Origin of the sequence: Prevotella sp. E15-22, assembly GCF_023204875.1 — a bacterium.
Taxonomy (GTDB): domain Bacteria; phylum Bacteroidota; class Bacteroidia; order Bacteroidales; family Bacteroidaceae; genus Prevotella.
This window is the reverse complement of the sequence record NZ_CP096247.1, coordinates 922,743-980,413: the sequence shown is the minus strand read 5'-3', so window position 1 is coordinate 980,413 and position 57,671 is coordinate 922,743. Positions and strand designations below refer to the sequence as shown.

63 protein-coding genes (2 of these 63 cut by a window edge) are annotated in these 57,671 nt (G+C 41.9%); 1 reads left to right on the top strand and 62 read right to left on the bottom strand.

What is annotated here, in order from left to right; translation table 11 throughout:
• The 16 genes from traM to M1D30_RS03735 form a co-directional block, all read right to left on the bottom strand.
• Positions 1-240: the start of a conjugative transposon protein TraM gene (gene traM, locus M1D30_RS03810; RefSeq protein WP_248506432.1), read on the bottom strand. The gene continues 966 nt to the left of window position 1, outside the view; 240 of the gene's 1,206 nt are visible here — the first part of the coding sequence; it begins with the start codon at positions 238-240; its stop codon lies beyond the left edge, outside the window.
• A gap of 18 nt (positions 241-258) precedes the next feature.
• Entirely contained in the window at positions 259-732 is a 474-nt protein-coding gene (locus M1D30_RS03805; protein WP_248506431.1) for a hypothetical protein, read from the bottom strand.
• A gap of 24 nt (positions 733-756) precedes the next feature.
• Positions 757-1,356, bottom strand: a complete 600-nt coding sequence (gene traK / locus M1D30_RS03800; protein WP_248506428.1) for a conjugative transposon protein TraK — start codon at positions 1,354-1,356, stop codon at positions 757-759.
• Between the two features lie 31 nt (positions 1,357-1,387).
• Positions 1,388-2,671: a hypothetical protein gene (locus M1D30_RS03795; RefSeq protein WP_248506427.1), complete on the bottom strand. Its 1,284-nt coding sequence runs from the start codon at positions 2,669-2,671 to the stop codon at positions 1,388-1,390.
• A gap of 8 nt (positions 2,672-2,679) precedes the next feature.
• Positions 2,680-3,360 carry a DUF5045 domain-containing protein gene (locus tag M1D30_RS03790; RefSeq protein WP_248506424.1) on the bottom strand — a complete coding sequence of 227 codons (681 nt, stop codon included), beginning with the start codon at positions 3,358-3,360 and terminating at the stop codon, positions 2,680-2,682.
• Entirely contained in the window at positions 3,357-4,037 is a 681-nt protein-coding gene (locus M1D30_RS03785; RefSeq protein WP_248506422.1) for a hypothetical protein, read from the bottom strand. Before M1D30_RS03785 ends, M1D30_RS03790 begins: the two co-directional genes overlap by 4 nt.
• Positions 4,038-4,088: 51 nt before the next feature.
• Complete coding sequence (locus tag M1D30_RS03780; protein ID WP_248506420.1) at positions 4,089-4,865, bottom strand: hypothetical protein; 777 nt, start codon at positions 4,863-4,865, stop codon at positions 4,089-4,091.
• The gene (locus M1D30_RS03775; protein WP_248506418.1) at positions 4,847-7,729 is read right to left on the bottom strand and encodes a TraG family conjugative transposon ATPase; all 2,883 of its coding nucleotides are present in this window, start codon (positions 7,727-7,729) and stop codon (positions 4,847-4,849) included. The genes M1D30_RS03780 and M1D30_RS03775 overlap by 19 nt, the downstream gene beginning before the upstream one ends.
• The gene (locus M1D30_RS03770; RefSeq protein WP_248506417.1) at positions 7,719-8,006 is read right to left on the bottom strand and encodes a DUF4133 domain-containing protein; all 288 of its coding nucleotides are present in this window, start codon (positions 8,004-8,006) and stop codon (positions 7,719-7,721) included. The genes M1D30_RS03775 and M1D30_RS03770 overlap by 11 nt, the downstream gene beginning before the upstream one ends.
• Positions 8,007-8,009: 3 nt before the next feature.
• Entirely contained in the window at positions 8,010-8,372 is a 363-nt protein-coding gene (locus M1D30_RS03765; protein WP_073203634.1) for a DUF4134 domain-containing protein, read from the bottom strand.
• An 81-nt stretch (positions 8,373-8,453) separates the two neighbouring features.
• The gene (locus tag M1D30_RS03760; protein ID WP_139261238.1) at positions 8,454-8,801 is read right to left on the bottom strand and encodes a hypothetical protein; all 348 of its coding nucleotides are present in this window, start codon (positions 8,799-8,801) and stop codon (positions 8,454-8,456) included.
• A gap of 190 nt (positions 8,802-8,991) precedes the next feature.
• Positions 8,992-9,774 (bottom strand): hypothetical protein, encoded by a 783-nt coding sequence (locus tag M1D30_RS03755; RefSeq protein WP_248506415.1) that lies wholly within the window; start codon positions 9,772-9,774, stop codon positions 8,992-8,994.
• A gap of 80 nt (positions 9,775-9,854) precedes the next feature.
• Entirely contained in the window at positions 9,855-10,313 is a 459-nt protein-coding gene (locus M1D30_RS03750; RefSeq protein ID WP_248506413.1) for a hypothetical protein, read from the bottom strand.
• Between the two features lie 79 nt (positions 10,314-10,392).
• Positions 10,393-11,103 carry a hypothetical protein gene (locus M1D30_RS03745; RefSeq protein ID WP_248506411.1) on the bottom strand — a complete coding sequence of 237 codons (711 nt, stop codon included), beginning with the start codon at positions 11,101-11,103 and terminating at the stop codon, positions 10,393-10,395.
• On the bottom strand, positions 11,012-11,911 hold the full coding sequence (locus tag M1D30_RS03740) for a hypothetical protein (protein ID WP_248506409.1): 900 nt from the start codon (positions 11,909-11,911) through the stop codon (positions 11,012-11,014). The genes M1D30_RS03745 and M1D30_RS03740 overlap by 92 nt, the downstream gene beginning before the upstream one ends.
• Positions 11,893-12,180 (bottom strand): hypothetical protein, encoded by a 288-nt coding sequence (locus tag M1D30_RS03735; RefSeq protein WP_237834977.1) that lies wholly within the window; start codon positions 12,178-12,180, stop codon positions 11,893-11,895. The genes M1D30_RS03740 and M1D30_RS03735 overlap by 19 nt, the downstream gene beginning before the upstream one ends.
• Before the next feature lie 214 nt (positions 12,181-12,394).
• Here M1D30_RS03735 and M1D30_RS03730 point away from each other — a divergent pair, with 214 nt between their 5' ends.
• Positions 12,395-13,075 (top strand): hypothetical protein, encoded by a 681-nt coding sequence (locus tag M1D30_RS03730; protein ID WP_248506407.1) that lies wholly within the window; start codon positions 12,395-12,397, stop codon positions 13,073-13,075.
• Positions 13,076-13,332: 257 nt separating this feature from the next.
• Here the strand turns inward: M1D30_RS03730 and M1D30_RS03725 are convergent, their stop codons facing one another.
• The 46 genes from M1D30_RS03725 to rfbC all read right to left on the bottom strand — a co-directional run.
• Positions 13,333-13,563 carry a hypothetical protein gene (locus M1D30_RS03725; protein WP_248506406.1) on the bottom strand — a complete coding sequence of 77 codons (231 nt, stop codon included), beginning with the start codon at positions 13,561-13,563 and terminating at the stop codon, positions 13,333-13,335.
• Between the two features lie 3 nt (positions 13,564-13,566).
• Positions 13,567-15,120, bottom strand: a complete 1,554-nt coding sequence (locus M1D30_RS03720) for a hypothetical protein (RefSeq protein ID WP_248506404.1) — start codon at positions 15,118-15,120, stop codon at positions 13,567-13,569.
• A 35-nt stretch (positions 15,121-15,155) separates the two neighbouring features.
• A complete protein-coding gene (locus tag M1D30_RS03715) occupies positions 15,156-17,606 on the bottom strand; it encodes a P-loop NTPase fold protein (RefSeq protein ID WP_248506402.1) in 2,451 nt (816 codons plus the stop codon).
• An 11-nt stretch (positions 17,607-17,617) separates the two neighbouring features.
• Positions 17,618-18,685 (bottom strand): HNH endonuclease, encoded by a 1,068-nt coding sequence (locus tag M1D30_RS03710; RefSeq protein WP_248506400.1) that lies wholly within the window; start codon positions 18,683-18,685, stop codon positions 17,618-17,620.
• A complete protein-coding gene (locus M1D30_RS03705; RefSeq protein WP_248506399.1) occupies positions 18,682-21,093 on the bottom strand; it encodes an AAA family ATPase in 2,412 nt (803 codons plus the stop codon). Before M1D30_RS03705 ends, M1D30_RS03710 begins: the two co-directional genes overlap by 4 nt.
• A 33-nt stretch (positions 21,094-21,126) precedes the next feature.
• Complete coding sequence (locus tag M1D30_RS03700; RefSeq protein WP_248506397.1) at positions 21,127-22,536, bottom strand: hypothetical protein; 1,410 nt, start codon at positions 22,534-22,536, stop codon at positions 21,127-21,129.
• A gap of 121 nt (positions 22,537-22,657) precedes the next feature.
• The gene (locus tag M1D30_RS03695; protein WP_248506395.1) at positions 22,658-23,701 is read right to left on the bottom strand and encodes an NAD-dependent epimerase/dehydratase family protein; all 1,044 of its coding nucleotides are present in this window, start codon (positions 23,699-23,701) and stop codon (positions 22,658-22,660) included.
• A gap of 13 nt (positions 23,702-23,714) precedes the next feature.
• Complete coding sequence (locus tag M1D30_RS03690) at positions 23,715-24,449, bottom strand: nucleotidyltransferase family protein (RefSeq protein WP_248506393.1); 735 nt, start codon at positions 24,447-24,449, stop codon at positions 23,715-23,717.
• Positions 24,450-24,454: 5 nt separating this feature from the next.
• Entirely contained in the window at positions 24,455-25,603 is a 1,149-nt protein-coding gene (locus M1D30_RS03685; protein ID WP_248506392.1) for a galactokinase family protein, read from the bottom strand.
• Positions 25,604-25,683: 80 nt separating this feature from the next.
• Positions 25,684-26,976: a DegT/DnrJ/EryC1/StrS aminotransferase family protein gene (locus M1D30_RS03680; RefSeq protein ID WP_248506390.1), complete on the bottom strand. Its 1,293-nt coding sequence runs from the start codon at positions 26,974-26,976 to the stop codon at positions 25,684-25,686.
• 7 nt (positions 26,977-26,983) lie between these two features.
• Positions 26,984-27,499: a VanZ family protein gene (locus M1D30_RS03675; RefSeq protein ID WP_248506388.1), complete on the bottom strand. Its 516-nt coding sequence runs from the start codon at positions 27,497-27,499 to the stop codon at positions 26,984-26,986.
• A gap of 236 nt (positions 27,500-27,735) precedes the next feature.
• Entirely contained in the window at positions 27,736-29,457 is a 1,722-nt protein-coding gene (locus M1D30_RS03670) for a DUF4838 domain-containing protein (RefSeq protein WP_248506386.1), read from the bottom strand.
• A gap of 64 nt (positions 29,458-29,521) precedes the next feature.
• Complete coding sequence (locus M1D30_RS13780) at positions 29,522-29,662, bottom strand: DUF6016 domain-containing protein (RefSeq protein ID WP_371874165.1); 141 nt, start codon at positions 29,660-29,662, stop codon at positions 29,522-29,524.
• Positions 29,663-29,670: 8 nt separating this feature from the next.
• Complete coding sequence (locus M1D30_RS03665) at positions 29,671-30,780, bottom strand: nucleotidyltransferase family protein (RefSeq protein ID WP_248506384.1); 1,110 nt, start codon at positions 30,778-30,780, stop codon at positions 29,671-29,673.
• A gap of 1 nt (position 30,781) precedes the next feature.
• A complete protein-coding gene (locus M1D30_RS03660; protein ID WP_248506374.1) occupies positions 30,782-31,420 on the bottom strand; it encodes a sugar transferase in 639 nt (212 codons plus the stop codon).
• 3 nt (positions 31,421-31,423) lie between these two features.
• On the bottom strand, positions 31,424-32,104 hold the full coding sequence (locus tag M1D30_RS03655) for a PIG-L deacetylase family protein (protein ID WP_248506372.1): 681 nt from the start codon (positions 32,102-32,104) through the stop codon (positions 31,424-31,426).
• A gap of 1 nt (position 32,105) precedes the next feature.
• Positions 32,106-33,062, bottom strand: a complete 957-nt coding sequence (locus M1D30_RS03650) for a GNAT family N-acetyltransferase (RefSeq protein ID WP_248506370.1) — start codon at positions 33,060-33,062, stop codon at positions 32,106-32,108.
• A gap of 2 nt (positions 33,063-33,064) precedes the next feature.
• Positions 33,065-34,117 carry a ketoacyl-ACP synthase III gene (locus M1D30_RS03645; protein ID WP_248506368.1) on the bottom strand — a complete coding sequence of 351 codons (1,053 nt, stop codon included), beginning with the start codon at positions 34,115-34,117 and terminating at the stop codon, positions 33,065-33,067.
• Positions 34,118-34,130: 13 nt separating this feature from the next.
• Positions 34,131-34,559, bottom strand: a complete 429-nt coding sequence (locus M1D30_RS03640) for a hypothetical protein (RefSeq protein ID WP_248506366.1) — start codon at positions 34,557-34,559, stop codon at positions 34,131-34,133.
• Between the two features lie 23 nt (positions 34,560-34,582).
• On the bottom strand, positions 34,583-35,869 hold the full coding sequence (lpdA, locus tag M1D30_RS03635) for a dihydrolipoyl dehydrogenase (protein WP_248506364.1): 1,287 nt from the start codon (positions 35,867-35,869) through the stop codon (positions 34,583-34,585).
• Between the two features lies 1 nt (position 35,870).
• Positions 35,871-36,578 carry a lipoate--protein ligase family protein gene (locus M1D30_RS03630; RefSeq protein ID WP_248506362.1) on the bottom strand — a complete coding sequence of 236 codons (708 nt, stop codon included), beginning with the start codon at positions 36,576-36,578 and terminating at the stop codon, positions 35,871-35,873.
• The gene (locus M1D30_RS03625; protein WP_248506360.1) at positions 36,578-37,456 is read right to left on the bottom strand and encodes a thiamine pyrophosphate-dependent dehydrogenase E1 component subunit alpha; all 879 of its coding nucleotides are present in this window, start codon (positions 37,454-37,456) and stop codon (positions 36,578-36,580) included. Before M1D30_RS03625 ends, M1D30_RS03630 begins: the two co-directional genes overlap by 1 nt.
• 13 nt (positions 37,457-37,469) lie before the next feature.
• Positions 37,470-38,447: an alpha-ketoacid dehydrogenase subunit beta gene (locus M1D30_RS03620; protein WP_248506358.1), complete on the bottom strand. Its 978-nt coding sequence runs from the start codon at positions 38,445-38,447 to the stop codon at positions 37,470-37,472.
• Positions 38,448-38,455: 8 nt separating this feature from the next.
• Positions 38,456-39,202, bottom strand: coding sequence for an SDR family NAD(P)-dependent oxidoreductase (locus M1D30_RS03615; RefSeq protein ID WP_248506356.1), 747 nt, complete (start codon positions 39,200-39,202; stop codon positions 38,456-38,458).
• Positions 39,202-39,435 carry an acyl carrier protein gene (locus tag M1D30_RS03610; RefSeq protein ID WP_248506354.1) on the bottom strand — a complete coding sequence of 78 codons (234 nt, stop codon included), beginning with the start codon at positions 39,433-39,435 and terminating at the stop codon, positions 39,202-39,204. Before M1D30_RS03610 ends, M1D30_RS03615 begins: the two co-directional genes overlap by 1 nt.
• 19 nt (positions 39,436-39,454) lie before the next feature.
• Positions 39,455-40,273 carry a glycosyltransferase gene (locus M1D30_RS03605; RefSeq protein ID WP_248506352.1) on the bottom strand — a complete coding sequence of 273 codons (819 nt, stop codon included), beginning with the start codon at positions 40,271-40,273 and terminating at the stop codon, positions 39,455-39,457.
• Between the two features lie 238 nt (positions 40,274-40,511).
• On the bottom strand, positions 40,512-41,477 hold the full coding sequence (locus M1D30_RS03600; RefSeq protein ID WP_248506350.1) for a glycosyltransferase: 966 nt from the start codon (positions 41,475-41,477) through the stop codon (positions 40,512-40,514).
• A gap of 11 nt (positions 41,478-41,488) precedes the next feature.
• Complete coding sequence (locus M1D30_RS03595; protein ID WP_248506348.1) at positions 41,489-42,493, bottom strand: hypothetical protein; 1,005 nt, start codon at positions 42,491-42,493, stop codon at positions 41,489-41,491.
• Positions 42,494-43,324, bottom strand: a complete 831-nt coding sequence (locus tag M1D30_RS03590) for an O-antigen ligase family protein (RefSeq protein ID WP_248506346.1) — start codon at positions 43,322-43,324, stop codon at positions 42,494-42,496.
• Positions 43,325-43,704: 380 nt separating this feature from the next.
• Entirely contained in the window at positions 43,705-44,298 is a 594-nt protein-coding gene (locus tag M1D30_RS03580) for a DapH/DapD/GlmU-related protein (protein WP_305883863.1), read from the bottom strand.
• The gene (locus tag M1D30_RS03575; RefSeq protein WP_248506344.1) at positions 44,295-44,990 is read right to left on the bottom strand and encodes a DapH/DapD/GlmU-related protein; all 696 of its coding nucleotides are present in this window, start codon (positions 44,988-44,990) and stop codon (positions 44,295-44,297) included. Before M1D30_RS03575 ends, M1D30_RS03580 begins: the two co-directional genes overlap by 4 nt.
• A 113-nt stretch (positions 44,991-45,103) precedes the next feature.
• Entirely contained in the window at positions 45,104-45,931 is an 828-nt protein-coding gene (locus tag M1D30_RS03570) for an NAD(P)-dependent oxidoreductase (protein ID WP_248506342.1), read from the bottom strand.
• Positions 45,932-45,941: 10 nt separating this feature from the next.
• The gene (locus M1D30_RS03565; RefSeq protein WP_248506340.1) at positions 45,942-47,081 is read right to left on the bottom strand and encodes an NAD(P)-dependent oxidoreductase; all 1,140 of its coding nucleotides are present in this window, start codon (positions 47,079-47,081) and stop codon (positions 45,942-45,944) included.
• A gap of 193 nt (positions 47,082-47,274) precedes the next feature.
• A complete protein-coding gene (locus M1D30_RS03560) occupies positions 47,275-48,522 on the bottom strand; it encodes a hypothetical protein (RefSeq protein ID WP_248506338.1) in 1,248 nt (415 codons plus the stop codon).
• A gap of 9 nt (positions 48,523-48,531) precedes the next feature.
• Positions 48,532-49,818, bottom strand: a complete 1,287-nt coding sequence (locus tag M1D30_RS03555; protein ID WP_248506336.1) for a lipopolysaccharide biosynthesis protein — start codon at positions 49,816-49,818, stop codon at positions 48,532-48,534.
• Positions 49,819-49,941: 123 nt separating this feature from the next.
• Positions 49,942-51,870, bottom strand: a complete 1,929-nt coding sequence (locus tag M1D30_RS03550; protein WP_248506335.1) for an IS66 family transposase — start codon at positions 51,868-51,870, stop codon at positions 49,942-49,944.
• Between the two features lie 64 nt (positions 51,871-51,934).
• Positions 51,935-52,240: a hypothetical protein gene (locus M1D30_RS03545; RefSeq protein WP_248506333.1), complete on the bottom strand. Its 306-nt coding sequence runs from the start codon at positions 52,238-52,240 to the stop codon at positions 51,935-51,937.
• Between the two features lie 5 nt (positions 52,241-52,245).
• Positions 52,246-52,578: an IS66 family insertion sequence element accessory protein TnpB gene (gene tnpB, locus M1D30_RS03540; RefSeq protein ID WP_248506332.1), complete on the bottom strand. Its 333-nt coding sequence runs from the start codon at positions 52,576-52,578 to the stop codon at positions 52,246-52,248.
• 2 nt (positions 52,579-52,580) lie between these two features.
• Complete coding sequence (locus tag M1D30_RS03535; protein ID WP_248506331.1) at positions 52,581-52,892, bottom strand: hypothetical protein; 312 nt, start codon at positions 52,890-52,892, stop codon at positions 52,581-52,583.
• Between the two features lie 334 nt (positions 52,893-53,226).
• Complete coding sequence (locus M1D30_RS03530) at positions 53,227-53,469, bottom strand: four helix bundle protein (protein ID WP_248507729.1); 243 nt, start codon at positions 53,467-53,469, stop codon at positions 53,227-53,229.
• A 96-nt stretch (positions 53,470-53,565) separates the two neighbouring features.
• Entirely contained in the window at positions 53,566-54,213 is a 648-nt protein-coding gene (locus M1D30_RS03525) for a cytidylyltransferase domain-containing protein (protein ID WP_248506330.1), read from the bottom strand.
• Between the two features lie 17 nt (positions 54,214-54,230).
• Entirely contained in the window at positions 54,231-55,181 is a 951-nt protein-coding gene (locus tag M1D30_RS03520) for an SIS domain-containing protein (protein WP_248506329.1), read from the bottom strand.
• Between the two features lies 1 nt (position 55,182).
• On the bottom strand, positions 55,183-55,716 hold the full coding sequence (locus M1D30_RS03515; protein ID WP_248506328.1) for an HAD family hydrolase: 534 nt from the start codon (positions 55,714-55,716) through the stop codon (positions 55,183-55,185).
• Positions 55,716-56,471, bottom strand: a complete 756-nt coding sequence (gene kdsA, locus M1D30_RS03510; RefSeq protein WP_248506327.1) for a 3-deoxy-8-phosphooctulonate synthase — start codon at positions 56,469-56,471, stop codon at positions 55,716-55,718. The genes M1D30_RS03515 and kdsA overlap by 1 nt, the downstream gene beginning before the upstream one ends.
• Positions 56,472-56,492: 21 nt before the next feature.
• A complete protein-coding gene (gene rfbA, locus M1D30_RS03505; RefSeq protein ID WP_248506326.1) occupies positions 56,493-57,407 on the bottom strand; it encodes a glucose-1-phosphate thymidylyltransferase RfbA in 915 nt (304 codons plus the stop codon).
• Between the two features lie 80 nt (positions 57,408-57,487).
• Positions 57,488-57,671: the end of a dTDP-4-dehydrorhamnose 3,5-epimerase gene (gene rfbC, locus M1D30_RS03500; protein ID WP_248506325.1), read on the bottom strand. It continues 389 nt past the right edge of the window; only the last 184 of its 573 coding nucleotides appear in the window; the start codon falls outside the window, past its right edge; its stop codon occupies positions 57,488-57,490.

Here is a 57,671-nt window from a genome sequence, read left to right as displayed (position 1 = left end):
GGTATAGCCGTCGCCTCTGAGGATATTGTCCTCCATGGCAGCAAACTTGCCATGCAGACCGTCACCTGCCGGCTCTGGCATCATGGTATTGATACTGTCGGTGACCATACCTGTCTGCTCTGTCGGACCTTTGAACATCTCACAGGAGAAATAGGCTATGGCTACCAAGGGAACGAAGAGTACCAGCGGGAACCAGTACTTTCCCTGTCGAAAATCAATCTTCTTGAAATCTATCTTCATGGTTCTTTTCTTATTTGGTTATTTATTCATAATCGTTTGGAGTTCATCATACTTTTCGAGTGCAAGCACGGAATCTGCATGGGTCTTACCGGGCTTGGCCATCAGCGAATCGACCTCGTGTTTCAGTCTTACTGCCCTATTGCTCAGAGTCACAAAGGTATTCTTCTGAACGGTCTTCATGTCTTCGATACGATGCAGCTGTGCAAACATGGGCTGTACCTGAGCAAAGTCCTGCATGGGGTCATTGATGCTATTACTGTCATTTCCAGACATACACAGCAGGAAACCGATAACGTAGATGGTGGCATTCACGGAGAACAAGATTCCTGCAGTCTTGCGTCTGTGACCGTCTGCCCAGGCATTGGCCTTGGCAATCTTCTCTCCGATAGCGTATTTCTTTCCTATCTTATAGCCCCAGATTCTGGCTCTTCTCAGTCGGTAACGCTCCTTTTCCTTATACTCGTGTGTTTGCTTATTCTTGAATATATTCATGGTACTTTATTATTCACTTTTCACTTAATATGATTTCAGGTCTTTATTTTCCAGCGTACGCCAGTTGGTAATCAGCAGACCATGGGGATTGTTCTGCGTCCTTGGTACGTTCTGCAGCTTTCCTACGGTAATGATGCTACGCCTTACGCTGTTGGTTCGGCGCTTAATCATCTGCGTACCGTAATACTTGAAGCTCATCTGGTCTTTGTCGAGTTCGATACTGTCTGCTACGATGGTCTCTACGGCTGAACTGGAGAGCAACTGTGAATAAAATCCTGTTTCCTCGATGGCTTGTTTCTGTCTCAAAGCACTCTCATCAGCCAGATACATTGCCTTACCAAACGTCCACTTCAGATACTCGTCATCTGGCGAGAGGTTGAAGAAATACTGATGGAACAACTGGATGTGTGCCTTGGCCTCAATGTCAAAGGTCATCTCATTCTTACTGCGCTCTGCCATAAACGGGATGCTCCCGTCCAACACATACACCTGCTGCTGTTGGTCTCTGACCAGCTTGGTGGCAAAGTAAAAGCACAGGCCGCAAATCACGGTGCTGGCACAGACTGCCAGCAATACCGTGAACATAGCCAATTTTGTCTTCTTCTCTAAACTTTCTATTAACATGGTTATATCTGTTTAATTTTTCACTTTTCACTTACTTATACTGTTTGTCTCTCATGTGCGTACCGACATTGAAGTCCATACCTCGCTCGAATCCGCGACGGCCTCCAGATACGGCACCATTCCATGCGCCGCTCAATCCACCGCCTTCTGATGATGCATATCCTGTCACGCCTCCCTTGACGGCTCCGCCTACAGTATGTCTTGTCACTCCGATGGTTCCACCGACAACACCACCTACTGTACCTCCGACGGCTGCTGCTCCTGCTGTGGTCATGCTGCTGACAGCTGAACCGATACTGCTGCTGGCTCCTCCTGGTACTATCCATGAGGCGAGCTCTGGCACGAACTTGATGAGCATGGCTCCTACCAACAATCCTACTACATACATACAGGTACTTCCGATGCCCTGCATTCCAAGTCCTCCTATCTCTCCCCAGGTATAGCTGGCACTTCCAAGCAGTGTGGTGTAGGCGGTGGTGTCCTGTAGGATGGTATATTTCAGTATCATGTCCGCATAGATGCTACACATATATATCAAGGGTGCCCATAGCGACAGACTCACATACTTACTAATCCATTGGCTCCACGCACTGGCCCAAGGTGGTACGATACTCAGGGCAAAGGCTACGGGACAGAAGATTTTCAGCACGTTCATCATGAAGGCCTGACCTAACAGCATTCCGAAATAGACCACCTGATAGATAATCTCCCCGATATACCGTATCAGCATATTGATGGTCTCTGCCGTCTTGGTCTCTGCAATAACAGCGGCTTCCTTGGCCCACTGCTCCACGGCATTGTCCATGTTCTTCACGGCATAGGCGACTTCCTCCCACCAATGGGAATCTTCTGACAGTTTGGCTTCTGCCCTGCGTTTTCTGTCCAGTGAGTCGTTATGCGCCCGTAGCTTATCGAGGTACTGGCTCTGGAGTTTTGCCTCATGTTTTTCCAGTGCATCGATACGCTGGTGACTTCTGGTAGCCTGCGCTTTCATCACACGTCCCATCTGTTCACCTGGGGCTGCCACGGCATCGGCAATGGCATTGGCAGAGACGATACACAGTGAGATACCTACTATCCTGAACAGCTTCATCACGTCAATGCCTCGCCGTCCAAGCATCATCATCCAGCACTCATAGCTGGTCACACACATGGCAAGTATCAGTCCTAACGACTTGGCAAAGCCTCCCCACGAACCCAAGAACAAGGCATGCTGGTGGATATAGTCCAGCACACTGGTCATCACTGGATCGAGTGTCGGCAAGCCCATTGTCAGGAAGATACAGCCCACATTACAGTTTAATAATTCATTCATCGTTTTTACTATTTTGAAACTTCTACATATCTCATCAAGTCAATGGTGCTTTGTGTCACCTTCTCCATATCAGCTTTCAGCTTGATATAGCACTCTTCCCGTTTGGCATTCTCCAGCTCATAGCCGTTACTGCTCTTATGTACGTAACTGACTTGCTCCGTGATAAAGCGGTTCTGATTGGAGAGGCTGTTAACCAAGGATATGACATTGGTATCGCCTTTGCTGTTGGCCATGCAATAGGTTAGTCCTGCAGAGATTTTCTGCTGCATCTCGTCAAAGTCATCCTTGAAGAGCAGATAGGCGGCATCAATCCGGCGGTCTGCTGCTGCCAATGTCTCTTGCTCCAGCTGATGCTTGAAGTTCTTCTCCTGGGCATCAGTGGATTCCCGTGTCCACTCATCAGTAGCAGCACCTAACGTACGTTTCGGCAACAGTGGCTTGGCATCGCTCTTATGGGGCTTCAGGTTCAGATAGAATCCGCTATGGAACAGTCCATGCCACTCCCATTCCCACTCATGATGGGCATAGTTGTTATGAAACAGCCAATAGTAGAACTTCGGTTCAAACTCCAACGGGCCGGTTTCCATCGACCGCCATTGCAGACGTTTTTCTTCATCATAGACCTGAGCCTTACTCATCTGCGGCAGTAAAGCCAAACCCATCGTTATTGTAATCAATGTCTTTCTCATATTGGCCAATCTTTTATTACGCTTTTTCCTATTTCCTCTAGTACGGACGTATCGATAATCTCCCAAATATGACTCTCGTGAAAATACCCACCTACCAACAGGTCACACCATACGTATGCTTGCTGGATGACGTCACGCATATTCGTAATGCTTTGGTTCAGCGTCCAGATGATATTCATGCGTTCCTTGTTGGTAGCTCTGAAGAACTGTGTTTCTGATGCTGCCACAGCAAGGTAGAGTTTCCTGATATTCTTGATCTCTTTCGATACCTTGTAATTGGCTTCAAAGGCATACCAAGCAACCAACGGTTTGCCTTTGAGATGGTCTGCTGCAAAGCGGGTAAACTCGGAATACTCATTCGTCAGTCTGACAGTATTCGTCACGCAACGGCTCATCTCTGCTGCCAAAGCCAGATACGACAAGGCATCATTACTCTTCTTGTCGAGAATACTCTTGACATCATCATACTTCTGGGCGACATCCTTCACCATAGCCTTGATAGAGGCATTGGCAGCCAACTGGCGGTTGCTCTCATCTTCGGCACTCATACACTCCTTATGCTGGTCTATCAGTGCTTCAATGGTTGGCAGGTCATTTGGCAAGATTCCAGCAAGTCCTGTATGTGAAAATATCATTCCCACCATGATTGCGAATATGGTTAGCTTTATTCTCTTCATTCGTACTTCTGCGGTAGCAAATTTTTCACTTTTCACTCTTCACTTTTCACTTTAAGAGAAGTCTTCCCATCCACTGACAATGTCACCAACCGACCACTTCATTTGCATGGCATTACACCATGTATCTGGATCCAACTCCATCAGCAGGTCTTCAAGTCCGTTGTTAGTCTGGCACATGAAGATAAGATAGTCGAGGTTGTTCCTGACAATCACCAAGTCCTCCAGTATGTCATTGGCCATACCCATCCTGTCTGAACGGCTCATAAAGTTGTAGCCGTCATCCTGACCGATGTTGGCTACGCCACCTCCACCTGGTATTAGCGAATTATCCTTCAGCGGCGACTTGACATGACCATTGTTGACGATGTTCACAAAGCCTGCTATACACTGTTCTGTCTTCATGGTCAGGTTACTGATTTCATTCAGGCACAGCGGCAGGTTAATATGCGGCTTTCTGGTGAGCCAGCTCACTGCTACAGGGATATTGGTCACAATATACAGGGCATTCTCACCTATCAGCTGATAGTATCTGCTTTCCTCTCCGAAGCCTTTGGTATTCTGCATGGACTGCTTATAGAGCTGTCTGATGACATTGATAGCTGTGGTATACTCGGCAATGCGTTCCTGTTTCTTTCTCTGCTCAGTGAGGGCGTTGTTATGTATTCCCTCTGCTCCAGATTCGGCAGCGGTATTCTCTCCAACCTGCGCAATAGTCCAATAGTCAATGTTCCAACGCCACCAGGCATTGGCAGGAACTGTGCTGACCAGTGCAGCCAGCAACAGTACCACAACCTTTGTTCTTTGTCGTCTTATGCTACTTTGTCCCATAGTTCCATCACGTTTTGTTGCTTGTTGACTTCGTTGGCGAATTTCAAATACTTACCTGTCAGTCCAGCCTTCTCCATATCCTGACAGAAGTGGCGGATGCCCTCTACGGTATCATCGCCATAGTGCTTGATATAGATTTTCAGGGCTTCCTTCTCTGCGCGTTCAGTCGTATAGGCCATATAGCACTCAGGAGGCTCTTCCACACCATAGACATCGGCACTCTGACCTCTGCATATCCAGACTTCCTTGAAGTAGTTACGTCCCTCATGGTTGTCCAGTGAGTTGATAGTAAAGATCTGCTGTCGCTGTACGTCAGTGATACCGAGGATGGCAGCTATCTCACCATACCTGTCCTTGAACTTGGCTTGGTCGAGAAGGATTTTGATGTCGCTATTGTTGATGATGGCTTCCTTGACAATCGGAGAGTCTATCACATCACCGAGTTCCTGAGTCACCACGCCTGCAATGCCGTGGAACTTTCTCACCGTCTTATACAGGTACTTGATATACTCTGCCATCGTGGGTGAGGAGATGGCTTTCCATGCCTCTTCGATAATCAGTGCCTTGCGTCCCTTCTTGATGCGCATCTTCTGCAAAAAGACATCCATGATAATCAGCACTACAATGGGGAACAGCACGGGGTCATCCTTGATCTTGTCTATCTCAAAGACAATGAACTTCTCATCAAAGAGGTTCAAGTCCATGTCGTTATTGAGGATGGTTTCCAACTTTCCTCCCTTATGGAAGGGTTCCAGGATAGCGGCAAACTCATTGATGGGGAAGGCTATGCTCTTCTCGTCCATCATCTGAGGAATGCGTTCACAGGCGTATTCATAAAAAGTATCAAAGCTCAGCTTCGTCACTTTCAGGTCACGCTTCTGCCGCTCCATACGCTCTATCCGCTGGTCTATCTTCATCAGATAGTGACCTTCTATCAGCTCTGGCATCAGACGCATCAGCTGGTTATTGGCATGTACACGCTCTCCGGCACTGGCAGCAGAATCATTGGCGAGGTTATGCAGTTTCTCTACGATGCGCTGCACCTTGGCATGGTGTGCCTTTTCATCCTCGCTGTAGCTCTGTCTGCCTGCTCTATCCGTACAATCCGTTGAATCCGTGGTTCCTTCCTCCACAACATCCTTGTCATTCTCAATGGCCTCGATATACTCACCGTACTTCCCGTTACGCTTGTCAGCCAGTAAGAGTTGCTTCCGCAGCTCTTCCTTCTCTTCGCTGGTATAACCACTAAAGGGATGGAAGTACGCATCATAATACTCGTTCAGCACGGTATCTATGATGGTGTCCTCCAGTTTTTCAGGTGCTTTGTTACCTTTGAAAATCTGGAAGATGAGGGACTTCAGGAAGTTTTTCTTCTCTCCGAAGTTCTGCTGATACTCTACATCACTGACCTTGAAAGGGTTCATCGAGATTGGATGCTCCTTGCTGTAGCTGATATAGGTGCCATGGAAATAGCCACAGATACCTTCATACGAGTCACCGGTATCAACCATCACGACATCGGTGTCCTGCTCAATCAACTGGCGAACCACGGTATTGGTCGAAAAGCTCTTGCCACTGCCACTTGGGCCTAAGCAGAAGAAGTTAGAGTTGTTGGTGAGTTTCTTTTCTCCTTCCTTTCCTGTGAAATCAATGGCTATAGGCACTCCCTGTCTGTCGGTATAGAATACCTTCAGCGGTGTCACCTCGTCATGCTTCATGCGCTCCTTATAGAAGAGGCACAAAGCCGAGTCCTGCAGGGTCAGGAAGAGGTCATAGTCTTTATTGAAGCTATAAGCATTGCCGGGGAAGGAGTCCATAAACAGTTCCAGTTGGTTATAGGCTGACTTGCTTGGGGCTATGCCCACCTCAAAGAGTTTGGTTTCTAAGTAGGAGGTGACCTTGGTCAGATGTTCTGGCTTACAGGACACGAGAACATTGAAGTTTGTCCAGACGAGTGACTTTTGTTCTGTAGCAATGACTTCCAGAACCTCGTCGATGTCGGCCTTGGCAATCTTGTTGCTGGGGTCTGGCATGGAGGCATGTCGCTTACTTTTTCCTATGAGTCGCTGACGTTCCTTTCTCTGGGCTGGTATCTGGATGACCTGGTTATAGGCCACACAGTCCGTCAGGGGTACTGTGGAGAGAAACGACAGTAAATCGGTGCTGACCGGATAGCCGTTGACGGGCTTGGTCTGCACAGGATGAATGACATTCGGCAGGTCTATCACGTCGATGTCAACGAGTGAGAAGTTCTTGACGACTTTATCGCCCATCTTCAGGCACTCATCAGTACACTTTAAGTTCGTCATACCGAATGGTCCTTTTTTGAAGTCAAAGGCCATGAAGCGGTGGAGGTATTCGTCTATCTCCTTCCTGTCTAACAAATGGTGTGGCAAGCCCTTTTCCTCCAGAATGTCCTTTACCTTCTGCACCTTGTTATTGAACTCTGCCCATTTCTTGGGGTCATAGGCAACAAAGGTGCTCTTCCGGGTTTCCTGGGTGATGACAATAAAAGTGCGGATTTCGGTATAGGGTCTGCCCTCATAGTACTTAAAATAGCTTTGGGTCAGGAACTCCATATCAGGGGTGATGTCATGGTGGTAGGCCTGTCGGCAGAAGATGTCCTGCTTCTGCAGGGCATAGCCTTCACCAAGGGTCTGGAGGATATGATCCAGCACGTTCATAAAGGCATAGTACTGGTCTGCATCGGTACAATACTGCTGCACGGGGTTCTCTATCTCGAAGATAGAACTGTAGTTGCCTGCCTTGCTATACAGCACGGTATTGACAACTCTGCCCCGTGCATCGGTAATATCCTCGATGCCCGTAAAAAGTCCGTCCAGTGTGTTTTTCCTAGTGCTCATACAGATGATGATAGTGTTTGATTCCTTTTTCTTTCTGCTTGGTATGCAAGCCGTTTCTTTGCTTCAGATAGATGGTAAGCAGACCGCCTCCGGCACTGACACCCAGCACAAGCAGGGCGATACCGAGTCCAAAGAGGACATATCCGGCAATGAAGCCGAGGAAAGCTGCTCCGAAGGTGGCTGCGGCAATGAGGATAAAGCGTCCCCGGATGCCCATAAACTCCAAGGGCATCTGGAGACCTTTATACACGGGGTAACCTGCGTAGTTCGCTTCCATAGCTTAATAGCCAAAGAACTTAGGCAGGGCAACGGCCATCGCTACCAGTGCGGCACAACCGCCAATGGTCATCATGATGGTCTTCTTGACATCCTGGTCGCCATTGTTCATCTTGTAGAACACGTTGAAGGCTCCAATGATGCTGACCACTGCGGCAATCACATAGAGAAGGTTTCGTACTGGGTCGATGTAACCCTTGAAGGTACCTACAGCACCTGTGATGGCACTCGATCCGGCATCGGCCATAGCATAGCCCGTGCTCATCATCAACATCAACGCCAAGCTGGCGAGTCTCAAACCTTGGTAAGACAGTTTCGTCTTACATGACTTCAAAAGGGAGCAGAGCTTGCTCCAGTTTTTCTGCATAGTGTGTTTTTCATTGTTTTACTTGTTTTTTTGAAAAATCTTAAAGTGGGATTGTGTGTTTTTCATCCGTAAGGTTTAAGTCTATTCGTAAAGCTTCATCACATCTTTCAGGGCTGTGCTGCCTGGATTGTCATGCTCCTCTCTGAGGGCATTGTGCAGCTCATCAATGGTGTAGCCACCGCACATCTGAGTCAGTCCGTCATCCTGAGAGGTTTCCTCCTTAGTGGATGTCTTTGTCAGCGGGATGTCTTCCCTACTGACCTTGACAGGCTGGTATTTCTCAACTTCGCCCGTGATGTCCACCTCTTCCTCTATGTGCAGCTCATCAGACAGCACACCCTTAGTAAAGAACAGGTCGTGGATAATCTGATAGGCATAATAGATGACATAGCCCGTGATGATGATTGTCAATAGTGTTGTGAATTTCATAGTATTTTCTTTTTCGTGTTATCCTGTTTTTCGTTTTCGGCTGCGAAGGTACTGCGATTATTTCAATCACGATGCCTTTTTATCTGCTTTATATACTTTTCATTCCTTCCTTAACATCAGGGCACAAAAAACGCTGACCCTCACGAGCCAGCGTCCTTTCCTTTTTATTAATAAACAAATCGTATGATTATCACTTCTGATAGTTGCTTCTATCACAACGAGGTCTGACAGAGCAATTGTTGGTGATCAACGCCCAGATATAGTATTGACCTTTATAAGTCCATTGCTTTTCTGGCATTCCGTCCGTTCCTGTCTTTTCTCTAATCAGCTCCGAATCCTTTAACGCCTCTGCCAACTCCCAACCTGCATCATCCTCGTTCTCCTTAATGATGCCGTTCTGGTTCAAGATACACAGTAGCCCTTCTTCCGGAATACCATAGGATGCGGCGACAGCTGCTGTACTCTGCGTAAATCCCGACTCCTGCAGGAATTTGTCAAAGCAGGTCTTGGCGTACAAATCACCACAGCAGGACATGAATCCATCGTTGCGAGCATCTGGACTCTTGGGCAAATAATCCTTGATGGGAATCTGCACAATTCCCATCTTACCATTTGCCATCTTTTCACATCTGGTTGTAAAGCGCACGGGAATGTCAAAGATAGCCATCTGCTGCCGATAGGTAGTGTCACAGAACAAGGCAAGCAGTTGCAGTGACCTATCTTGCATCACAACATGCTGGGTGAATCCACACATACTGAGAAGGTAGTCATCGGCATCAGGGCTCACCATATAGGAATAACCCTCTACACCATACTCATTAATCTCATTCACTGCCTCGTCCCACGAATCAAACACGAGGTGGTATGTTTCGCGTAAGCTATAGGGAAACATCTCACCATGAAGCATGGTCTTAAAAGTACGAAGACAGTAGTCTTCAAAGCCCTCACCAGAGGACATTACATACATAGTCATAATATTATTGTTGAAATTAAACTGTTTTCGTTAGTACTGCGACCACAATGGTCTGCAGTAGCTTGGTTATTATCTCTCATTTATGCTGCTTCCGAATGAGATAGCGTCAGACCGTTGGCGGTCACATGGATACTCACCATTCTGGCAATCTCATCAAGATACTCTCTTTTTACATGGAAATCATTGGGTATGAAGCCGTCGATATAGTCTTTAGGCCAAGACTTCAGCGACAGTCGCTTACAAGCAAAAGCCTCGTTGAACGGTAACTTACAGCGCTTGCTCTGAATATATCCGATGAGTATGTTTATAAGCACACCCTCGAAATCCTTGCTTTCTACTCTCACTGGTTTGCGTTCGTTCTCCACTTGGCGGACTATCATCGTTCGTCTGCTGTCGCTCAACTCACCTAACAGAAAGGCAGAATTAAGCATCGTTCCTTTCACCTTTCGTACTCTGTGGGTATTGCCCACTTCAACATCATAGGTTAATAGCTCCAGTTTTTCCAGTCGGAGCTTCTTTTCTGGACTTAGTTCTTTCATTGTATAGTTTTATTTGTTATTCTCTTTTTCGTTGTACACCTTATTCATCATTCATTTTTCATTCGTCGCTTTTGCACACTTAGTTTTTCGCTTCTGGATGGTGACTGTACCACGCCATCTTGCGGAAGTCTTCATTTTCGAAGTGGATATAGAAAGCCATCTCGTTCATTCTGGACACTATCCTTAGGCCAAGATGCTCTCTCAGTTGGTCACTGTCGAGGTTAGTACTTACCACCATGGGAAGGCGTAGCTTATATCGCTCTGTGATAAGTTCCCGTACAGGATAGAGGGGATTACCCCATCTCAGTATCTCTGCAGGCTCACAGCCCAGGTCTTCGATACCAAGATATGACGGCCAGCTTAACAGTTCGTTCCAATCTCTGCTGGAGTCCATCAAGGTGCAGATCTTGGTAGCGTCAAGAATCCTTAAACCTACATCATCTGACACCAGTCTGTGGTCTGTCAGCCAGCGTAAGGTTTGTCGCATAGCAGTCATCAGTGTGGTCTTACCTGTAGCTGTACTACCGTCCAGCACGATCATAAAGCGGTTATCACCATTATCTGTCAGGAAATGGGCAAGCTTTTTGATGGCTCCACTGGTCAGGTTATTGGGAACATAAGCAACTCTGCGCATGGCAACCTGCTTTCGGTAGGCCATCTCCAACAGTGCCGTTAGCCCCTGTTCATCCACACGTAACTTAGAGTGGTCTGTCATACCCGGAAGCATAAGAGCTCGTCCTTGACGCTTCAACACCTCTACGAGGGTCTTGATATCCATCGGTTGTCCCATACTGTACTTGTTGTGTTACTGGTTTATTGCGGTAGTTGTTCTCCAACACCTTCTGAAAGTTCTGCGGCATCATCATCCAGTCGAAGCTGGCCACCCAACCCTTTGGGCCCTTCCCGTTCAGGAAGTCACTCGCGGCTGCATTTTTGATGGCTTGCTTCACGCTGTCTTTATTCACACCTGTCTGCGACATAAGACGTTCAAAGGCTTGTCTGCGCTCTGATGTGATAATCGCGACTTGCTGAATGCCCTTACCTTTCATCTGTTGATTGAAAAAAGAGATAATCTCATCAAAATCATGATTAGCCACCTCCTCCTCGCGCGTACGCGCTCCTCCACTGGCTATAATATTTTTCTCTTTATTATTAATAATAGGTGGTAAAGGTTGGTGGTAAGTTTGGTGGTCAACATCGTGGTCAACTTTTACCACTGGTGCTACCTCTTGCTTTACCTCCGAATCAGCCCATCCCAATGGGGTGATGGTGATGATTGTCTTACGACTATCGGTCTGTCGCTCAATGAGTTTTTCGCTTTCCAATCGCTGTAGGAAGTGTATCACCGTTGGCTTGCTTACCTGCCACTGCTTTACCAGCGAATTGACCGTTACGATGACCTGTCTTGCTTGGAGGTAAACCTGTTGGCGGTTATACCAGACGGTCTTGCCCATCCAAGAGGCTTCACGCCTGAGCTGAGTCCACCATTTCAGGTACTGTGCATTCTGCCCTACCCAGCCATCCAGCACTGCTAATGGCAATGTGATGTACCCAGCTGTTCGTTGTTCTGTTTCTTCGTTCATAGCAGGTCTTTGCATCTTACGGCAGCAAACGCTGCCTCTATCTGACACTTGGAATAATAAAAAGGTGAGTTCTGGCTGGTTCCTTTCTTGAAGCCCTTGATCATTCCTTTCCTGACCATGGCATCAAACTTCCGACTCATCTTACTGTCGTTTCCCAACCAAGTTCTCACCTCTGACGCTTTCAGCTCATCCTTGACTGGATCGAGCCGCTTCACCGCTGACATCGCTCCGAGTGTAGCAGCGTTGGTCAGCATCGCCTGTAATGTCGTTATGGGTATCTCCATATCTCTATGCTAAATTACACGTTGTTTTTATGTATTTTATATATTTGTTATCATTTTTATTTGTTTTTTCTTGCATATTCCGTAAAAAGTGCTTATCTTTGCACCCGGATTGCTACGAAAACGGCGGCAAAATTACATGTTTTTACAAATATAGCCAAACGTTTTATAAGTTTCATTCCACGAACGTGTAATATTTTAGCATTATTTAAACATTATGACAACAGACAATGAACAGACTACAGGGATGGGCGTAGCTCAGAGATTCGTAAAGGCTGCTGAAGAACTGCACCTTTCCGGAGGACGACTCTACCGCGACGGCATTGTCGCAAACGAACAGGTACTAAGCAAAATCAAAAATGGCTGGCAAAAACCTCAAAAGAAGTCTATCGAACTGCTATGTAAGAAATACAACATAAACGCAGCTTGGTTGTACACAGGCGAAGGAGATATGTTTCTTGCCGGCATAAAACCCTTTGAGCAACATGTAAGGTCTGAAAATGAAAGACTATTCTACAACACTGATTTTGAATTATGTCTGAACAATGATGGCCAGCCAATAACGACAGGTTGCGTAATACCAATATCTTTACCTATTGCAGGAGATTTCGATTTCATGTGTATCAACAATGACAAGTCACTTGCACCAATCATCATGCCAGGTGATGTCATCGCACTGAAGAAACTCGCAACATGGAAAACATACATTCCCGGTGATTTCATCTGCGTCGTAGTTACTAGCGAATATAAAGTACTCCGCAAGGTATCTGTCACTCAGCCTGACGAGCAAAGCATCAACTTCACACAGATGGTCGATGGCACTCCCGAAGAGTCCAGCATTCCCAAGGACATCATCGTAGAGATCTACAAAGTCGTCGGCAACTACCGCCGCCAGTGAACCGGCCCAACCAAACGCAACATCCCCCGACCCAGCTCACGAAAAGCTGAATCGGGGGATGCCTGTATATATGCCGCTATAATGCGAAGCCGTTCATCTACGACTCCACATCTTCCATCTTACTTCTTACTTATCACATCTATTCAGCTCTTCTTCAACCTCACGACAGGACACACCTTTCCCGTACCCGATGAACCCGCCAAAGCCGAAGTCCATCAAGTACCCTGCCATCCCAATATAGTTTGAAGTATAGTGCTTCATTTCCACTGATTAATATGCTTATACCTACTACACAATTCCAACAGTTCCAAGAACTGACTAAATCTCGGTTCAGCCAGTTCCCCTGCATTCAACATTTTCCGTCCACGCTTCAGGAAGTGCACCATCAACCGTTCCTCCGCCACATACTTCGAAGGATTCCGCTTGTTAGCCTCAATAAAGCCAACCACCTCTTCATATCGTTTCTGCCAGCGTTCATCCTGCGTCATACTTTAACTCCTTCCGTACTTTCTGAATGCCACGACGAGATGCCAAGATCCATACGCCACTACCAGTTTTATCACGAAATACAGTATCTGTCCGAACACATTCAAACCGTATTTTTCAATAGTTTCACTGAATAAAGGTATACTGAACACGTTGATGCTATCCAGCAAGGCAGTAACAAACGTACCAACCCCTATAAACTCCCCACTCAGATTGAACTGATAAATTCGGGAGCCTATGCCCAGCATCAAGAGTGTAAAGGTCATGCTCAACATCAAAGTTACAAGCAACGCCTTTATCCAGTTTTGTCCAAAGTTACTAAATGCCTTATTTAACCACAAAGACACCTTATCTCCTTTCGAAACACTTTCGTCAGATAGCAATAATTTCATTTCTTTCGCATAAAGCTGCATAGCTGCCACTTTATCATTCACTTTTATTGCTTCATTCTTAAGCAACCTCAAAGTCTGCCTGTCCTTAAACTCTTTCACATCATTGCCTTGAAAATTAAGATACCCTGGAACACAAGATTCCTCCATACTTATAGAAGTAATCGTATTCCCGAAAAAATCCATCAGTCCCAAAATAGACGATGACCCAAGCACAAACTCCCCAACATTACATTGTGAAAGGCGCAGCCGGCCAGAATCTTCAATTCTACCGAACGTAATGGCAACTTTTTCTATATCGCTATTCTCAATATGACATTGAGCCTTGACATTACAGCTATGTAGCAATAGCTCTTTGATATGGTTATTTGTGCTCTCCTCATCAATAACCGAAGTGACGATTCCATCCAAATCACACGAATAAAAGCCAAGGGTTCCATCCATCTTCAGATTATCCATTTTCATTCCATGAATCGTTGTATCTTGAATATAAAATGGAATGCCATCTGTTCTTATATTTGAAATATTCAGATTGTCTACGGTGCTATTCCTTAGTTCTATCGGATTTGAATGTGTCTGCTTAGTAAAGCCTGCTGCCGCCAAAGATAAACATTCTTTAAAAAGACAATTACCGAACTCTGCATTAATACTGCCCACCACGGCACTTGACATCAAAAGCCCCTTGTTGAAATAGCATTGTTCAAAAGAATATCCTCCATCCAGACGAATCCCTTGCATAAATACATATCCGTTAAAAAGACATTTGAAACAACTAAAGGTATTGTTTATCGTAGTATCGTCCATTCTAACCATCCCGTCAAACTTCACATAATGGAAGAAATTTCCGTAGAGTATAGAACCTTCAAGATGAATATCAAGCTTTACCTCAAAAAGATAATTTGGGTCGTCCTCTATCTTTTCAATCCCTGGCACTACCCCTGCCATATCACAAAGATTAAAGATCTGGGATTGGGGTTCCTTGCTGTCTATCGGATAGGAAATATAGAGTACACAATTACAGAGATCAATATAATGCTTATAAAATGGTTCGTCAAGAATCTTTCTCTTATCTTGTTCTTCAAACCCAAGTTCAACCCATGCCGCCATCTCCTTGGCCGAGCCAAGTATAGCCCGTCCTTGTTCATCATAGTTAAAATCGGATTTCGTCATCTTTGACTCCAACATAATCAATACTGTCTTCTACGTTACGCCAACAAATTATCTTTCATATACTTGTCAACGACTGTTCTTTCTTCTGCAACGCACTGCCAAAGGAAATTGCGATACCAGATCAGACTCACAAAATATTTAGAAATACGGTTAGACAAATCATGTCTCAATTCATCCTCTTCATACCCCCAATCAATCATATCCCCATTGAGCCTGAATGTATTCATCAAAACTGCGGCACTATCCTTTACAGGCTTATTCTTAAAATAATCCCTTAAAAGAAAATCAAACACAAAGAATGGAGCGCCTCCAAAATCTTCTGTCATATCAATCTTAGCGCTCTTAATAAGCCTATGTATCTCGCTTTTATCGTCACAAAGATCCTCAACCTTTATCTCTCGACCTTCAATAAACTTATTGAAAGCCATAACTACATATTCTTTTATCTTCTCCTCACCTATAACATTGTCATTTATGAGGTATTCTTCACCGAAATCCATTGGATACACTTCCGTCAATATATCCATCAGAAGAACACAATTCTCACGTTTTTCCAATAGATGATTAATCGTCTTGTCAAAAAAATCACAGACATGAGATGTCATCCCGTCATTACAATTGCGTTTGTCCACGATGTGATGATATATTTTGGGAAGATAATACTTGCAGACACTGTTATTTTTGTAATCAGCCCAAAATTCCAAAGCCTTGAAATAATGTACAAACGCCTTGCTGAATCTCGTGGATTTTCCTATTTTAATACCTTTAAATCTTGAATACAACGAGGCTTCTTTTCCCTCTGGAGAATCAAGCCATTCCTTCATCTTCTGCTCAACAACTTGATCATCATTTGTATTAACAGAGTAGATAAAATCTGACCACCCCACCTGGTCTATATATGGACGTAAGCTAAAATAGGTTGAATAGCTGTTGATGTTGTTTATACCTCTACAATCAGTCGATGGCCCAAACATATATTTCAATACTTCAAACAAGTGCTCGTCCAATATACCATTATCATTCTTACCATCCTTCAACGTCAGTTTTCCGTCAAAACCATTTTCTGCCAGCAATTCCGTATAGTTATCTCTTAGTTTCAGATATACATCCTCATAGGCATAATGGATAATTTCAAGCCAGAACAATCCCCATGGGAGCACATCATGTACAAGCTTTACGGTCGCTACTTGTTCTATCTCCAAGCAGAGTAAATTCGCAAACCGCTTTACGTCCCGAAAGTTTTTAAGGAAAAAAACGATAGCTCTTTTTGTGTGATTAGCTTTGCTGACTTCATTCTCAATTGCCTTCAAGAAATTTAGCTGTACTTCACCATCCAACTGTTTCTTAAGCTCATCCATCAACATCTTCTCTATTAAGTCACCTTCAAATGTAGGTAGCAGCACCTCCATTTGAAATATCTTATATAGGTATGTTTCTGGGGCTACGATACCTTTTTCTTTTAATGTGGTACAGATATAATATCTGTCGTAAGCAACAATATAAATAAGGTTTTTAAACTTGGCAGTATTCCTTATGAGTTTTAGTACTTCATATATCTCATCCTTTTCAAGCCTGTCTAAATCATCTATCACGACAATGATTTTTTTGCCGATACGATTGATGCGAGTTTGAATATTATCCCTACTATCAGCAATACTCGTTGAAGAAACCCCTTCCCAAAGTTTTGCTACGGAGGTTATCAATGGATGTACATCCATATTGATAAGCAGTTTCACGTAGTTATCGATGTCATCGTTTATCTGATTGTCATATTTCAGTAGTTTTTCTTTTAGGTTTTCAAAAAAGTCTTTCACAATCTGGTCCGGACAATTACTTAACCAAGGATTAAAGTCCATAAGGATTTCATCACCCGTCAAGTTCTTCTTGATTTCATTAAGGAAGGTCGTCTTTCCATAACCCCATTTCGCATTAAGGCCTACAGCGTAGGCTTCTTCTACATTCGTAGCGACCAGTTTATCATACAGTCCCTTAGCATAACTCTCCCATCCCAAATCATAAAGATCATCATCCTTCGTAATATTTGAGAACCCTTTGGCTATAGGCTCCTTATTCTCCTGAATGAGTGTAACTTGCCCATCATTATTCCATAACGACTTGATTACTTCTAAAACACATAACCCAACGAAACAACAGCCAAGAGCGATGGTCAATGCAAATCCGCCCGTCAATGCCACACCATTAAGTGAGAAAAACATCAATGCCGTTGTTGTGAAAAAAGCAAATCGCAATAACGAGAACCGCTTATGGCGATATACATGCTCTATGATATAATAGTAAGGTATAGCCAGTATCACCGATGTTACCACTATTAGCCATGGGCACGCAGCTACTCTTTCTGCTATAATGCCAAATGTATACCATTTGTCAATCACTTCAGAACATATATAGTCCCTCAGCCCAACAATCAGTAGTTCGGCATAGATAATAATTCCTCCTAATATGTACTTTATTGATAACCGTGGCATAATTCTCAATATCACCTCTTCACCCCGACCTGTTCCAATATATCCTTAGTAAACTTAGAGAGCGGACGCAACTCTTGTTCTGCCAGTTCTAAATGCCGCCCCCATACAAAGTCGTATATTTGCTGTGGCGTGTTATATATGCCTTGGAAAGAGTCAATCAGTCCGTTAGCTGATGCCTCGTTATAGTCGTTCACATTGTCAATGATCTCTTGTATATAGTCACTGTGCATAGTGTACAATTGATCCAACCCAAGAATTCTTACATCCTCTCTTTCATCAAGTGTCCCATTATATCCAACATATATATCCTTTTCATCCTTTATGTCCAAAACCTCTTTAATATTTAACCGGTAGCCGTCTTTGTTTACAATACAAAAATCTCCTTGGAATCCTTTTTCGTAGGGATTGATATGTAGTCGTTTCTGTCCTTTCCCGTGATTACAGCAATGACACGATGGCACCAGATTATAAAACGAGATAGCAAGTGTAGGATATAAACTCTTGGGATAAAAATGATCAAATTCAGGGCTTGTATGCGGTTCCCCCTTCTTGTTGGGTTTTAGCGTAAAGGTGTATTGCCTATTGCAATAAGGGCATGTACGTATGTTGAGTTCTGTAAATACCATGTCCTGCATCAACTCCTGCATATACTTATAGAGTTCTTCGAAAGGCTCCTTCAATGCATTATAGACATAGAAATATAAGCATGTATCCTTCTTGTTATTATCACACCTATCCGCATCTTCTTTCACCTGTAACCAGTCTTTTCCTACGTATGTCCAAATGTCTGTAAACACAAAATCCAGTTCCTCCTTCAGTAATCCGCATGACACCTCAAAATTTGTATCAAAAAATGTATCGTCAGGAATCAGGCCCTCTAAAATCAGTTCACAGCTCCCATATATTTTATCCTTAAGGGTGTCATATAGAAATGTCTGCGACGTGCCGTCAGCATACTTTTGAGTATAGGCATACTTCTTGGTGGTTGTTTTTTTCTCAACCAGTACTTTTGCAGCATCTTTCCATGCTTGGCATATTCCATCAAGATGATGGCTATGAAGATACTGAATGTTTATCATTGTTTAAGTGATTTGTAACCTCCAAACAGCATCAACAGTTCGTTTCTTAACACGGGTTCTCCAACTAACATAATATCACGATAGATATCATCAAGTATCTCCAAAGGAAATTCACCCGAATTAAGTTTAGCAAACAGCCCATCTATCTTCCTATGTGCAAACTCTCCCATCGGCAACCCAGGCAGAAAGAATCCGTTTTTAAGCAGATTATGAATATTTGCTCCGAATGTATTCGTCTGCATGGTGTTGTCTATTCGACCGTCTTTTATAAACAGCACATTGCTCTTGGGAATGTCCGACAGGATGAATGGTGAGTGTGTCACAATGATGATGTTAATATCGGTGATAGCATCCTCTATTCCCGAATGTTCCAGTAAGTATATTAGACTGTCAACAAACTTCCTTTGGTAGTCAGGATGGAAATACAGTTCTATCTCTTCCAATATGATATTCACCTTGGAGAATTTCATCCTTGATTTGTCCTTAAAGATACTGCACAGGTTTTGCAAATGATAGATAATGGCACTTTGCGTGTTCAGGATTTGTTTCTCCCCAGAACTGAAAGTATCCATATCTGTCAATCTTCCGTCCGTTGTCTCAAATATGAAATGCCTCTCGTATATTGGTGGCGGCAGTGTATCTGCATTGCGTTCCTCCTCTTCTGCATAATATGCTGCAAGATCCTCAAGCGACAAGCAGAATCCGTCAAATCCTTCCACAAGTTTTCCTTTTACCACATATCCATCAGCATCGTCCTTAAGTGAGTGCTCTAAATAGTAGAGAGTCTGCCTTAACTTCAATGTAATATGTGTCTTCTCCATTCTCACGTCTGCCACCAGCCTTATGTATGCTTTTTCCATGGGAACAGCAGTAATATTACCAGTTGTACCTTGAAATCCCAGTGGCATAGTATGAAAGTATCTCGTCGGATCATCATACAATCTGGTATATGTCTCAAAAATATCAATGGTCTTATAGACGATATAGTGGTAGCACTTTTCTTTCTGTGTGAGTTCACCATAATCCTTCACGATAGATGTAGGCGTCAGGTCGAATACCACCATATCCTCCTCAATATCCACACCTGCCACATGGCCATTCCAAAAATCACACACATCATCTATCAATTCCAATCGCTGTAACTGGCAGAGGTTCATACATGAATACCTATCTAAAAGTAGTTCAAGTTTTTTTGCTCGTTGATAGGTTTCAGCTTTTAGATAGCCATGCAAACTCTCAAGAACTTCAAGTAACTTTTTCAAATCACTTTCTACTGGCAGTAACCCATCCTTACCTTTGTCTTTCAGTTCTTTATCTTTTTCCTCTATCCAAGTCTTCATAGTCCGGAAAAGGAGGTGATGACGGTTCTGCCTGTCTTTATCCAGCCCCATGGTTCGATAGGCTAAATGTTCCAATGGGACAATTATTTTCTTTATAAGTTCCGTGTCATTCTTTGCTAAAAGTTTCCCGTCTTTCAACTTGGTGATACCAATAGTTTCCGCTATACCGATTTGTTCTTTCAACAGATAAGTATTCTTTTCCTCTTGAAAGAATCTCAATATTGTGTGCTCCTGAAGTTTCGATTTCTTCACTTCAACAAGGTTCAGATATTTAGGCCTTTTATTCTTGATGTTTTCAAATACGCTGTTTTGCCCCGCCGTTTTACCATAGTCCATAAAGAAATACAACAACCTCTGGTTCGAAAGTTCCTTTTCTCGTTCAATCCCTATGGTACCCTTATCCCTAAATGGATGCAAAGTTAGTGGAGCCTGATAACCGTCGTTCTTGTGGAACAACCACTTTAGCCAGCAGCTATCCTCGTCAGTTTGTTTAATCCACTCGCTCCTAAAGTCGTATGTATTATAGGCGTAGTGCGAATAGTTAGACACCAGCGTATAGAAAAAGCACTCTTTAACCTCGTCAGTACTCAGCTCACGATCTTCCTGTGTAACACCATCTGGCTTTATCTTACCTACTTCCTTTAAGCTTATATCATCTTTTCCCCCCGCTACCATTAATTTAAAAATACTGCCATCGCTTTCAAAGTACACACTTACATATAGCCCTTCTACATACACCAATTCATCCTTATCTGCGAGTAACTCAAATTTAATAGCGGCATTGTTAATCGTCCTTAGTAGTAATTCCACGAGTGTACTCTTTCCCGCTCCATTTTCGCCCACAATTGCCGAAACATTGATACGGATATTCTTGTCAGGGTCAATCCTATAGAATTGTTCATCGATATTTTTAGCAAACGGAGTCCTCCTGCTCATTGTGCATTTAGAATTTGCCGTTTCGGAAATAACATACTCATTGTTGAGATAGTACATCATCCCTGGCACAAGGCATCTTCTCATACTGTCCTTGCACTCTTTCTGAACTTGTATAGCTAATATTCTAAACATCGTCTCCAAATGATTTCTTATATATTGATACTTCTACATCACCCCAACTCTCTCAAACATCCTCCTAAACGCCTTATTCGGATTCTCCTTCACAATCTCCTCCGCAACCTCTCTCGCAATCTTTTCACACTCAGGCGAAGAGTTGTAAAGCCTCCTTATCCAACCAGCGAAATGGTCATAGTCATCACCGCGCTTGCATTCTGGAGCACGTCGCTTCATCCGCTCAATGATGTCCTGCGCCACCAGCCTTTGGTCAGCCTCTGACATATACTTGGCATATTTCTCCAGATTCTCCTCCGCATTATATGAGGTATGCATGCAGAACTTCACCAAATGGTCATACATCTTCCGCTCCATGTAAATCTGTGCTTCCACATCATCGTAATCATGCACAAACACCTCATCTGCATCACGGATGGTATCATCAATGAAAGCATCCCATTCCTCCTTCGTCATTTCCTTTTGGAGTCGGTCGAAGTACACATGTTTCCTGTCAGTCTTCTTAAATTGATCCTTACATACTTCAATGGTCTTGTCACGGTCATTTATCAGATCAAGAATTGCAAGAATCTTTCCCGAATAGCCGTAGAGACCAGCACGAGTAAGATTATCGATGTCAGCAACTTTGAGAGCTTCGTCATACATCTTCCACTCCGTCAGCATATCCACATAAAGCAGTCTCAATTCTTCATTCTTATCTTTGTTGGCTTCCATCGCAGCAATAGCTTCATTGCGCTTCCCCATCTTATCCAGAAACCGAACCATTTTCTCCAGATACGGTTTGCGGAAGTAACCACCTCGTGTGTTATCCACTTTCTTCTGAAGCCATGCGATATATCGCTTCGGTGACAGCACCTTCGCCTGCGCATCCTCCAGAAACTCGTCCATTCTACAGATATGGGTCTTCTTGAAGGGCTTGCATTCTGCAACAATCTCTTTCATTATACCTCTCTGGGAGTCATCATCGATGTCCTCTCCCGTAACAAGCAGGTCGATAAGCATAGCCTTTGCCCTGGCCATCACGTCACGAAGACCTTCACGACGTAGTGCCCAAATCTCACCGTATTGTTCTCCATACGGATGGTCAGCCTCATATTCAGCACAAGTCAGTGTCATCACATATCGGGCAATCTCAGCAGCATCCAGCAAACTCCCTTCTTTCAGTTTCTCATCCGCCAGATTCATCATCCGAGAAAGATCTACTGCGATAGCGCCCCAGTCGAAACCATCACCATTCTTGATACCTGCTGGCGTTGGGTGCATCAGACATTGCTGAACCATTGAGCGATAGTCATCTTTCTCTGGCCTCCAGAACTCATTGACCAATGCCATAGCCAGCTCTTCATGCTCCTGCGCATAAGAACAACAAAAGTCATAAAACACATCATTTGGAATCTGCTCTATGACCTGTGTAAGTTTGGATGACAAATCGCTGTTGTTCATTTGATATCCATTTCTTAAAACCGACAAGTGGCCATATCACTATTGGAAGTTGCTCTCAAACCAATAGCTCAATGACCGACTTGTCTGTATCTTGCTACTTGCTAAATTCGTTCGATTACCATCATTTGTGGCCATAGAACTCCTTATACCATTCCGCAAACTTCCTCAATCCCTCCCTCAACGTTATCTTTGGTGTAAATCCGAAGTCACGTTCTAGGGCTGTAGCATCGGCATAGGTGGTGGGGACATCACCAGGCTGCATGGGGACGAGTTGCTTATGTGCCTCGAAGTCGAAATCTGGGGGAAGGACACCGGCACGAACCAATTCTTCTTGCAGGATGTTTACAAAATCCAGCAGGTTCTCTGGCTGGCCACCACCTATGTTATAGACTGCATATGGAGGGATGGGCAGGCCATCTTCACCCTTCTTGCGCTCTGGAGCACCTTGCATCACTCGATAAACACCCTCTACGATATCATCGACGTAAGTGAAGTCACGACGGCAATTGCCGTAGTTGAATATCTGGATGGTCTCGCCTTTCAGCAGTTTGTTGGTAAAACCGAAGTATGCCATATCAGGACGACCGGCAGGGCCATATACCGTAAAAAAGCGCAAGCCTGTTGTGGGAATGTCATACAACTTTGAATAGCAGTGGGCAAACAACTCATTGCTTTTCTTGGTGGCTGCGTAGAGCGACACTGGATTATCCACACGGTCATCCGTGCTAAATGGCACCTTTTTATTGCCACCATAGACAGAACTTGAAGAAGCATATACCAGATGCTCTACAGGGTTATGCCTGCACGCCTCCAGTATGTTATAGAAGCCTATCATGTTGCTCTGTATATAGGCATCAGGATTGGTGATGCTATAACGTACACCAGCCTGAGCAGCTAGGTTCACCACCACATCAAAGTGGTACTTCTCAAACAGTCCATCAATCAGTGCTTTGTCAGCCAAATCGCCCTTAACGAACTCGTAGTTCAGCGTGGAGGGTTTAGCTTTTTCAATCACACTGAGGCGATAATCTTTCAGTGTAGGATCATAATAATCATTCAGATTATCCAAGCCCACAATGGTACCTTCGCTCAGTTCCTTGAACAAACGTAGCACCAAGTTCGAACCAATAAATCCGGCACTTCCCGTAACTAATATTGTCTTCATGAAATCGTTTTCGTTACTTACCGTATTTCTCGACGGCCTCGTAATACGTATCGAGGCTACCAATGTCAAAACGCCCGGCACTCATGGGCCAAGCATGCATAGTGGTATGCTCCACCATATAGTGGGCGAGATTGCCTGGTGCATCCTTGCCACAGCCATCCTCAACAGAATGACGTATCAAGTCGAGATCCTTCTTTAGATAGATATAAAAAGGTGGTACTGCCCAGTGGCTCTTTGGCACTTGCGGTTTCTCTTCCATACCCAGCACCCGGTGGTTCTCATCAAGTTCCACCACACCCGTGCGCTGAAGTTTCTCTATCGAGGGTTGCTCATGACACATGATGCAACTCGTCTGTTTCTCTTTTGCGAAGTCTACAAACTCTTGGAACGAGAAAAACAGCAGATTATCCGCTGCCACTACTAACAAATCATCATCAATCTGGAGTTTATCCATTGCAAACAACAAATCGCATACAGCTCCTAGGCGAGTGTCATTAGTCTCTGTCCCATCATCAACGATGGTAATAGGCTTGCTATAATGCAAATCCTTCTTCCAATCTTCGAAGATACCTGCGAACTTATGATTCGTAATAATGATATGTTCATCAATCTCAGGAATACTGTCAATATCATCCAACATCCTTCCCAAGATGGTATTCTCTCCAATCTTCAGCAATGGTTTTGGGAAGTTCTTAGTCAACTCTCCTAACCTCGTTGCATATCCCGCTGCAATAACTATATTCTTCATAACTGTCAATCTTCAACAAATCTTGCCCCATCATCCGGCTTCACCCAGAACACTTGGAATGTTTTTTCATATTCGGGGAACTGTTCCAGATACTTCTCTGTGAGCACCTTCTGAATATCCTCCTTATAGGCAGGATCTACGAGGGCGATACAAGCGCCTTTGAAGCCTGCGCCAGAGAAACGACCACCATACACGCCTGGCAACTGACGCATAATCTCGTATATAGCAATCAGTTCAGGTGAACCACACTCATAGTTATGGATGCTGCTTTCACATGAGTCAAATGACAGTTTTCCGAACAGCTTCATATTGCCCGTTTCCCATGCTGTCACTCCCTGACGCACACGGCGGTACTCACTATAAAAATGTTCTGCACGACGAGCAAACCTCGCTGGCATAGCGATCTTCGTCTTTTCAAATGTTGCCTTGGGAATATCCCGCAAGAACGTCTTGTCAAACGTCTTCAGCGGCTGTTCCGTATAGGCCAGCATATTCCAAGCCGCCGTCTTGCACTCATAGACACGCAGATTATAATCCGAATTCACAAGGCTTCTTGTCAGTCCAGAGAAGAAAATACCAATCTCAAACTCCAGCATGTCAGGATTGCGTTTGATGATACGCCAGTCGTTGCTGTCACAGTCGAGGAACAACAGGCCATCCTTCTTGCCAAGGGCAATACACGCCTGGTCCAGCAAACCATTATTCAGACCGATGTACTCCCGTTCAGCCTCTGAAGCGATTTTTACAACCTCAAACGGCTGTAGAATCATATCGTTTGCTTTAGCAAAAGCCATCACGTATGCAATTAGCACGGCTGCACTGGATGATAATCCACCAACAGGCAGACTACCTTGAATGACTCCCTCGATACCATACTTCAGTTCAAACCTTTTGCGAAGAGCATACTTAGCACCACGGGCATAATCTCCCCAATGGTGTTCTTTCACTTGTGAAGGCTTGTCGATTTCAAATTCAACATCACCCTCAAACGTCCTCGATGTCAGTTTGACGGTACTATCCTTCCGCACATTGAACCAAAGGTCAACTCCCTTGTCAATCGCAAACCCTGTCACCAATCCATGCTGATGATCCACATGTGCCCCCAGTGGGCAAACCCTATAAGGGCTGAAAATATGAAATTGATACTTTTCCATTGTAGATTATTGCTTATGTTTTCCCCACTGAGGTACGAACAAGTAGCTACAAAATTGCCAGATTACACTCAGGATAATCTTCATCCGATGATGTTTTCCTTTATTGTCTCAACAATGTATTTCACATCATCATCACTGACGTATGGACCTGCAGGGAGACACATACCAACCTTGAACAATGCTTCAGATACGCCATTAACGTATGCGGGAACATCCTTATAGCAAGGCTGCTTGTGCATTGGCTTCCATACTGGACGTGCTTCAATCTGCGCCTTGTCGAGTGCTACGCGCATAGCTTCTACGTTAGCATTGGGTTCACAGTCGGTGTGAGCAGACTCTGCTGCATGGATGACACCGGCAGCACCTCCTACTGCACCAGTCACGATAGTCTTATAAGCATCCTCCTGTCCCTTTACCTTCACATCCTCATCTATAGTGATAGTGCACAGCCAGTAATTTGAGTCATAATCACCGTTGTTAGGCTGAGAGTGAACATGTACTCCTGGCACATCAGACAACAACTCCTCGTACATCTTCTGCACGTGCTTATGGTGAGCAAGGTGGTCATTCACCACCGTCATCTGTCCCCTACCGATACCAGCACAGATGTTACTCATACGATAGTTATAACCTATCTTCTCGTGCTGATAGTACGGATAGCTCTCACGATACTGCGTAGCATACATCATAATCTCACGCCACTCATCATCATTCGCCGTAATCAGCGCACCACCACCAGAGGTCGTAATCATCTTGTTACCATTGAACGACAGTACACCATATTTACCGAATGTACCAAGCACCTGCCCTTTGTACTTTGAGCCAAAGCCTTCAGCAGCATCCTCCACTACAGGAATCCCGTACTTGTTGGCAATCTCCATGATGCGGTCAGCCTTATACGGCATACCATACAGAGCTACTGGCACAATAGCAGCAGGTTTCTTGCCCGTCTTGGCAATACGGTCTTTGATGGCCTCTTCCAGCAGTTCCGGGTCGATGTTCCATGTATCAGGCTCTGAATCCACGAGCACCGGTGTAGCTCCAAGATAAGTCACAGGATGCGTCGAAGCACAAAACGTAAACGACTGCACGATCACTTCATCACCCGGCTTCACACCGCAGTTCAACAATCCCAGATGCACCGCAGCAGTACCTGCCGACAACGCCACCACACGCTTGTTTTCAAGCGCAGGTCTAACTGTGAACTCTGAACTATGAACTATGAACTGTTCCAGGTCTTTTTCAAACCCATTCACATTCGGGCCAAGAGGTACTACCCAGTTCGTATCGAATGCTTCTTTCACGTACTTTTGTTCCATTCCGTCCTCGCTCATATGAGCCAGGCACAGATAAATTCTCTTTCTTTCAGCCATATTTATATTATTTACTTGTTTTAACCATTAACCTTGAACCCTTAACCAGAATGTATCCCACGATACATCCAATGGTATTATGCATCACATCATCAAATTCCGCAAACCCCTTCTTAAACACAAACTGAAGGATTTCTATTAAACTAGACAGGCAGAAACCTATTAGTAGTGCATACCACCATTTCAGATCTTTAATGCCTGCACCTAATAATAACCCTATTGGCACAAACACCACTACATTCATGATGTTCTCAACAAATAGCTCCGGCTTCTCATAACTCCAAAAGAGGGTAAAATTATACTCTCTTGAAACTTTTGTTGCTCGACATATTATAGTAGAATAATAAATCAAAACAGTAAATTCTATGAGAATTAGCCTCGCAATATATTGCCCAGCTTGTTTACCTTTCCATACCAAAAAGACAACTAACCCAACACATAATATCGACAACGCCCCCTCATAAAACCCATGGGGTATATCATTGATAAGCGATAAAATATAAGTTTTAAACTCTTTTCTCACCTTACCAGCTATACTTAAAATGCCCAGCTTACTTATATTAGATACTTAATCGACATAATTGTTTCGGATTCCAATACATTCAACATGCTTTGACTTATAACCTCAGGATTATTCTGTAGATTCACACCTTGCCTTAGCCACTGATATACCTTAGCCTTTCTGGTCAACTCATCAAATATCATTTTATATTAATCATATTTGAACTATTTCACTAATTTTTTACTACGATCTTAATTCTACTTATGAGATACAAAATCATCCAGGGTCTGCTTTTCTCTTGGTCTTGTGTTATATTTGCGCATCAACATTATAAGTTCATCCCATGTTCCATCCTGAAGAGATTTGTCTCTATGTCGCATACATTGAAGAAATAAAGGTTGCATACGGACGCGCTCTACTCTTTCACTTACATCCTTGCTATCGGCCAATCGCCTCGCATCATCTAAAAGTGCGAAAGACTGATGAAGAAACTCATCTGTGTATATCGCATGATTTTCTCGGATATAAAAACCAAAGTGCACATCTGGCTCTACTAACGACTGGCATAGATTATAGTACTCCATAACCCGATGGGCGGCTTTTCCGTAATAACCGTTAATAAAGATACTTACTAGCGAGTCTGTGTCCTGATCCGGATTCCATAACAGCTGGGTAACCGTCCACGATTTCATCTCCTCAAACTCAGCACCTAAAGACTGATATTGTGCCTCCTCAAAAACACCTATTGCTTTGTTATCACGATATGCACGTATATTGGGGGCAAGAACATGGAAATTAGGCCAAGGTGCCACATACTGAGCAAAATCCACTATATAGTCCCAGATGAAAAGATGTGGTGCAATAGCAGCCCACCCGCGTAGGTCACTTTCATACCCTTCATTCTGTGGACAACCAGACAAAAGAGGATGGGCAAAACAGCATTCAGCACTACACAATCGGATAACTACATTCTCACGCGGTACAATATTCACAGGTGGCTTGCGTGAATAATGGTATGCGAAAGTACCTACATACTTATCTGGAAATTCTTCGCGTACTGCGTCTGCAACTTGGTTGACAAACCATACGATAAGACCAGAATGCCCTCCATATTTATCCTCAATGGCTGTACACTGTTTGCACTGACAAAAATTGAGGTTATCATTCTGGGAAAGACTATAGATTCGGTATCCTGAATTGTCATGCATCACCTTTCGGAGTCGTTGTTTGCACAATTCCAAAACATCGGGGTTGGAAAGACATAATTGTTCATTTTGTGACAAGCGCTTACCTTCCCGTAGGCTAAAATATTCTGGATTGCTTTGATAGAACTCATGCACAGGAATCAGCCGCCCCATGGTGTGGTGACTCCAATAGCCCTCTTGATTACCATACTCATTAGTGGCAGGGCCGCGCATATTCTCCTTGTTATGAGCACTCCACGCAGGTTTATTTTGAGTAACGTAATAGAAATTATATCGATAAGGGATTGCAGGACTCTCGTGGTGGTTTAACAGCGGTAGTTTCCATCGTTTCCGCTGTGGTACTATCGTACAGTCTGGTGCAAGCCAATGTACCCCAAGTTCTTTCTCTAAAAAAGTAAACACGCCATACATAGTACCACGTTGACTTCCTCCCCAAATAAGAAGATTCCCTCCAACACTTTGATAATAAAAACCCTCATCATCATCTGCAGGTTTGGGCTTTCCTGTCAATTCCGCCACCTTGGATGAATAACCTACGAATATGCTATTACTGAGATTATTTACATCCGATGTGATAGGGAGACGCGTTCCGCTGATTTGATAAAGATAATCCTGCAATTCTTTTGCTGCTGTCTGTTCTGATACAGAGGCTTCAGATGTAACTACTATTTTATAATCGCTCTTCCCGTTCTTGAACAACCAGTTTGCTGCAATCACATTATGGGCAGTCAGTAGAATCATCACAACACCCAATACTCTCATAATCATATTCATAAATTGTCTTTTCGCTTTCCCCAACTGTAAAGCCGTATTTTCCATAAAGGAAACCAAAACACTTCTAAAGGATAGTGAAGAGCACATTAAACATCCACATTGACAAATTCTCTGAAGAATTACGTAATTCCATCGTTTGCCTCAGACGGGGATTCGCCCTCGCTTGTCTTGTCAGAATGTCAAAAAGCTGTTCATCAATAAGCATATAGTAATTTACTCCCCTCTAACTACACTTTGCAGCCCATTAAATACTATGCTAGTGAAAAACCTCAAAGAGTCAAGTGGAAATATAAAACCGTGACGCATGAGATCACCACACCTACGTCCAAACGAATAAACTTTCCTCATTAAATACGGCTTCGCAAGATTGCTATTATCTCGATTATGACCCATATTTCCTACTTCCATCACAAACTTGCAAATTCTCTTTGCCTTACGACTCCATTTCCGAGAAGAAGAATAGAATGGCATTGCATCAGCTGGTATACCCAGAAAATCAACAGCTAATGCAGCAAATGCTTTCCATTCAGACATCAGACCAGCACTCTTAATCCGAGATTCTAAAAATCCATAATTCAGTGAATCCTTGTACGTCCATAGTAATCTACACCAGTCACATACCTGTCTCAAGCCCAAGCCTTCCTTAAAGAAGTGCTGTAGCATGTGTGTAAACACATAAACTACATCTTCGTTTGCATTTGGCAGAAGCACTTGTGTACTGCCATTCATCCATGAACGAACCTTTCCCTCAAAGAAAACGGCTTTCTTAACTTCGTCAAGTACTCTTTCTACATTGGATGATAAACCGCTATACATTGTCCCATGCAGTTCCACCACAAAGCCGTCGATTGTCATTCCCAGATGCTTCTCTCTCTCATATTCCTTGTCAACAGAGGAGGCTATTGGCATTAATACTTCCTTTGCTCGATTATAGTTTTCATCGCTCAAAAATAAATCCACATCTCCGCACGAACGCCAAAGTGGTTTCTCATAGCATTGTGCAATCCCCTGTCCTTTTACCAACAAAGTATAGACACCGTGCTTGCGCAAGTTTTCAATCAACTTCGCCACAAAGCTATTCATAGCCTTGTTCTGCTGCTCCAGCACCTGTACTTCCCCTATCCACTGCAGTAATAGCGTTTGTGGAGGCTTTGCGCCTAAAGACTCTAATCCTGAGAGTACCAATCCAGAAACGGACTGTTCCTGAGCTAATCTATAAATCTCAGTCCAATCCGTAGTTTCATCAATCCGTAAATCCAGATTTCCGTCGTTCCACAGACCAACCCGAACTAACGCAAAGAATATATCCTGACTATTATTCACCTTATACCTCTCCCAGCTCCTTTGGTTCTTCAAAATCAGTCTTACCGCAAGTCCTTAATATTATCAACCATGCTGTCTTTAACACCAAATGTATATCATTCCAGAAAGACCTGTGATTAACATAGTACATTTCCAGTTTAAGCTTCTTAGGCATGAATTCCTTTTCGTATGATTCTTCATCCTCATACAGTTCTCCATGTGTATAATCATACAAGCTTGCTGTGCTGGTCAAACCTGGCTTTACATCAAGGATATGTACTAACTCTCCCACATATACCTTATCTGCATTTTCTTTATCCTCTGGGCGCGGGCCTACAACTGTCATATCTCCTTTTAAGATGTTCACCACCTGGGGCATCTCGTCAATCTTAGTCTTACGGATAAACTGCCCAAAGGGGAAGATGCGTTCGTCGTTACCTAAAGTTGTCAAACGCACTTTACCACTATCCACTCTCATAGAGCGGAACTTATAGCATTTAAACAATTTGCCATCTTTCCCCACTCTCTCTGCCTTATAGATGGCAGGACCAGGACTGACAATCTTAATAATCAGCCAGCTAATTATATAGATTGGTGAAAAGACAATCAAAAAACAAACTGCAAAGAGAAGATCAAAGCAACGCTTAAAGAATTCGTACATCTTTTAAAATAGTTTTCGTAATAACACAAATTCCTCAGCAGCCAGCAAACCGACCTTCAAGCCCGCTGCCTTATCTATTTCTCTAAGATGTTGTACCGAACGAGGATGAGGATATTCACGAAGTTCAGTAGAATAGCAAGCAAATGCCTTATATTTTTGCTCTGCATATTGCCCTATATCCACAAACACATTAGGCATAAACATCGTGTCTGCCTTATTGGGTGTCCATTCTGTAGAAGATGGCACGCGGTAGCAGTACAATTCCTTCACCACCTGCCCCATCACAGGTCGCACTGCAACCAGCGTACTCTTATACACATTCTGATGGTCACAATTAACATCACCCCAGAAATGTGTAAAAACTATGTCAGGCTGTACCTTGTCAATCACATCTTCAATCACCTGATTAATTCTAATATGAGGGGTTGTGTCTAATTTCATATCAGGCAGCTCGCCATAATAAACACCACGGACTCCCAAAACATCTGCACAATTACGTGTCTCTTTCTTTTTAGCTTCAATTATCTCTGCCAAATGGTCAGAGTCTCGATATTGTGATGAACTGCCGTCAGTTACAATAAGGACATCAACCACACAACCATCCTTAACCAATTTGGCTATCGTACCACCCATCCCAAGAACTTCATCATCTGGATGGGCTACTATAACTAATACATTTTTCATTTCACAACAAATCGTAGTTTGAGAGATTCACATCCCAATTTGACTGATTAAAGAAAGCCTCTTTACTAATAGCTTCCTTATCTATAATTGCACCGGTAAAATTAAAATCCTTCGGCTCAAACTTTTTTGGTATTTTCACCATGCCATAATGGCTAAAAGGCAAATCACCGACATATAGCAAGAGGTCAAATCGATTTTCTTCATTTCTTACGATATAGTTAACAGCCTTGCAAAAATTCTTTGCTGATTTATTAAACACATCAATAAGAAATGCAGTTCTTATTCCATCATAATTCATAATTTTATATGCGAACTGACATCCTTTATCACCTGCTACTACATAGTTGGCGTCTGCCCTCTTATAGCGAGTTGCATTATAGCTGTCACTTTCTTTCTCTATTGTAAAATCATGCAAATCTCTCGATGCGAATAATGAACTTATAGATATCCATAACCTACAGAATAGAATTGAAACAATATTAAAAATCGTCATAGAAGGTTTAATGCCACCAATACGATATGGTAAGCAATATGTTTTTAGCTTACCTATGTCTTTCATAAATTTCAATTTCGTGAAAAGTGTGTATGAGTTGTCATTGGGGAATCCATAAACAGCTTTTGCCCCAATTTCCTCAGAAACTCTAAACGATTCTTTACTCGTATCGTAAAAATTTTCTATTCCACGGTGATTTTTGTCAACCATAGTATCCACACTACACACAAAGAGCAATTTCTTGCCATTTATAGTATAGTAAGCAGGAATCATGGTGTTTGATGAGATTATCTCACCATCATTATCACCTATGGTATGGTAAGAATAACCGAGAGGATTATTCAGAAACTGCCTATCAAACTCTTCCAATGTTCGCTTTTCATCGAAAGTTTCATTATATAGTTTGATAAGACTTTCCTTCTCCTCTCTGGATAATTCTATAGTTTTTTTTGTATAAAACTTCATGTTTATAGGTCTTTCTCAATTACACCAAAATTCTTCAATCCTTTCAGTGAAATATCTGCAATGCCTGAAGCCAATCCGGCTCCCATACCAATCATAAAGATATGATTAACGGGCTCTGATAGTTCTGAAGATATTGTCATTGGAATAGACACTGAAGAAGTATTACCATACTTATTCATACAAACCGGCATCTGGGTCTTATGGTCAAAGCCAATAGCCTTTGCCAACTTTTTCAGCATGAAATGATTTGCTTGATGAAGAACCAACTTATCATACTCTTCACCACTAGTCTCCAACTCATCCATAAAGGCATTGGCAATCTCAGGAACCACATCAACCACATAGTCAAACACGGCACGACCATTCATATACATATCGATGAACCTACGCTTGCCGCCATCTTCCCATACCTGATAATCCAGATACTCTTTCTTCAATGGATAACGCATACCCAACTTCACGGTAATAGCATCACGATTGCTACCATCACTCATAAAGGTGAAATGCCAATCAGGAGCGCTCGCATCAGGAGTCACCACTGTTGCCGTACCGGCATCACCGAACAGTAAAGCCGTACTCTTGTCCCATTGAGAAACGTACTTGGAGTTAATGTCACCATCCAGTAGCAACACCTTCTTCTGCATGTTCTGTGCAATCAATGCAGCATTCCACAGACCAAACACATAGCCAGGGCACGCATGATTGATATCTAGTGTGGCCACATCCTTTCCCAGTCCAAGCAAATGCTGAGCGTATGTTGAGTTATTGGGCATTAGAAAGTCTGGAGTCAATGTGACGTAAATAACGGCTCCAATATCTTCTTTCTTCACGCCACCTTCTGCAAAAATCTTTTCTGCAGCGGCAACGCACATATCCATACTGGTGGTTTCCTCCTTAACGGCAACATGGCGCTCCAATACACCCAATGCCTTAAGGGTGGATGTCATATCCTCTTCAAAATGGCTCCTGGCGAACTCAAGGTTATCTACTTTATTCTCGGGAACGCAGGCTGCAATAGCCTCCATTCTTACTCCCTTAATTGTACTAATATTCATATCCGTCCTTTCCTTACTTATGATTTGCAATCCATTCGTCAATATCCTGAGTCTTGATAATTCCATCCTTCTGAATCAAGGTGATATCAACACCTTTTTCTTCAGCATAGGCAATGGCCTTCTTCGATGCATTTACAGAAGCCAGTTTCTTAGCCTTCTGCTTAGCCTCATTTACTTCAGCCAACTTAGCCTTAGCATCATCAAGGTTCTTGAAAATCATACCAGCGCTCTTGCCTACTTCTACCTCGTCCATATCCTCAACATACAAAACAACATATCCGGCAAAATCACACTTGTATTCCTCAGTGGCCTTAGATGTTTCTACACTATAGAGCACTTCACCATCTTCGATGTACTCCAGATTTTCCTTACGAATATCACTAATAGTAACCTTAGTGTCATTCACGTTAATGGTAGGGATAATTAAATCTTTAAATTCCATAATTATATTACTTTTATTTGTTATTATTCAGCTTGATGTACTACTATTTGTATAATCTCATTCAGTGTGGGGTGTGCATGGATAATGTCTTTTGCATCATCAATGGTCACTCCCAGATTCATCATTGTCACGACCTCCTGAATCAGGTCAGAAGCATGTGCACCCATAATATGACAACCTAACATGATTCTCGTTTCGTTGTCAATAATCAGTTTACAGAAGCCATCAGGTTCGCCCATAGCAACAGCCTTTCCTACTGCTCCAAATGGTACTTTAACTGATTTGTAATCCAATTCTTCATCATCACATTGGGCCTCCGTCAAACCAACTGATGCAACCTCAGGGATGGTAAATACGGCAGCGGGTATCAGATTAAACTTGATCTTATCATTCTTGCCTTGAATGTGGTTCAAAGCTCTTGTGCCTTGGAAAGTTGCCACATGCGCCAGCATCATCTTGCCATTCACATCACCAATGGCATAGATACGAGGGACAGAGGTCTGCATATTATCATCCACCTCTATACCTTTTCTGTTATAGGCAATACCAGCGGCTTCTAGATTTAAGTCTGAAGTGTTAGGCGTTCTGCCAACTGCCATCAGCACCTTGTCGCACTCAACATTGTATTCCTGATCTTTCTTCTTATAGGTTACAAAACCTTCCTCATCAATGGCTGTCACCTGGGCATCAGTTTCAATCTTGATGCCTTGCTTGGTAAGCAGCATCTTCAAACGCTTGGATACCTCTGCATCAAAGTTAGGTAGCACCTGTGGTGCATATTCAAGTACAGTTACCTCTACACCAAAACGATGAAGATAAGATGCCATTTCCAATCCAATCACCCCACCACCAATCACACAGATGCTTTCGGGTAATTCTTTCAAGTTCAAAACATCAGTAGATGTAAGAACTATCTCTGAATCTGCACCCGGAATGAGCAGAATGGCAGGCTTAGAACCTGTTGCAATGATAATATCTTTGGCGGTATATACTTCACCATTTACTACTACAGTCTTATCATCTTTGAAACTGGCCTTACCCCCAACAATCGTTATATTGGGATTTTTCAGCAGATAGGCCACACCATTTCTGAGTTGGTTAACTACAGCCTCTTTCCGTGCAGCAACGGCAGCAAAGTCTTCTTTCCCTGCAAAGTGACAGAATGTTTTGGTCGGGATACACCCCTCATTGAGACATACCCCTCCAAGTGTACCGTCATTGATGATGGTCACTTTCATTCCTCGCTTCGCAGCCTCCACAGCGGTTTCGTAGCCGCCTGGGCCTGCTCCTATAATCAATAAGTCTTCCATCCTATATCCTTCCAATAAATGCTGGTGTCAGGTATTCCTGCTCTATCATTTCTATGCTCGAGATTTCCTCCTTTGTGAGTGCTCGTTCTGCTTCACAGAAATACTTCGCCAGATGTGCTTTCAGTTCTTCTACGCTCATCTTGATTCCAAGTTCCTTTAGGTTTGCCACTCGCTGCCTGACGGATGCTATCCCGTGCTTGGTCAGTTTCTGTTTGGGTGGCGTAATGGCTTCCTGCATAGTCTTAATATCCACATCATACAGGAGTGTTCCGTGTACAATGCTCGCCTTCTCTTTTTGAAACAGGGCATTACCGGACACTTTCCTGCAACCAATCAACACATCGTTATGTTCAGACCTTACTGCATCAAATCCAAGTTGCCTCAATGCATCAGCCAACTTTCCTAAATAGTCTTCAAATGCCTTGTCTGCAGTGGTCTTAGGTGTGATATAGGAAACCATAATGTTCCCCTTGTCTGCATACACACACCCGCCGCCACTTTTCCTGCGATAATACTGAATATGTCGGTTCTCACAGTAGTCAACATTCACCTCTGCCTGAAGCACCTGGTTTCGCCCAAAGATAACTGTGGGCTCTACTTGCCAGAGGAAGAACATTTCCTCATCGCAATGTCCCGCCAGATACTCTTCCATCGCCAGATAGAAGGTCAAGCGTCGCTGCCGGGCTTCAGGCAGGGTAATGTTTGTCATCAGTGAGTAGTGCAGTACTGATATACTCGTTCTATTTCAGCAGCAACAGAGGCTTCTATCTCTTTCACTTCTGCCTCCGTGAGTTGCTTGGCCACACTCTTGATGCAGTCATGCTCGTGCCAGTAGTCATCGCGCTCCTTGGGGATGTAGGCTCGTTTGTCGCTCTTGCTGTGACCACAGAAGCGGTGGGTCAGCACCTCCACAAACTGAGGTTCACGTGTCTCACGGACGGCCTTTACTGCCTTGCTCAGCACCTCATAGAGATTGTCAAAATCAGATGCCTCTACTCGGGTATAAGGCAGAGCAAATCCCTTCACACGGTCTTCGAATACCACAAACGGATTGGCTGTCTCCACGGGCGTGCTCATAGCATAACCGTTGTTCTCCAAGATATAGAGCACGGGCAGTTTCATTTCTGCAGCCAAGTTGAAGGCTTCCAATACATACCCCTCGTTCATAGCACCGTCACCAAAGTCCACCACAGAGATAGCATCGGTCTTATCCTGCTTCAAGGCAAAGGCGATACCGGTTGCCACCGTTGCCATACCGCCCGTGATACCATTGGTAAAATAGTTCTTGTAGTACACATGTTGACTGCCACCCAATCCTTTGGCCATACCGTATGGCTTGCCCATAATCTCACCTAGCAGGGTTTCCGGCTTCATGGTCATCATCATCGAGAGTCCGTGAGCGCGATGTCCGCTGCAAAGGTAGTCGTGGTCTATATTCAGCAGGTAACTCAATGCTACAGGAACAGCCTCCTGACCAATGCAGCAGTGGGTAGTACCACGGAGCAATCCCTGGGAGAAGAGTGATTCAATCTTATGCTCCATCTCTCGGATGAGCATCATTCTGTACAATACTTCTTTCTTGTCCATTGTCTTCCCTCCTTTACCAGTTAAGAATTGTTTCCTTGATATCTTCCATCTGTGGCAGTGCCATAGCCTCTGCCTCCTTGGATGTTCCAATGATATGCTGCTTGGCTCCAATGGTCTTGTACTCCGCCATCAGTCCACGCTGTACCATTTGCGAAATCACGGTATCTCCAATGCCAAACGGAATATGACCTTCTTCCACGGTCATAATCTTCTTGCAACCCTTCAGCAGAGAATGCAGCAAGTCAAAGTCCATCGGACTCAGACTGCTAACATCCAGCAGCCTTACAGCCACTTCCTCTTCCATATAGAGGTCGTACATCATCTGGAGCAGCGGATGTATCAGTCCGCCATAACTCACAATCGTTACTTCTGCTTCCTCATCGGGGAAGGATACTTCTGCAATGGGGAAATCACCACCATGATACTTAATTTCAAACGCATCTGCAATCTTCTCTGCTTGGAACATTTTGCGAGTATAATCCAGCTTGTTCTCGGCAAAGATAACTGGCACGCCAAGGTTCATCGACTTGATAAGCAAATCTCCTGGCTCGTGAAGTACAGAAGGAGTAATCACAGCAATGTGAGGCAGTCCCACGTATAGTTTCTCCAAAGACTGTGAGTGTGTAGCTCCATAACCACGATAACCACCCATTGGGTCACGTACCACCAAATGGAGTTTCTTCTCAAAGCCCTCTACAAACTTCGACGCATGGTTCAGTATCTGATCCATGATAAGTGTGGAGAAATCACCGAACATGATTTCGATAATGGGCTTATAGCCCGCTAAGGCCATACCCACACCCATACCGGTGAAGCCCTGTTCTGACATCGGTGTGTTAAGCACCTTGCCAGGATACTTCGTGCTCATTCCCTTGGTGATGGTATAGGCACCTCCATATGGCTCCTCTACATCCTCTCCCAGGAGAAAGCACTTTGGATCAATCAGTAGTCTCTCCAGTCCGTCGATTAATGATTCTTTGTATGTATTCATTCTTAAAATCAAACTAATGAACAGCCTCCATCTATCAGCAACTGGCTACCAGTCATCCACTTAGACGCATCAGAGAGCAGGAATACAATAGCATTAGCTATCTCTTCAGGTTTTCCAAAACGCTTCAGCGGATAGTGAGCCTTCTCCTGCTCCAATTGTTCTGGAGTAATGGAAGTATTGTTGTAAATGTTAGTTTCAGTAATACCCGGATGTACCGTATTCACACGGATACCCCTTGGGGCCAACTCCAAAGCCAAAGATTTCACAAAGCCTACCAATGCAGCCTTCGAGGCACCATATAGACCGTTACCAATAGCACCATTATACACACCACCCATTGATGATGTATAAACAATTGAAGCCTCCTTTTTAATCTTCTTATTCTCAAGCAGAAGCTTGGTCAAATAGATAGGAGCTATGGTATTAATGTTAAGTATACGTTCAATATCAGATTTATCAGCAAATTGCGCCAAGATAGTCTTGATAATACCAGCATTACAAACCACACCTTCCAGTTTTGGCAAGGTATCAATCAATCGCTGCAAATCATCATTATTAGTCAGATTTGCAATAACCATCTGATGACCATCACCCTCAAGACTTTCAAAGGTTGCTTTCAATTGTTCTTCATTCAAGTCGGTAATAGTTACCATAGCGCCCATCTTGGCACAGAGCAGAGCAGTTGCCCTGCCTATACCAGATGCGGCACCAGTCACAAATATTGACTTGCCTTCAATTACAAACGGGCTGTCCATTATCCCTGTTTTTTTGCAATGGTGTCGTACAAATCCTGAACAGTGATGGCATTGCGCAATTCATCAAATGTTAACTGCACACCATAACTCTTCTCTGCCATATTCAACAAAGAAAGACCTATCATGGATGACCACTCGTCCAAGTCACGCATTACTGTCTCAGGGGTTACATCCGCCAACTCTAAATCGTCGAACTGATCAACGAAATTCTCAATAAATTCTTTAATTTTCATAATTCAATAATAAAAGTTGTTATTGTTTACTATATACAAAAGATCTTAGCCACGAAGGTGAAATCATAAGTATAAAAATCGCATACGCATAAAAATATGAAATAAAACCATATCCTAGACCTTTATTAATCATAAGTCGCGCAGATAATTGTTTTTTGGCAGCGTCTATTCCGCTACGACGTTTTTTTATCATATCATCCGTGCTCCGAAATTTAAGAATAACATCCTGAACATTACCCATTTTCACTCCTTTCAATAAACCGTCGTACCACAACAAAGTGTCCTGGTTTTTTTTATAATCAGGACGGTATTTACAACCTGCTTTTTCAAAATAACTCTTCCTAAACAAAACTGCAGGGTGCGATAACGGATTACGCCGTGAAAATCTTTCCACACAAGCATTATGTGTTTCTGGATACTTTAACACCTGTCCTTTGCTTTTACCATTTTTATCAATTACCAAAACAGATCCACCAACAACGTCTATATCCTTGTGCACTTCAAGAAACGCCATCTGTTTTTCAAACCTGTTTCTAACAGAAATATCATCTGCATCCATGCGAGCAATATATTCATACCCTTCTTTGAAGCATATATCTAATAAATCATTTAAAACACATGCAAGGCCACGATTCTCTGAGAACCTTATTATACTCACATGATCCTTTCGATTTATAATGTTAAGATACTTCTCTAAATCATCATTAATAGGGCCATCTACACCTATAAAGATGTGAATATCCCTATAAGTCTGATTAAGGATACTATCTACTGATAAGCTGAGGAATTCTACCTTATCATTCATATAAACAGGTAGTATTACTGCTATTTTATTCATTTCACTTTAACAACATAATAATCCACAATGATCTTCAAAGACACTATAGAAACATTTCTTATCTCTATTTCTGCGGAGGTGTAGATTATAACTCGTGTCTTTATCGAATTCAAATAATGCAAAACACTTTAAATCATCTTTGCGGTATTGCCTGCATCATTTTTGTCTCACCCAAAATTAAGCCACTTCCACACTAGAGCAACTAGGTATAGGTATCAGAAACAATGGATATTCGATATCATTGTCTTAATCTACTGACTATCCAGATTGGGAGCCACAATCTTTTTTCCATGAACCATATTGCAAAATTATGCCTTCTGCTGATATGTTGATAGTCGGTGCACACATCCGAATCTATTTCGCTTTTCATCTTTTGGAGTCTATTCTCAGCCATTCTTTTAAATTTTAAGAACGGATATTTCTGTGCCATTACATATACTGAACTGGCAGCTGCTACCTTTATAAAGGCATTAACTGTACCTCCAAGTTCGACATAATCACCATTCTCTTTAACCTTCTCTCTTAAATCCAGTGGAACATATCCTAAAGGGTCATCCAACTTTGTTTGAGAAAGGCTGTTGTCGTGGAGTAAGCAGTAGTAGGAAACCCCTTCCATAAACCCAATCGTTTTAGCAAAGCGTAAAACCTGATAACTATATATTGCCTCTTCCCCAATCTTGTGATTACTGAATTTTATTTTTTTTTCGATAAGAAATTGTTTCTTAACACACTTTCGAACCCCACCCCATGGCAAACTACCTGTCATCTGAAAACGCAGGAAGTCCATTTTTGGCAAGGTCTTATATGGTGACATATACTCATGTTTAATAACCTGACCTTTTTCATTTACATCCTCTACATCAATATATACGACATCTTCATCGTGTTTCGAAAGACGCTCAAAGTAGTCTAAACTCAATTTGTCGTCTGAATCAACAAACACTATGTATTCTCCCTTTGCCGTTGAAAGGCCATCATTTCTGGCAGCCCCTGCTCCTGCGTTTGACTTGTGTAAAGTACGGACACGACAATCTATAGTGGCATAGTTATCGCATAGCCAACCACTATTGTCTGTGGAGCCGTCGTCTACTAAAATTAATTCGAAGTTACTATAGCTCTGATTCAAAATAGATTCTAAACATCCTTTCAGATATGATTCAGCATTATATACTGGTACTATTACGGAAATAAAAGGGTTATTCATATTCTTTTCTTTTATTCAAAAATACTGTCTATCCAACCACGTATGGAATAGTATTCATATTGTTTGGGGGAAAGATCCTGATAGGTTCTATCCTTAACAAACTCCAACATTTCCTGTCGCCTCTTAGGATCAAAAATAAATATATTCCGTGGGTTATAAAAATCGTAATTGGCAATATCTGTATTAGTAGTTATCATCTTCTTTCTTGCTCCTAAACACTCTATGGTTCTCATTGTCAATCCACTCTGGGAAGGGCTGCTGCAGTCAAAAATGACATTAGAGGATTCAAACAATCCTATAAGTCTCTCTTGTAGCAATCCTTTGTTGTGCACTATTGATGAGGGTAACTTTTTATATAAGGATTGTTTGAAGTAGTTTGCCAAATATACAAATACTTTGCAGTAGAAATAAGCATAAAGGCTCAGCCTATTTTCAGCGCAGAAGTCTTTAAGCCACAAATATAATTCAGCCCTCTTAGGCATAAGAGAGCCGACAAATAGTATATCAAGGTCCTTACCTTCTAGTTTCTTACACCGTTCATATGCATTGATAAAAAACAGCGGCCGGAAAATCCAGCCCTCGTGTTTGTTTGTGTCAGCACGATCAAAGGTCAGAACCTTATCAAAGTAACTTGCAACTAGTTCTGCATTTCTCATATTCTTTGATGAGTCCCAAAAGTAGCATATATATCGTGCTCTAGGGTATGTCTTTCTTAAATAACTTAGAGCGTCTTCGGCCAATAAATCCATTCGAATACCGAATACATAGTCTATACAAACACTACTCGGTATATTCTTCCTGAATCGTTCAATAAAATAGTTCTGTCGTATTTCTTTTTGTTGTTGTTTTGGTAGTTTATTGATAATTTTCTCACGAAAACTGGATGAATCTATATTTTCTTGAACATAATATACTTTAGAACCTCTCCTCTCCAATTCCTTAATAATTTCATACTCATACCCAAAAAACTTGGGCGCTATAAGTAATATATTTTTATCTATGAATTTAGTATCCATTTATTCAAATTTTAAATCTACTTTGTTCTTTGTCATTAACATAGCTGTAACGAATCCAACAATTGCGACACCCGTTGTTGTATATTGTATAGGTTCTCCCATCATCAACAGTATCAGCAGAATTGAAAGAAAAGAAAACAACCTTTTATTCTCCTTGAGCTTTTTTCGAACTAAAATAAAAGGGACATAAAAAATCGTACAACCAAGAATACCGATTTGATATAATGCAGAAACAACACCATTTGAATCTGAACGCTCTGTTCCAAATCCTTGCATAGAAATTACATAGAACGCATCATGGTTCTTGTAGCCCCACCCCCATATAGGGCTTTGTAGAAAAAGCTGTATTCCACCTATTAGATCAAACATCCTTGCTGAAAAAGAAAATGAGTGTTCTTCTTGCTTAGTTGCCAGCAAATCATTCACAACAAAGACCACTACTCCAACAGTCATTAAGGCCAACAGCCACCTTATAGCTTTTCCTTTGATTTTACGAGTATTAATATAGTAGGCAAACATAAGCACCGTCAAAATCAATCCTGTTGTTGAGAATGTTGAAAGGAGTGCAACCAATAAAATAGCCAATTCAACCTTGCTTTTCTTAGTTTTTACAAATAGCCAAACAAATAGAGCTAAAACAATGAAAAATGCATAAAGTCCAGCTTCTGTAAAGTATCCACAATTCCGTTTAAAAGTAAAACCCATGAACGTGTCTGTTCCGAAATCTGTCACTATCGAACAATATACATAATAATATACATCGTATGTTGGCAACCAATCTGTTGCGAATCTTGTATAAGGAAGACTTATCTGTGCAATTTCTACTACCATATACACTGAAGTTGAAACTATGCACATTAGAAGAAATACTCTATAAAATATTTTAACTGCGTTAATGTGACGACTAATAACATAAATAGACATCTGCGTCATTACTATAAACAAAAGCATCAACCTCAACCAATGAAGTATATTCTCTGAATACAAAAGGAACTGTAAGATGGACAAGAACGACAAGCATATAACATAGACAATAAAGAAGTTAAGTTTATAATCTCTTGGACTGTTCGCAAACATAAACATAATGCCTATAGCACACAAACCTATCTCAATCTGTGTTGGCCCAAACATCTGTGCAATCACAGAACTAGTGCAAAGAATTATAAAAAAAATGATAATGGCAAGAAACCAATGCGACTTTCTTTTCATTACTACACTCTTTCCCATTTCATTAACTCTTTATTGTACCTTTTAACAACTCTTGCAGGTGCTCCCACTGCCACGCAATAATCAGGAATATCTTTAGTTACTACACTATTAGCTCCTATCACACAGTGCTTTCCTATTGACGCACCTATCACGCAAACATTCTCACCTAGCCAGCTACCTTCACCTATAACCACTGGATTACACTGATTGACAGCCTGTCGAATCACAGAGTTGCTTATATCTTCATAATGATGCTGATTATCACTGATATAAACCTTATCTGCAGTTAGTACTTCTTCTCCAATCACAATGCTTTTTGTAGCATAGATATGATTAAAATGTCCTATTGACGTTCCACTGCCTATCTCCAATCGAACTTCCTTCTCCCCCGTTAGTGGAAGAGCCGCGAGCCACGCATAATTAGCTATATGCACTTGGTCGCCTAAATAGATGTTTTTCTTTCCCTCGATCTTTAGAGGCTGGACGATTGTCACTCTCTTCCCAAAAGAACCGAAATATCTTTTATTAAAGAATCCATAGAGAAGAATCCTTAGTCTTAATTTTATCTTATAGGCTAATTCGTAAATAGACATCATTTAATCATTTTTGATGAATCAACAAAATCCTTAAAGGATTTATACTTTGCTTTGTGTTCTTTTATATATCGTACAAAAGAGGGACCAAGTTGATATTTGATAGGTATCTGAGGGTAATTGTCCACTTCATTACCAGATACAAACAACGGGAATTCCTCCCAAAAATCTTCAGGTCTCGGCTCTCGCTTATATCTTTCCCTTATGCTATTGGCATAATCTTGGGCCTCCTTCTCATACTCTCTCTTTCTTTTCTGATAATAGTCTTCAAGACTCATTATTACTTTGCACGGTACTCCAGCAGCTATACTATTGGAAGGTATATCTTTTGTCACAATTGAACCTGCTGCTATAAATACATTGTCACCTATGGTCACTCCTTTTAATATGGTAACATTTCTTCCTGTTGAAACATTATTCCCTATTGTCACCCTTCCTGAACTCGGTAAATAGTCCCTACCGCTCTCAATAAATACTTTCGCAACATAATCATGTGTTAATAATGTAAAATTGGAGTTGAAATAACAATTCTCACCAATTGTTACAAGAGAGGGACGAGTAATATCTATTAGAGTGGAACGGGGATTGAAATGCACCCCCCCCATAATGACTATTCCATTACTCCTCAACCACTTACTATAAGCATCTGAACTCCTAAGTGCCAATATCTTTCTTATGTAATATATCAGTTTCATATTCTTATGTTAGAACGTTACATACCCTTCTCTCTATGTCTCTCCGCTAAGCAGAACAATAGGTATTAATTTTATTTGTCTTGTCAACATCATTGCACATATTGATTAATCTCCTATTTCAATATCTGTTGTATCTTTTTGTTGTTCCCATATTCACATGGCGAGTCGTACGGTCTGTCAGGGAATGCGCCATACTCCAATTTAATGTCAAGATTATGCTCCTTAATAAATTGCTCTACCCTATCAGCTAAGCTCATAGGTTTGCCTGTACAACAATTAATTATTCCAACAACATCCTTTTGCATAACAGCAGCAGAAAGTTGATTGGCAAGTTCATCAACTGTGATAAAATCATACTGATTCTTACCTGTCGTGAACGGGAAGTTTTTTTTGCCTTCTTCCGCAGCCAACAAGAGTTTGCAGAAGATGGAGTTATTCTTCTTGTCATCACCTAGTATGTAGTAGCAGCGAAGCCACTGGAGAATACAGTTCTTCTGCTGGCAATAGAGTATCATAGCTCTGCGGAGGGCATCTTTAGCAATGCCGTACATAGAAATAGGATTGCATGGGGTGTTTTCATCAATAGCACCTTCCCAATAGCCAACTTCGTGCATAGTTCCCATCACAGCCAGTTGCTTCAGACCACCATCAATCATAGCAGTCAAGAACTTATAATGAGCAGAGAGGTCACCAATTTGGGTGGGGGCATTATGCACAAAGCCATTACGCCAAGCCATATGGAGGCAAACATCAGGTGAACCTAATTGTTCATATACATTGCCTTCTGGCAGTTCAAAGAGGTTTAACGTCTTACGTTCTGCACGCTCATCTACATCATTGGTGACAATATCACACGCTATCACTTCAGCACCTTTATCCAAAAGGGCTTTCACCACGTGACGGCCAATGTAACCATTGGCTCCTGTTACTAGTACCTTCATACGTAAATCATTATTTAAAGAGGCCTTTTTGCTTCATCTCTTCCAAAGAAGCCTCGTAATTATCTGTCTGTAAATCCTGCCGGTTCACCCAATCAGTGAATTGTTTGATGCCTGCATCAAATGACCATTTGGGCTGGAATCCAAGAATCTGTTTTGCCCGGGAAATATCTGCATAATTGTGGCGAATATCGCCCAAGCGATAATTACCAGATACTCTCAAAGGGACGTCTATACCATAATGCTTACAAAGCGTTTGAGCAACGGTAAGCACATCTGTTGCTATACCAGTTCCCACATTAAATACGTGGCCGTTTGCCTCAGGCACTTCCATGCCGGCTATGGTCGCATCTACCACATCATCAATATACACGAAGTCACGTGTCTCTTTTCCGTCTTCAAAGATGTTAATTCCTTTGTGACTCTTAATGCGATTTGAGAAGATACTTAGGATGCCCGTATAAGGATTGGTCAATGACTGACCAGGGCCATATACGTTCTGGTAACGGAAGGATACGGACTCTATACCTATGTTCTTGCAAATTAAATGTACCAACTGTCCCTGTACCTGCTTCCCAATGCCATATACAGAAGAAGGATGGATGGCACTATCTTCTGTTGTAGCAACTAATGAAACTTTTCCGCCACACTTGGGGCAATGGCATTCAAAGTCACCTTTGGCCATATCTTCATCCTTGCGCTCAGTGGGATATACATCACCGCACTTTTCGCAATGGTATTTCCCTTCACCATAGATAGCGCGAGATTCTGCAACCACTACACGTTTAACGTGATTCTTGGTGTTGGTTAGAAGGTCTAGTAGCAAGGCTGTGCCACCAATGTTTACATCTATGTAACGCTTAATTTCATACATAGACTGACCGGTACCAGTCTCAGCTGCCAGGTGAATCACATAGTCTGCATCCAGCAATCCCTGTTCAAGGGCAGCCTTATCGCAAACATCTGCCTTGATAAATCTCACTTTGTCCTTGATACTACAATAGAGCGGAGAGGTCTTGTCGGAATCTGTTCCGTGGATTTGCTCCAACAAGTTATCAAGAACTGTCACTTCATAGCCCTTCTCTATCAGTTTCAGGGCAACATGTGATCCAATAAATCCGGCTCCGCCTGTGACTAATACTTTATTATTCATTTTTCTCATTTGGGGATACTGAATAATTTTTAACTATTATTCTTTCACCAATTAATCGCACCTTGATTTGCTTCTTATCTCATTAGGATGATGTTACCATTTTTTATCATTAATATAATCTGTATTACAGTATCATATTATTATTTAGTTTCAATGCTAACATATAACAAAGTCTCTTATTTATTTGATCTAATTAAGAACCTACAATAATTTTACGATAATTATTAATACCCACTCCCATAGTATATTCTAGGACATCATTGATTTCTTTTTGATATTCTTCCTGGGACAGGCCAAATCTTTCAATTATTTTCATTTCAAATTGATCTGGATTTTCAAAGACATCATCACAACCTGGCATTAAATCAAAGCTTCCATCATTATAACGTAGGCATATAACTCCGCGCATTAAAGCTTCGTAATATGCATTTGTATTTACTGCAATAGCCCAATCATATTTTTCCTGAGTTAAACAATTTTCAATTGTCTCGTTAGAAGGTATCATTTTCATTCCATTTTCATTAATAAATTTAAAATAGTATTCAACGGCTGCAGGATGCGGTTTTATAGTAAATTCAAATTTGTCGGTGAATTTTGAAATAATATTAAGCAATTGCATATTTTGATTAAAAAAATAGTGCTGGGATAGAAAAACAATACATCGTTTTGTCTCTTCTTTTTTCCTATAATTCACTAATTTGTTTGACTTCGGGTAACCTGCTAGTAGCAATTTTTTTGTGTCAATACCCCATGAAACGTATTCGTTAATTGAGTATTTTCCCCACATTAATAAATTGTCTGTTTCAAGATTTTCATAATCAATCATACCTGGCTCTGGCGATTTATGAGAAATGTGATGACAACCATGTGTCATTGAATAGGTAGGAACACCCAATCTCTTGAAATGTTGAGTCAACAAATTTTCTAAATCCAGCGCATCACAAAAACTTAAGTACTTATTTACACCTACAAAATCTTTACGACTTAATGAGTTAATATTGTTACACCAAAAAACTGTTTCAATAAGCAGAGCTATTTTAGATTTTTTTGTATAGTTATTTAACTGCCATACTCTTGACTTCCAATTCTTGAATGAAAACAAAAATGATCTTATACTAAAACAGAATCTCAATTTGGGATTAATAAGAATATTCTTTGAAACAAATGGTCCTAACATAGAAAGAACATTCTCATAAGTCTCCAAATGATCTTTGCGATTATAAGTACCAAAAGTGGACAATATTTGATGCGCGCTAGAATTATAAAATAAATTATTAAAATTATAAGACAAAAATAATTTTGCTATTGCCCTATATCGGAATCGCATGTGATCATTCGCAAACGACCACAAGACAAGTGCCAAAATACGATTTAATTTATATCCATTATATTCTATGTCGTATTGTTCCTTTATTATTTTATACTTTTCAAAATCATTCATAATAATAAATTATTTTCTATTAAACGATACCCATGGCATGGGATAAACATAATTACTATATAAAGAAATTCCAACTGTTATAAGACAATTACCTAGTAAAAGACTATATACAGCTCCCATAACTCCAAAAAGTTGTACGAACCAGAACGTTAAAGCCATTTGCGTTAAGCTTGCAGTGAATGTTATTATTCCCATAACAAAAGTTTTCTTGGCTTTATAAATAAATTGTATCGTAAAACTATAGAAAGTATAGACAAAATTGGCTAAAAATATAACAGGTAAATATTGATATGCAGTTAAATATTTAGAATCAATCATATAATTAAATACAAACCAACATCCACCTAAGGATATTATTGCAATTAATGCAAATATAGAAATAATTAAATATATTTGTTTGACAATTCTTTTTTTTTCATCGATTGCTTCACCATTAAAAGATAACCTTTTTTGTAAATAAGGAATATATGCATTAAAAAATGACTGGATAAGCATTGTATAAATTGAACTAATGCTAAGTGCCATAGAATATAAACCATTAAATTGAAGACCACAATATGTTGTTATTAATATTTTATCCATTCCCCCTTTTAACCAAAATGACAAAGAATGTGGTAATAAGGGTAAACCAAAACTTAATAGTTTTTTCATCCACGCAACACTTGCCTTCAATTTCAAATAGCCCTTTCGCATTAAGAACGCGAAATGGATGCTCCCTATAAATGAGAAAACTAATACCTCTGCATAAATTTTTCCGATGCCTCCACCTTTCAAGGTGACTACAAAAAATAACACTACAATAGCATGCAATACTATTTGTAAGACCTGCAAAGCTGCGTATTGTTTTGCTTTATTCTCTAAACGTAATACATTTAGATTGGCTTGTGAAATTAGGCTACCAATAACAAATGCCATGCTAAGCAACTGTATCTTTCTGTCTAACATCAGATAAGTTTCGATTATACGATGGCATAATAACATTAAACTACCAATAGTGCAAGATAAAATAATGCATAGTAGTATAGAATTAGAAACCATCTGGTTGTTCTCATTCTTATTCTGCTCATAAAAGAAATAGAATAAGCTATTAACAATAGCAAGTCCAGATAATAGAATTATCAATCCCGTTAGTACCGTAAAGTTTGTAGCTATTCCTAGTTCTGCTGGAGGCATATAAAAAGAGACTATGGGAAGGAGTATAAAAGCCATAGCCTTCCCTATCATATCTGTAGCAGTATAAATAAATGTTTCTTTGAAAAGGCTTCCTTTTAGTACGGAAATGATAGTATCTTTCATTCTTAATCTCACCTCATCAAAAAGTAAACTATCACTTTGACGTAAACTTGATTTTCAGCAAGTTACGTACAAAACAATTTCAGAAAAATTCACTTGAGTTTAAAAATTGCCCGATTGACAGAGTCAGGCCGCCTCTTTTTGCCCTTCACCATCGTCCTTGGGAAGAGGCTTGTAATTGCATGGGATAAGAGACTTGTAATCGGTCTCACCCTTCATCAGTCTGGTCAGCACATCATTGATGTAATCAAAGAAGTTCAGATCATTAAGCTTACAGCTTTCATACAGCGAGTACATGAAGGCTATGTTCTGGGCAGCATCATGACTACCAGAGTGCAGCCAATTACGACGGCCCATGGCTATGTGTCGGAACATACGCTCCGCAGCACTGTTTGAGAGTTCAATTCTACCATTTTTAAGGAATGCCTTAAAGGCTTTCTCATCATCTAATAAATAATTCACGGCATCGTTAACCATCTTCCCATAGTCTTCTGCCCGCCGTCGCATCTTATGAAGGAGGAAGAACAGCCTCGTCACAAGCGGTCTGCTGTGTATCCTCCTAAATTCCTTCCGTTTCTTGAAGCTCATGTCCTTTGCCTGACGCTCAATCATGAACAGACCATTAATAAGGTCTATTATCTGAGCCATGCGCTTGTCACTGATATAGGCATTAACAAACTTGTGGCGAGCGTGAAACCAGCAGGCAGCACGTACAATATGGTATTCCTCCAAGTCCTTGACTATAGTCTCATATAGAGGAGCCCGGTCTGCAATGAAACTTTTGATATTGGAGCCTTTGAAAATCTCCTCTTCCTGGATCGTATGACTGCGACTGCCATCAGCATAGAGCATAACTACCGTCTTCATATCAGGAGAAAGCACACCATGAATCCACTCCACATGGTATTCGTAACACTTCTTCTCCTCATTCCAGCTACGGACTATTATATGTGTGCCGTCATTATGAGTGTACACAGAAAGCTTGATGGCATCCTTCATTGGCTCTTGCAGCCTGTCCTTCAGATAGCCCATGACATCATGTGCCCAGCCGTTCAAAGTTGCCTGCGGGATGTTGCCACCCATCTGCGCCAGCATCTGAAGGATTCTCTCCTCACTCATGCCGTAGCCTATCTTCTGATCTAGGTAGAAGGCTGCAAGACTGGGCGTCATCGGATTGCCCTGTATGATACTTTCTGGATACTTGCTGCACATCGGATCTCTGCCCGGCACATTGAAACGGCCTATGCAGTATGTCCTTCTCTCCAACTTAGGACCGACATAGGTTATCAGCTCTACATACCAAATGTCATAGCCGCTATCCTTGTCCTTACGCTTGATGAGCTTTGCACCTTTAGGGAGATTTGACGTGTCGATGCCAAGCTCTTCGATAGCTTCCTTAGTCCACTTGCGGCGTTTCTTACTGATACCTGCCTGGCTCTTCTTGTTTTTCGGTTTGACACTGCCTCTTGGAGACCTGCGAGGCGCCGGTTTTTCTTCCTCCTTGTAATCGGAGGTCTGAGTACGTGCAAGCAGGGCCTTTACTATATCGCCTAGTCCCATGTCTTGAATCAGCGGATCATCAAGACAGAACTCACCATCCATATAGCGTCTGGCATCACTGTTGGTATTATACTTGCGATTGAGCATCATCTTGATAACAGCCTGACAGTCGAGATTGTTCTTCTCGACCTCCTTGAGCATTTCCTTGGCTGGAAGCAGTTCCTTCAGTTCCTCCTCATGATCCTGCTTCTGCTGGTTCAGCTGTATAATCAGGGCTTTCTTCTCATCTTCTGCCTTTATACGGCTATCCCTCTCCTGGTCTCTGTCTGCCGTGATGCGCTCAATGTCTTTCTTCTGAGATTCTATAAGGGCAGCCTGTTCGGCAATCTGCCGATCCTTAGATGCCAGCATTTCGGCCGTTTGAGCCTTATCCGCAGCATCCTCCACATCGCGCAGACGGAGCTCCTCTTCATACTCCAGAACCAAGTTCTGAAGCCTGACGTTCTCCATTGCAAGATGGGTGAACTGGATGTCCCTATTATCTCTTTCTATCATACTGCAAAGTTACTAAAAATCAATGACTTATGCAAATATTTCAAGTTAATAAATATTAATATAACTAACTGATTATCAGCGACTTAAGATAATTTTCATACTCCTCGAATGACATATTCAATTCTGCCGCCCTCTCGCGTTTCTGACGTTCCAAATCTGCATTTCTGCGAGAAATCTCCTCACGCATCCCAGAAACGGCCTCCTTGATCTCGTCAAGACGGGCTTGATATCCTGCATACCACTCCCTCCACTCATCAGGAGTAATCTCGTCACGTTCCAAACGGCCTCTCATCTCGGCCATCTTTCCATGCATGGACTTCAGCTCGGCCATCAAGCCATCGTTGTCTTCAAGAGTATAAGTCTTACACATATTCTTTATATCGCTATCTTGGTCTGGATGGCAGTGGACAGAAGCAAAATAAGCGTTTCACGACTGATCTCGTGGCTCTTCTGTACCTTCGTAAATTCAGGTTTCAAGAACTTACCACTATCAAACCATTTCTGATACATCACATAGCCGTTGATGTCATAATGGAGGATCTTGACCTTCCTGTAATCCTTTGAGTAGAATATGAATGCCTCGTCATAGCACTTAGGATTATGGCCCATCACCTCTCGCACTATACCTGCTAGCCCTTCGCGGCCATTGCGCATGTCAGTAGGTTTGCTGCTAATGAAATACTTGGTTCTCGATGTGAAATTAATCATGGCTATGACAGTTTGCGAAGCAGCTCGGACACTGCATACAGATTATTACTCTTGATTTCAATACTGTCACCATCAGGACTCTGCAACTGCAGCACCTTCACCTCCCAGGTCATCCGCTTCGGAGTTTCCTCCTCCAAGGAGAGGGAAATGAAAGACTGTTGCTCTACCGGCTTACTAGCCGAATAGGTTTTCTTGAACTCCATGAGCCAGTTGTAATCCACTGCTTCATCCTTGCAATACTTACGCAGGCTCCTGCCATTACGGTTCTGGTTGTAGTCCTGCATCACTTTCTCAAAATACTCTCTTGTCTCCATAATCAACTAAAATTTGAATTTGGCGACAAAGGTAAATATTATATTTTGAATGACCTTACGCTAAAATGATGGCTTACCATCAAAAATTTGAAAGAATAGTTCAATTTTATTATAACATTCAAATATTACACATAAAAGGATTATGACAAACTTTCTTAAAGCTATTGCCTATTTGACAACTAAAAATGGCTAGCTTTGTATAGAAATGAGCGGAAAAGGCTCAATTTCCCGGATGTCTGATGAATGTCGTAAAGATGTTAGATGGAAGAAGGAAGATGGAAGATGTTGCTACACCCAATCCTATAACTCCTCTTATTCCGTATCATTGATCTTTTTACAGCGATGATGGAGAATTTACCAACTCCTCACAGTCACCATATATAGACTCGTATTGCCTATCATCAATAAAATTATTCCTATGAAGCAATTCAATCCAATAAAGTGATTCTCGAGCCTCCTTTAGTGCAATAAAAGATTTGCTTTTGAAATCAGCTTTACTAATGCCGTTACATGCCTCGGCATTATTGGCTCCGATACTGGTGCCTGTCCGAAGTAACTGATTGCAGAGATTTGACACGGATTGCAAATATACTGGCACTGACTTCTCATATACCCGCTTACCTTATGACAAACTATTCTATAATTCAGACATGCATCGCTATTCATATGCATGCTATTTTTTGTAAGTATCCAATATTTTCTCTGCAAACTCAAAGTCTTCAGGCCAGTCAATATCTACACCCTCAATCTTATCTACTAATGCCATATAGGGTTTGAAACCTATACGTTGCTTATGCACCTTCCAAATGTCCCGTTTAAACATAAAAAAAGCACTCGTTTCTACAAAAACAGGTTCAATAGTCTGAGTTCTGGGAATTTCCTTTAAATCATAATTCAATGTTTTGCCCTTAAACCATGCAAATGTCTGAATCTTCTCTGCACTAAAGGCCGAATCATAATCCTCATTGATAATTTTATCAAGAGCATTTTCGAAGGTTTCTTTCTTCATGAAAGGAGATGTAGTATGTGCAAGAATATATACATCAGCATCCACAGTCTTAGTAAACTCCTCGTAAATCTCTTTACCAAGAGTCTCATCCCTGTCAAGGAACTCTGGTCTTTTCAAGAACTTAACGCCTTCAGGGAGGTATTTTATCACATCTTCATTACTGCAATAGCAATAGACCTCATCCACACCTTTAGCCTTAGCCAGTGTTTCGAGGACATAGCACATTAATGGCTTGTCGCCCAACATTTTCAGATTTTTACCCACTACTCGCTTACTGTTCAAGCGAATCGGAACAAATGCTACAGTCTTCATATTTTAATTCTATTAATTTACAACAAACAAGCGAAAGAATCAATAATGCCTACAAGTTGATTATCATCATTAACAACAATCAATGAATGTATATTATATTTTCTCATCATATTACCAGCCTCTGTTAACTTTGCCTTTTCATTGACAGTTTTAGGATTGCAACTCATGATGTCTCTCACTTTCAGTTGGAAGAAACCATTCTGTTGATTACGCATGGCTCTGCGTACATCTCCATCAGTAACAACGCCTGCAATCTTTCCATTTTCAATGGCGACTGCTATTCCTTGTTTAGTTTGACTTATGGCGATAATAGTGTCACTCACCTTATCGTCCAATTTTACAATTGGGAGATTTTCCGTGACCATTGAGTTTTTAACCGTACTTAGTAATCTTTTGCCAAGACTACCACCAGGATGGAAACGAGCAAAGTCACTTGGCTTAAAGTTTCGCATATGTACCAAGGCGCATGCTAGTGCATCACCCATAGCCATAGTAGTTGTTGTAGATGATGTAGGAGCCAAGTTCAGTGGATCGGCCTCATGGTCAACAGCAATGTTAAGATGACATACAGAATACTGAGCTAAAAGAGAATCTGGATTACCTGAAACACCAATGATTGGTACATTCCTATCAATAATTAAAGGTATAAACCTCAACAACTCATCCGTATAACCAGAATAAGATATAGCCATTACCACATCACCCGTAGCAATCATCCCTAGATCACCATGATATGCATCTAACGGATTAAGGAAAAATGAAGGTGTTCCTAACGAAGCCAATGTAGCTGCAATTTTCTCACCTACATGACCACTCTTTCCCACTCCTGTTACAATCAGTTTACCTTTACATTTGTATATAAGTTCTGCCGCTTTGGTAAAGTTCTCGTCCAGACGAGGAATCAGATTCAAAATAGCCTGAGCTTCGTCTTCAAAACATTTTACCGCAAACTGATTTATTTCATTCATATTATTCATTATCTTGACTCTCGTATTTTATCTCATTAAATGTATAGTCAGCTATTGAATCATCCTTTTCGAGATTGGAGATAATATGGTCAATAAATTCCCTTACTGCACCATCACCTCCTTTTGCTTGACAAACATAACTGACACTATCCTTAACCTGCATCATAGCATCAGACGGACATGCTGAATAGCCGCAAATCTTCATACAAGACAAATCATTCAAATCATCGCCTATATATGCCACCTGACTCAATTCGGCATGCAGTTTCTCACAAACTTCTCTCAGTTTATAGCTTTTATTCTCTATGCCTTGATGCAATTCTTTTATTTTAAGTTCAGCACATCGTTGCTTTACAATCTCTGATGAGCGACCTGTTATAATGACTGGTTCTATACCATAATCTCTCAGTCGAGCAATAGCATATCCATCTTTAATGTTGAAGGCTTTCATCAATTCTCCATTGGCAGACATATATATATTCCCGTCTGTCAATGTGCCATCAACATCCATGACAAGCATTTTTATATTCATCATCAATCCAATAATGATTTGACCACCTTCTCGAAGTCTTTTAATGCCAACATATTCGGGCCATCGCTCTTTGCAACTTCAGGATTAGGATGGATTTCAAAGAAATAACCCGTTGCGCCAAACGCTTTAGCCGCCAAAGCCATTGCTGGAACAAATTCACGATTTCCACCAGTCTTACCACCAGCGGCGCCTGGTCTCTGAACAGAGTGAGTACAATCCATGATTACTGTATCTGTGAACTTCTTCATATCCGCTATATTGCGGAAGTCAACAGCAAGGTTATTATAGCCATACATATTCCCTCTCTCTGTAAGCCATACCTTATCATTACCACTTTCCCGTACCTTCTGTACTGGGTATTCCATATCTTGACCGCTCAGAAATTGTGCTTTCTTAATGTTTACAACCTTTCCTGTCCGGGCTGCTGCTACCAGCAAGTCTGTCTGGCGGCAAAGGAAAGCAGGTATCTGCAAAACATCTACCACCTCACCTGCGGGGGCAGCTTGATAGCTTTCGTGAATATCTGTCAGAAGTTTAAGGCCATACTTCTCACGTATATCGTTCAACATCGTCAGTCCTTTTTCAAGTCCAGGGCCACGGAATGATTTGATAGAGGTACGATTTGCCTTATCAAAGGAAGACTTGAAAATGATACTCAAATCATATTTCTTGTTCAGGCGAACAAGTTCCTCAGCGACTTCATTTAGGCAATCCTGTGATTCAATGACACAAGGCCCTGCTATTATTACTGGTTTCATAAATTTGCTATTTAAATACTATTACACATGTTCCAGCGTTCCGCTGTTAATATCCTCCTTCATCTCATCTATTACTTTCAAAAGGTACTGACCATACTGATTTTTGAGCATGGGCTTAGCAATTTCACGCATACGCTCTTCGTTTATCCAGCCATTGCGATAAGCAATACCCTCTAAACAAGCAACTTTCAGTCCTTGGCGCTTTTCAATCACCTCAACGAATGTAGAAGCTTCTGCAAGGCTGTCGTGTGTACCGGTATCTAACCAAGCAAAGCCGCGTCCAAACACCTTTACCAGCAATTCGCCATCTTTTAGGAATTCTTGATTAACAGTGGTAATCTCCAGTTCGCCTCTTGCTGACGGCTTGATATGTTTAGCCACATCCACCACTTTGTTAGGATAGAAGTATAAACCTACCACAGCATAGTTTGACTTAGGATTAGCTGGTTTTTCCTCAATAGAAAGGCAGTTGCCTTGTTTATCGAATTCAGCAACACCATAACGTTCTGGATCAGAAACCCAATAGCCAAATACTGATGCCTTTCCATTAACTTCAGCATCTTCAACTGCCCTACGAAGCAGAGCTGTGAAACCTGCACCATAAAAAATGTTGTCCCCAAGTACAAGGCAAGCAGAATCATTGCCAATGAACTTCTCACCTATGATAAAGGCTTGGGCAAGGCCGTCCGGACTTGGTTGTTCCGCATACTCGAAGTGTACACCATAATCAGAACCGTCACCTAACAGGCGTTTGAATCCAGGGAGATCATAAGGAGTAGAGATGATAAGGATATCCCTAATTCCTGCAAGCATGAGTGCAGAAATCGGATAATAAACCATCGGTTTATCATAAATAGGGAGTAACTGTTTACTTACACCCTTTGTTATGGGATAAAGGCGGGTTCCGGAGCCGCCAGCGAGAACTATACCCTTCATAAATTTACTCTGTTAATTTATGCATCATCGGCTGCACCTCAGCAATAAGCGAGCTTGCTGCATTCGGTTTGCACGATAATTCATTTGTAAAGGTTTACGTTAATATCAAATGGGCTTTCGAAATCTTTAAGCATTGCATGCTTTGTATCTTTCTCAGACAGTAATGCCTTTTCTGTAGGAATACGCCAATCAATACCAAGAGAATCATCCAAAATACTGATTCCTCCATCAGCCTCAGGATGATAGAACTCATCACACTTATAC

What these genes read in the sequence shown, in the direction of transcription:
- M1D30_RS03805 (WP_248506431.1), bottom strand. Translation starts at nt 732, where the DNA reads ATGAATATATTCAAGAATAAGCAAACACACGAGTATAAGGAAAAGGAG.
- traK (WP_248506428.1), bottom strand. Translation starts at nt 1,356, where the DNA reads ATGTTAATAGAAAGTTTAGAGAAGAAGACAAAATTGGCTATGTTCACG.
- M1D30_RS03795 (WP_248506427.1), bottom strand. Translation starts at nt 2,671, where the DNA reads ATGAATGAATTATTAAACTGTAATGTGGGCTGTATCTTCCTGACAATG.
- M1D30_RS03790 (WP_248506424.1), bottom strand. Translation starts at nt 3,360, where the DNA reads ATGAGAAAGACATTGATTACAATAACGATGGGTTTGGCTTTACTGCCG.
- M1D30_RS03785 (WP_248506422.1), bottom strand. Translation starts at nt 4,037, where the DNA reads ATGAAGAGAATAAAGCTAACCATATTCGCAATCATGGTGGGAATGATA.
- M1D30_RS03780 (WP_248506420.1), bottom strand. Translation starts at nt 4,865, where the DNA reads ATGGGACAAAGTAGCATAAGACGACAAAGAACAAAGGTTGTGGTACTG.
- M1D30_RS03775 (WP_248506418.1), bottom strand. Translation starts at nt 7,729, where the DNA reads ATGAGCACTAGGAAAAACACACTGGACGGACTTTTTACGGGCATCGAG.
- M1D30_RS03770 (WP_248506417.1), bottom strand. Translation starts at nt 8,006, where the DNA reads ATGGAAGCGAACTACGCAGGTTACCCCGTGTATAAAGGTCTCCAGATG.
- M1D30_RS03765 (WP_073203634.1), bottom strand. Translation starts at nt 8,372, where the DNA reads ATGCAGAAAAACTGGAGCAAGCTCTGCTCCCTTTTGAAGTCATGTAAG.
- M1D30_RS03760 (WP_139261238.1), bottom strand. Translation starts at nt 8,801, where the DNA reads ATGAAATTCACAACACTATTGACAATCATCATCACGGGCTATGTCATC.
- M1D30_RS03755 (WP_248506415.1), bottom strand. Translation starts at nt 9,774, where the DNA reads ATGACTATGTATGTAATGTCCTCTGGTGAGGGCTTTGAAGACTACTGT.
- M1D30_RS03750 (WP_248506413.1), bottom strand. Translation starts at nt 10,313, where the DNA reads ATGAAAGAACTAAGTCCAGAAAAGAAGCTCCGACTGGAAAAACTGGAG.
- M1D30_RS03745 (WP_248506411.1), bottom strand. Translation starts at nt 11,103, where the DNA reads ATGGGACAACCGATGGATATCAAGACCCTCGTAGAGGTGTTGAAGCGT.
- M1D30_RS03740 (WP_248506409.1), bottom strand. Translation starts at nt 11,911, where the DNA reads ATGCAAAGACCTGCTATGAACGAAGAAACAGAACAACGAACAGCTGGG.
- M1D30_RS03735 (WP_237834977.1), bottom strand. Translation starts at nt 12,180, where the DNA reads ATGGAGATACCCATAACGACATTACAGGCGATGCTGACCAACGCTGCT.
- M1D30_RS03730 (WP_248506407.1), top strand. Translation starts at nt 12,395, where the DNA reads ATGACAACAGACAATGAACAGACTACAGGGATGGGCGTAGCTCAGAGA.
- M1D30_RS03725 (WP_248506406.1), bottom strand. Translation starts at nt 13,563, where the DNA reads ATGACGCAGGATGAACGCTGGCAGAAACGATATGAAGAGGTGGTTGGC.
- M1D30_RS03720 (WP_248506404.1), bottom strand. Translation starts at nt 15,120, where the DNA reads ATGACGAAATCCGATTTTAACTATGATGAACAAGGACGGGCTATACTT.
- M1D30_RS03715 (WP_248506402.1), bottom strand. Translation starts at nt 17,606, where the DNA reads ATGCCACGGTTATCAATAAAGTACATATTAGGAGGAATTATTATCTAT.
- M1D30_RS03710 (WP_248506400.1), bottom strand. Translation starts at nt 18,685, where the DNA reads ATGATAAACATTCAGTATCTTCATAGCCATCATCTTGATGGAATATGC.
- M1D30_RS03705 (WP_248506399.1), bottom strand. Translation starts at nt 21,093, where the DNA reads ATGTTTAGAATATTAGCTATACAAGTTCAGAAAGAGTGCAAGGACAGT.
- M1D30_RS03700 (WP_248506397.1), bottom strand. Translation starts at nt 22,536, where the DNA reads ATGAACAACAGCGATTTGTCATCCAAACTTACACAGGTCATAGAGCAG.
- M1D30_RS03695 (WP_248506395.1), bottom strand. Translation starts at nt 23,701, where the DNA reads ATGAAGACAATATTAGTTACGGGAAGTGCCGGATTTATTGGTTCGAAC.
- M1D30_RS03690 (WP_248506393.1), bottom strand. Translation starts at nt 24,449, where the DNA reads ATGAAGAATATAGTTATTGCAGCGGGATATGCAACGAGGTTAGGAGAG.
- M1D30_RS03685 (WP_248506392.1), bottom strand. Translation starts at nt 25,603, where the DNA reads ATGGAAAAGTATCAATTTCATATTTTCAGCCCTTATAGGGTTTGCCCA.
- M1D30_RS03680 (WP_248506390.1), bottom strand. Translation starts at nt 26,976, where the DNA reads ATGGCTGAAAGAAAGAGAATTTATCTGTGCCTGGCTCATATGAGCGAG.
- M1D30_RS03670 (WP_248506386.1), bottom strand. Translation starts at nt 29,457, where the DNA reads ATGAATATGATTATGAGAGTATTGGGTGTTGTGATGATTCTACTGACT.
- M1D30_RS13780 (WP_371874165.1), bottom strand. Translation starts at nt 29,662, where the DNA reads ATGCTTATTGATGAACAGCTTTTTGACATTCTGACAAGACAAGCGAGG.
- M1D30_RS03660 (WP_248506374.1), bottom strand. Translation starts at nt 31,420, where the DNA reads ATGTACGAATTCTTTAAGCGTTGCTTTGATCTTCTCTTTGCAGTTTGT.
- M1D30_RS03655 (WP_248506372.1), bottom strand. Translation starts at nt 32,104, where the DNA reads ATGAAAAATGTATTAGTTATAGTAGCCCATCCAGATGATGAAGTTCTT.
- M1D30_RS03650 (WP_248506370.1), bottom strand. Translation starts at nt 33,062, where the DNA reads ATGAAGTTTTATACAAAAAAAACTATAGAATTATCCAGAGAGGAGAAG.
- M1D30_RS03645 (WP_248506368.1), bottom strand. Translation starts at nt 34,117, where the DNA reads ATGAATATTAGTACAATTAAGGGAGTAAGAATGGAGGCTATTGCAGCC.
- M1D30_RS03640 (WP_248506366.1), bottom strand. Translation starts at nt 34,559, where the DNA reads ATGGAATTTAAAGATTTAATTATCCCTACCATTAACGTGAATGACACT.
- lpdA (WP_248506364.1), bottom strand. Translation starts at nt 35,869, where the DNA reads ATGGAAGACTTATTGATTATAGGAGCAGGCCCAGGCGGCTACGAAACC.
- M1D30_RS03630 (WP_248506362.1), bottom strand. Translation starts at nt 36,578, where the DNA reads ATGACAAACATTACCCTGCCTGAAGCCCGGCAGCGACGCTTGACCTTC.
- M1D30_RS03625 (WP_248506360.1), bottom strand. Translation starts at nt 37,456, where the DNA reads ATGGACAAGAAAGAAGTATTGTACAGAATGATGCTCATCCGAGAGATG.
- M1D30_RS03620 (WP_248506358.1), bottom strand. Translation starts at nt 38,447, where the DNA reads ATGAATACATACAAAGAATCATTAATCGACGGACTGGAGAGACTACTG.
- M1D30_RS03615 (WP_248506356.1), bottom strand. Translation starts at nt 39,202, where the DNA reads ATGGACAGCCCGTTTGTAATTGAAGGCAAGTCAATATTTGTGACTGGT.
- M1D30_RS03610 (WP_248506354.1), bottom strand. Translation starts at nt 39,435, where the DNA reads ATGAAAATTAAAGAATTTATTGAGAATTTCGTTGATCAGTTCGACGAT.
- M1D30_RS03605 (WP_248506352.1), bottom strand. Translation starts at nt 40,273, where the DNA reads ATGAATAAAATAGCAGTAATACTACCTGTTTATATGAATGATAAGGTA.
- M1D30_RS03600 (WP_248506350.1), bottom strand. Translation starts at nt 41,477, where the DNA reads ATGAATAACCCTTTTATTTCCGTAATAGTACCAGTATATAATGCTGAA.
- M1D30_RS03595 (WP_248506348.1), bottom strand. Translation starts at nt 42,493, where the DNA reads ATGGATACTAAATTCATAGATAAAAATATATTACTTATAGCGCCCAAG.
- M1D30_RS03590 (WP_248506346.1), bottom strand. Translation starts at nt 43,324, where the DNA reads ATGGTAGTAGAAATTGCACAGATAAGTCTTCCTTATACAAGATTCGCA.
- M1D30_RS03580 (WP_305883863.1), bottom strand. Translation starts at nt 44,298, where the DNA reads ATGATGTCTATTTACGAATTAGCCTATAAGATAAAATTAAGACTAAGG.
- M1D30_RS03575 (WP_248506344.1), bottom strand. Translation starts at nt 44,990, where the DNA reads ATGAAACTGATATATTACATAAGAAAGATATTGGCACTTAGGAGTTCA.
- M1D30_RS03570 (WP_248506342.1), bottom strand. Translation starts at nt 45,931, where the DNA reads ATGAAGGTACTAGTAACAGGAGCCAATGGTTACATTGGCCGTCACGTG.
- M1D30_RS03565 (WP_248506340.1), bottom strand. Translation starts at nt 47,081, where the DNA reads ATGAATAATAAAGTATTAGTCACAGGCGGAGCCGGATTTATTGGATCA.
- M1D30_RS03560 (WP_248506338.1), bottom strand. Translation starts at nt 48,522, where the DNA reads ATGAATGATTTTGAAAAGTATAAAATAATAAAGGAACAATACGACATA.
- M1D30_RS03555 (WP_248506336.1), bottom strand. Translation starts at nt 49,818, where the DNA reads ATGAAAGATACTATCATTTCCGTACTAAAAGGAAGCCTTTTCAAAGAA.
- M1D30_RS03550 (WP_248506335.1), bottom strand. Translation starts at nt 51,870, where the DNA reads ATGATAGAAAGAGATAATAGGGACATCCAGTTCACCCATCTTGCAATG.
- M1D30_RS03545 (WP_248506333.1), bottom strand. Translation starts at nt 52,240, where the DNA reads ATGTGTAAGACTTATACTCTTGAAGACAACGATGGCTTGATGGCCGAG.
- tnpB (WP_248506332.1), bottom strand. Translation starts at nt 52,578, where the DNA reads ATGATTAATTTCACATCGAGAACCAAGTATTTCATTAGCAGCAAACCT.
- M1D30_RS03535 (WP_248506331.1), bottom strand. Translation starts at nt 52,892, where the DNA reads ATGGAGACAAGAGAGTATTTTGAGAAAGTGATGCAGGACTACAACCAG.
- M1D30_RS03525 (WP_248506330.1), bottom strand. Translation starts at nt 54,213, where the DNA reads ATGAAGACTGTAGCATTTGTTCCGATTCGCTTGAACAGTAAGCGAGTA.
- M1D30_RS03520 (WP_248506329.1), bottom strand. Translation starts at nt 55,181, where the DNA reads ATGAATGAAATAAATCAGTTTGCGGTAAAATGTTTTGAAGACGAAGCT.
- M1D30_RS03515 (WP_248506328.1), bottom strand. Translation starts at nt 55,716, where the DNA reads ATGATGAATATAAAAATGCTTGTCATGGATGTTGATGGCACATTGACA.
- kdsA (WP_248506327.1), bottom strand. Translation starts at nt 56,471, where the DNA reads ATGAAACCAGTAATAATAGCAGGGCCTTGTGTCATTGAATCACAGGAT.
- rfbA (WP_248506326.1), bottom strand. Translation starts at nt 57,407, where the DNA reads ATGAAGGGTATAGTTCTCGCTGGCGGCTCCGGAACCCGCCTTTATCCC.